The sequence below is a fragment of the Rhodococcus sp. MEB032 genome (assembly GCF_030208925.1).
GTDB classification, from domain to species: domain Bacteria; phylum Actinomycetota; class Actinomycetes; order Mycobacteriales; family Mycobacteriaceae; genus Rhodococcus_F; species Rhodococcus_F qingshengii.
This window is the reverse complement of the sequence record NZ_JARVSY010000018.1, coordinates 1-57,671: the sequence shown is the minus strand read 5'-3', so window position 1 is coordinate 57,671 and position 57,671 is coordinate 1. Positions and strand designations below refer to the sequence as shown.

The 57,671-nt window shown below is 62.2% G+C and carries 53 protein-coding genes (1 of these 53 running past the window's edge); 27 read left to right on the top strand and 26 right to left on the bottom strand.

All coding sequences use genetic code 11. From position 1 onward, the window contains the following. On the top strand, positions 1-226 hold the 3' end of the coding sequence (locus QRN54_RS19960) for an AraC family transcriptional regulator (protein ID WP_064074998.1). 683 nt of this gene lie to the left of the window's left edge; only the last 226 of its 909 coding nucleotides appear in the window; the start codon falls outside the window, past its left edge; the stop codon is at positions 224-226. A gap of 2 nt (positions 227-228) precedes the next feature. On the opposite strand, the gene QRN54_RS19955 is transcribed toward QRN54_RS19960, so the two are convergent. The 3 genes from QRN54_RS19955 to QRN54_RS19945 form a co-directional block, all read right to left on the bottom strand. Next, on the bottom strand, positions 229-957 hold the full coding sequence (locus tag QRN54_RS19955) for a YdcF family protein (protein WP_054781017.1): 729 nt from the start codon (positions 955-957) through the stop codon (positions 229-231). A 92-nt stretch (positions 958-1,049) separates the two neighbouring features. After that, complete coding sequence (locus QRN54_RS19950) at positions 1,050-1,541, bottom strand: hypothetical protein (protein ID WP_285182930.1); 492 nt, start codon at positions 1,539-1,541, stop codon at positions 1,050-1,052. Positions 1,542-1,601: 60 nt separating this feature from the next. Then, positions 1,602-2,885 (bottom strand): PucR family transcriptional regulator, encoded by a 1,284-nt coding sequence (locus QRN54_RS19945; RefSeq protein ID WP_218695701.1) that lies wholly within the window; start codon positions 2,883-2,885, stop codon positions 1,602-1,604. 136 nt (positions 2,886-3,021) lie between these two features. Between QRN54_RS19945 and QRN54_RS19940 the strand changes: the two genes are divergently transcribed. Then, on the top strand, positions 3,022-3,897 hold the full coding sequence (locus QRN54_RS19940; RefSeq protein ID WP_218695700.1) for an SGNH/GDSL hydrolase family protein: 876 nt from the start codon (positions 3,022-3,024) through the stop codon (positions 3,895-3,897). Positions 3,898-3,949: 52 nt separating this feature from the next. After that, the gene (locus QRN54_RS19935) at positions 3,950-5,326 is read left to right on the top strand and encodes a spinster family MFS transporter (RefSeq protein WP_003942962.1); all 1,377 of its coding nucleotides are present in this window, start codon (positions 3,950-3,952) and stop codon (positions 5,324-5,326) included. A 52-nt stretch (positions 5,327-5,378) separates the two neighbouring features. On the opposite strand, the gene QRN54_RS19930 is transcribed toward QRN54_RS19935, so the two are convergent. Together QRN54_RS19930 and QRN54_RS19925 are read right to left on the bottom strand one after the other, a co-directional pair. After that, positions 5,379-6,635, bottom strand: coding sequence for a Tat pathway signal protein (locus tag QRN54_RS19930; RefSeq protein ID WP_285182929.1), 1,257 nt, complete (start codon positions 6,633-6,635; stop codon positions 5,379-5,381). After that, the gene (locus tag QRN54_RS19925; RefSeq protein WP_030536062.1) at positions 6,632-7,960 is read right to left on the bottom strand and encodes a lipase family protein; all 1,329 of its coding nucleotides are present in this window, start codon (positions 7,958-7,960) and stop codon (positions 6,632-6,634) included. The genes QRN54_RS19930 and QRN54_RS19925 overlap by 4 nt, the downstream gene beginning before the upstream one ends. A gap of 156 nt (positions 7,961-8,116) precedes the next feature. On the opposite strand from QRN54_RS19925, the gene QRN54_RS19920 reads away from it, so the two are divergent. From QRN54_RS19920 to QRN54_RS19910, 3 genes are read left to right on the top strand one after another with little or no spacing between them, the layout of a single operon-like run. After that, the gene (locus tag QRN54_RS19920) at positions 8,117-8,866 is read left to right on the top strand and encodes a succinate dehydrogenase cytochrome b subunit (RefSeq protein ID WP_099697147.1); all 750 of its coding nucleotides are present in this window, start codon (positions 8,117-8,119) and stop codon (positions 8,864-8,866) included. Further along, entirely contained in the window at positions 8,867-10,819 is a 1,953-nt protein-coding gene (locus tag QRN54_RS19915) for a fumarate reductase/succinate dehydrogenase flavoprotein subunit (RefSeq protein WP_285182928.1), read from the top strand. Continuing rightward, positions 10,816-11,565, top strand: a complete 750-nt coding sequence (locus tag QRN54_RS19910) for a succinate dehydrogenase/fumarate reductase iron-sulfur subunit (RefSeq protein WP_003943253.1) — start codon at positions 10,816-10,818, stop codon at positions 11,563-11,565. The genes QRN54_RS19915 and QRN54_RS19910 overlap by 4 nt, the downstream gene beginning before the upstream one ends. A 3-nt stretch (positions 11,566-11,568) precedes the next feature. Here QRN54_RS19910 and QRN54_RS19905 read toward each other — a convergent pair whose 3' ends face one another. Continuing rightward, on the bottom strand, positions 11,569-13,050 hold the full coding sequence (locus tag QRN54_RS19905; protein WP_042446385.1) for an anion permease: 1,482 nt from the start codon (positions 13,048-13,050) through the stop codon (positions 11,569-11,571). Between the two features lie 427 nt (positions 13,051-13,477). On the opposite strand from QRN54_RS19905, the gene lepB reads away from it, so the two are divergent. The 10 genes from lepB to QRN54_RS19855 all read left to right on the top strand — a co-directional run bounded on the left by lepB (position 13,478) and on the right by QRN54_RS19855 (position 21,752). Next, positions 13,478-14,221, top strand: coding sequence for a signal peptidase I (gene lepB / locus QRN54_RS19900; protein WP_042446389.1), 744 nt, complete (start codon positions 13,478-13,480; stop codon positions 14,219-14,221). A 106-nt stretch (positions 14,222-14,327) separates the two neighbouring features. Then, positions 14,328-14,681: a glyoxalase superfamily protein gene (locus QRN54_RS19895; protein WP_003942961.1), complete on the top strand. Its 354-nt coding sequence runs from the start codon at positions 14,328-14,330 to the stop codon at positions 14,679-14,681. 55 nt (positions 14,682-14,736) lie between these two features. Then, positions 14,737-15,786, top strand: a complete 1,050-nt coding sequence (locus tag QRN54_RS19890; protein ID WP_285182927.1) for a saccharopine dehydrogenase family protein — start codon at positions 14,737-14,739, stop codon at positions 15,784-15,786. Next, complete coding sequence (locus tag QRN54_RS19885) at positions 15,783-16,367, top strand: TetR family transcriptional regulator (RefSeq protein ID WP_218680067.1); 585 nt, start codon at positions 15,783-15,785, stop codon at positions 16,365-16,367. Before QRN54_RS19890 ends, QRN54_RS19885 begins: the two co-directional genes overlap by 4 nt. Positions 16,368-16,388: 21 nt before the next feature. Next, entirely contained in the window at positions 16,389-17,015 is a 627-nt protein-coding gene (locus tag QRN54_RS19880; RefSeq protein ID WP_030536068.1) for an SMI1/KNR4 family protein, read from the top strand. After that, the gene (gene galT, locus QRN54_RS19875) at positions 17,012-18,112 is read left to right on the top strand and encodes a galactose-1-phosphate uridylyltransferase (protein ID WP_030536069.1); all 1,101 of its coding nucleotides are present in this window, start codon (positions 17,012-17,014) and stop codon (positions 18,110-18,112) included. The genes QRN54_RS19880 and galT overlap by 4 nt, the downstream gene beginning before the upstream one ends. After that, positions 18,112-19,242, top strand: a complete 1,131-nt coding sequence (gene galK, locus QRN54_RS19870) for a galactokinase (RefSeq protein ID WP_162114111.1) — start codon at positions 18,112-18,114, stop codon at positions 19,240-19,242. Before galT ends, galK begins: the two co-directional genes overlap by 1 nt. A 119-nt stretch (positions 19,243-19,361) precedes the next feature. Then, a complete protein-coding gene (locus tag QRN54_RS19865; RefSeq protein WP_003943059.1) occupies positions 19,362-19,811 on the top strand; it encodes an RrF2 family transcriptional regulator in 450 nt (149 codons plus the stop codon). Positions 19,812-19,842: 31 nt separating this feature from the next. Further along, positions 19,843-21,036: a globin domain-containing protein gene (locus tag QRN54_RS19860; RefSeq protein ID WP_285182926.1), complete on the top strand. Its 1,194-nt coding sequence runs from the start codon at positions 19,843-19,845 to the stop codon at positions 21,034-21,036. A gap of 92 nt (positions 21,037-21,128) precedes the next feature. Beyond that, on the top strand, positions 21,129-21,752 hold the full coding sequence (locus tag QRN54_RS19855) for a LysE family translocator (RefSeq protein ID WP_007730629.1): 624 nt from the start codon (positions 21,129-21,131) through the stop codon (positions 21,750-21,752). Positions 21,753-21,754: 2 nt separating this feature from the next. Here QRN54_RS19855 and paaK read toward each other — a convergent pair whose 3' ends face one another. From paaK to QRN54_RS19810, 9 genes are all read right to left on the bottom strand, one after another. After that, entirely contained in the window at positions 21,755-23,056 is a 1,302-nt protein-coding gene (gene paaK / locus QRN54_RS19850; protein ID WP_285182925.1) for a phenylacetate--CoA ligase PaaK, read from the bottom strand. A 41-nt stretch (positions 23,057-23,097) separates the two neighbouring features. Beyond that, positions 23,098-24,177, bottom strand: coding sequence for a 1,2-phenylacetyl-CoA epoxidase subunit PaaE (gene paaE / locus QRN54_RS19845; protein ID WP_285182924.1), 1,080 nt, complete (start codon positions 24,175-24,177; stop codon positions 23,098-23,100). Between the two features lie 4 nt (positions 24,178-24,181). After that, positions 24,182-24,640, bottom strand: a complete 459-nt coding sequence (gene paaD / locus QRN54_RS19840) for a 1,2-phenylacetyl-CoA epoxidase subunit PaaD (RefSeq protein ID WP_047269445.1) — start codon at positions 24,638-24,640, stop codon at positions 24,182-24,184. A 65-nt stretch (positions 24,641-24,705) separates the two neighbouring features. After that, positions 24,706-25,623 (bottom strand): 1,2-phenylacetyl-CoA epoxidase subunit PaaC, encoded by a 918-nt coding sequence (gene paaC / locus QRN54_RS19835; RefSeq protein ID WP_285182923.1) that lies wholly within the window; start codon positions 25,621-25,623, stop codon positions 24,706-24,708. 28 nt (positions 25,624-25,651) lie between these two features. After that, the gene (gene paaB / locus QRN54_RS19830; RefSeq protein ID WP_007730622.1) at positions 25,652-25,969 is read right to left on the bottom strand and encodes a 1,2-phenylacetyl-CoA epoxidase subunit PaaB; all 318 of its coding nucleotides are present in this window, start codon (positions 25,967-25,969) and stop codon (positions 25,652-25,654) included. After that, the gene (gene paaA, locus QRN54_RS19825; protein WP_162114109.1) at positions 25,966-26,934 is read right to left on the bottom strand and encodes a 1,2-phenylacetyl-CoA epoxidase subunit PaaA; all 969 of its coding nucleotides are present in this window, start codon (positions 26,932-26,934) and stop codon (positions 25,966-25,968) included. Before paaA ends, paaB begins: the two co-directional genes overlap by 4 nt. A 92-nt stretch (positions 26,935-27,026) precedes the next feature. After that, positions 27,027-27,812: an enoyl-CoA hydratase-related protein gene (locus QRN54_RS19820; RefSeq protein WP_029256503.1), complete on the bottom strand. Its 786-nt coding sequence runs from the start codon at positions 27,810-27,812 to the stop codon at positions 27,027-27,029. A gap of 27 nt (positions 27,813-27,839) precedes the next feature. Then, positions 27,840-28,697, bottom strand: coding sequence for a 3-hydroxyacyl-CoA dehydrogenase family protein (locus QRN54_RS19815; RefSeq protein ID WP_007730617.1), 858 nt, complete (start codon positions 28,695-28,697; stop codon positions 27,840-27,842). Then, positions 28,694-29,422, bottom strand: a complete 729-nt coding sequence (locus QRN54_RS19810) for an enoyl-CoA hydratase/isomerase family protein (protein ID WP_285182922.1) — start codon at positions 29,420-29,422, stop codon at positions 28,694-28,696. The genes QRN54_RS19815 and QRN54_RS19810 overlap by 4 nt, the downstream gene beginning before the upstream one ends. A gap of 107 nt (positions 29,423-29,529) precedes the next feature. Here QRN54_RS19810 and QRN54_RS19805 point away from each other — a divergent pair, with 107 nt between their 5' ends. From QRN54_RS19805 to paaI, 4 genes are all read left to right on the top strand, one after another. Beyond that, complete coding sequence (locus QRN54_RS19805; protein ID WP_007730612.1) at positions 29,530-30,141, top strand: TetR/AcrR family transcriptional regulator; 612 nt, start codon at positions 29,530-29,532, stop codon at positions 30,139-30,141. A gap of 88 nt (positions 30,142-30,229) precedes the next feature. Next, positions 30,230-32,272 (top strand): phenylacetic acid degradation bifunctional protein PaaZ, encoded by a 2,043-nt coding sequence (gene paaZ / locus QRN54_RS19800; protein ID WP_285182921.1) that lies wholly within the window; start codon positions 30,230-30,232, stop codon positions 32,270-32,272. A gap of 6 nt (positions 32,273-32,278) precedes the next feature. Next, the gene (locus QRN54_RS19795; protein ID WP_007730606.1) at positions 32,279-32,590 is read left to right on the top strand and encodes an EthD family reductase; all 312 of its coding nucleotides are present in this window, start codon (positions 32,279-32,281) and stop codon (positions 32,588-32,590) included. Positions 32,591-32,656: 66 nt separating this feature from the next. Beyond that, on the top strand, positions 32,657-33,025 hold the full coding sequence (gene paaI / locus QRN54_RS19790; RefSeq protein ID WP_047269444.1) for a hydroxyphenylacetyl-CoA thioesterase PaaI: 369 nt from the start codon (positions 32,657-32,659) through the stop codon (positions 33,023-33,025). Between the two features lie 18 nt (positions 33,026-33,043). Here paaI and QRN54_RS19785 read toward each other — a convergent pair whose 3' ends face one another. Together QRN54_RS19785 and QRN54_RS19780 are read right to left on the bottom strand one after the other, a co-directional pair. After that, the gene (locus QRN54_RS19785; RefSeq protein WP_058226871.1) at positions 33,044-34,834 is read right to left on the bottom strand and encodes a CocE/NonD family hydrolase; all 1,791 of its coding nucleotides are present in this window, start codon (positions 34,832-34,834) and stop codon (positions 33,044-33,046) included. Positions 34,835-34,915: 81 nt separating this feature from the next. Then, entirely contained in the window at positions 34,916-35,362 is a 447-nt protein-coding gene (locus QRN54_RS19780; protein WP_285182920.1) for a cupredoxin domain-containing protein, read from the bottom strand. 149 nt (positions 35,363-35,511) lie between these two features. Between QRN54_RS19780 and QRN54_RS19775 the strand changes: the two genes are divergently transcribed. Together QRN54_RS19775 and QRN54_RS19770 are read left to right on the top strand one after the other, a co-directional pair. After that, on the top strand, positions 35,512-35,970 hold the full coding sequence (locus QRN54_RS19775) for a hypothetical protein (RefSeq protein ID WP_285182919.1): 459 nt from the start codon (positions 35,512-35,514) through the stop codon (positions 35,968-35,970). Positions 35,971-35,977: 7 nt separating this feature from the next. Then, positions 35,978-37,117 carry a cation:proton antiporter gene (locus QRN54_RS19770; protein WP_030536077.1) on the top strand — a complete coding sequence of 380 codons (1,140 nt, stop codon included), beginning with the start codon at positions 35,978-35,980 and terminating at the stop codon, positions 37,115-37,117. On the opposite strand, the gene QRN54_RS19765 is transcribed toward QRN54_RS19770, so the two are convergent. Then, complete coding sequence (locus QRN54_RS19765; RefSeq protein WP_003943067.1) at positions 37,101-37,862, bottom strand: DUF2127 domain-containing protein; 762 nt, start codon at positions 37,860-37,862, stop codon at positions 37,101-37,103. The genes QRN54_RS19770 and QRN54_RS19765 overlap by 17 nt on opposite strands. 75 nt (positions 37,863-37,937) lie before the next feature. On the opposite strand from QRN54_RS19765, the gene QRN54_RS19760 reads away from it, so the two are divergent. From QRN54_RS19760 to QRN54_RS19750, 3 genes are all read left to right on the top strand, one after another. Beyond that, positions 37,938-38,744, top strand: coding sequence for an alpha/beta fold hydrolase (locus tag QRN54_RS19760; protein ID WP_285182918.1), 807 nt, complete (start codon positions 37,938-37,940; stop codon positions 38,742-38,744). A 118-nt stretch (positions 38,745-38,862) separates the two neighbouring features. Beyond that, positions 38,863-40,236 carry a 4-aminobutyrate--2-oxoglutarate transaminase gene (gene gabT / locus QRN54_RS19755; RefSeq protein ID WP_030536079.1) on the top strand — a complete coding sequence of 458 codons (1,374 nt, stop codon included), beginning with the start codon at positions 38,863-38,865 and terminating at the stop codon, positions 40,234-40,236. Further along, positions 40,233-41,669 carry an aldehyde dehydrogenase family protein gene (locus QRN54_RS19750; RefSeq protein WP_285182917.1) on the top strand — a complete coding sequence of 479 codons (1,437 nt, stop codon included), beginning with the start codon at positions 40,233-40,235 and terminating at the stop codon, positions 41,667-41,669. Before gabT ends, QRN54_RS19750 begins: the two co-directional genes overlap by 4 nt. On the opposite strand, the gene QRN54_RS19745 is transcribed toward QRN54_RS19750, so the two are convergent. After that, positions 41,645-43,183, bottom strand: a complete 1,539-nt coding sequence (locus tag QRN54_RS19745; RefSeq protein WP_502944067.1) for a PucR family transcriptional regulator — start codon at positions 43,181-43,183, stop codon at positions 41,645-41,647. The genes QRN54_RS19750 and QRN54_RS19745 overlap by 25 nt on opposite strands. Positions 43,184-43,340: 157 nt before the next feature. Between QRN54_RS19745 and QRN54_RS19740 the strand changes: the two genes are divergently transcribed. After that, positions 43,341-44,780 (top strand): amino acid permease, encoded by a 1,440-nt coding sequence (locus tag QRN54_RS19740; protein ID WP_030536080.1) that lies wholly within the window; start codon positions 43,341-43,343, stop codon positions 44,778-44,780. Between the two features lie 121 nt (positions 44,781-44,901). Next, on the top strand, positions 44,902-46,026 hold the full coding sequence (locus tag QRN54_RS19735; protein ID WP_064113656.1) for a GGDEF domain-containing protein: 1,125 nt from the start codon (positions 44,902-44,904) through the stop codon (positions 46,024-46,026). 1 nt (position 46,027) lies between these two features. Here QRN54_RS19735 and QRN54_RS19730 read toward each other — a convergent pair whose 3' ends face one another. From QRN54_RS19730 to QRN54_RS19700, 7 genes are all read right to left on the bottom strand, one after another. Next, the gene (locus QRN54_RS19730; RefSeq protein ID WP_285182915.1) at positions 46,028-48,355 is read right to left on the bottom strand and encodes a putative bifunctional diguanylate cyclase/phosphodiesterase; all 2,328 of its coding nucleotides are present in this window, start codon (positions 48,353-48,355) and stop codon (positions 46,028-46,030) included. Positions 48,356-48,592: 237 nt separating this feature from the next. Next, positions 48,593-50,215: an MFS transporter gene (locus tag QRN54_RS19725; RefSeq protein ID WP_285182914.1), complete on the bottom strand. Its 1,623-nt coding sequence runs from the start codon at positions 50,213-50,215 to the stop codon at positions 48,593-48,595. A 42-nt stretch (positions 50,216-50,257) separates the two neighbouring features. Beyond that, positions 50,258-51,421: a VWA domain-containing protein gene (locus tag QRN54_RS19720; RefSeq protein WP_047269390.1), complete on the bottom strand. Its 1,164-nt coding sequence runs from the start codon at positions 51,419-51,421 to the stop codon at positions 50,258-50,260. Then, entirely contained in the window at positions 51,418-53,604 is a 2,187-nt protein-coding gene (locus QRN54_RS19715; protein WP_285182913.1) for a DUF5682 family protein, read from the bottom strand. Before QRN54_RS19715 ends, QRN54_RS19720 begins: the two co-directional genes overlap by 4 nt. Continuing rightward, positions 53,601-54,671, bottom strand: coding sequence for an ATP-binding protein (locus QRN54_RS19710; protein ID WP_285182957.1), 1,071 nt, complete (start codon positions 54,669-54,671; stop codon positions 53,601-53,603). Before QRN54_RS19710 ends, QRN54_RS19715 begins: the two co-directional genes overlap by 4 nt. A 59-nt stretch (positions 54,672-54,730) precedes the next feature. Beyond that, positions 54,731-56,215: a DUF5691 domain-containing protein gene (locus QRN54_RS19705; RefSeq protein ID WP_502944066.1), complete on the bottom strand. Its 1,485-nt coding sequence runs from the start codon at positions 56,213-56,215 to the stop codon at positions 54,731-54,733. Further along, complete coding sequence (locus QRN54_RS19700) at positions 56,212-57,519, bottom strand: SWIM zinc finger family protein (RefSeq protein ID WP_030536087.1); 1,308 nt, start codon at positions 57,517-57,519, stop codon at positions 56,212-56,214. The genes QRN54_RS19705 and QRN54_RS19700 overlap by 4 nt, the downstream gene beginning before the upstream one ends. Positions 57,520-57,671: the final 152 nt, after the last annotated feature.

Here is a 57,671-nt window from a genome sequence, read left to right as displayed (position 1 = left end):
TTTTGCGGAGCGCTTCTCGCGACTGGTCGGCCAGACGCCCGGCGCTTACATCACCGAGCGCCGACTCGACCGTGCCGCCGAACTACTCGTGCAAACCACCGAGCCGGTCGGAACCATTGCGATAACTGTCGGCTACGAATCCGATGCCGCGTTCAGCCGCGCCTTCCGTCGACGATTCGACGCCTCGCCGTTGAACTGGCGAAAGTCCAACTCCCACAATCACTGACGTCAGGTCGCAGCGATTACGCCTGCGACCGGGATCCGGCCGAGAACTGCAACGCGGAAGTCCACCATCGCGCGCTCCACGTGATTGGCGCTCGAGACCACAACCACGCCGGTCGCGCCTCGATCGGCGAGAATCCGCGCAGAGTTGATCGCATTCTCGACCGTCGACCACGAAGTTCCCTCTTCGGTGATCCGGCCCGGGTTGACGCCGTTGGCAACGAGCCATTCGCGCATCGCCCTGGCTTCCGTTACTCCGGCCTTCGGAGCCCCACCGCTTGTGATGATCGGAGACTGCGGGTACTGACGGGCCAGCTGGAGCGCCGCCTGAAGCCGGTCGACCAACATCGGACGCATCGTGCCGTCGTCGAAGAGGCCGGCACCCAAGACGACGATGTTCGTGCCCACGGGGTTGAGGTCGAGCAGCACGGGCGACTGGCGTGTCAGCGTCTCAGCACTCGTGCACGCGAGAATGAGAGACCGCACCGGTGTTTGGCAGCCGCCCACCGTCGACAGGATGCCGTTGACGACCGTCGTCGGAGTGATGTCGGCACTCGCTGTCGCCGGCGTCAATCCCACTCCGGCTGCGGCGATTACCGAAGCAGCAATCAATCCCTTCGTCAGAGACCTACGAACATTTGCCATGTAGCCGAACCCCCAGATTGTCGATTGTCCAGCCCACGGTAACGAACATTTCGTCGCGATTGCATCATTTGACTCAAATTTACTGTTCACTGACCGTCACACAGATTAAACATAAATATTGGGCAACAATTCGGGTTCGAAACCGTCATCTACCAGCATCTCGAATCGACGCGCCTGCCGCGTTACCGATCTGAGCTGCAGCATCCCCGAGCAGGTCGGCGACACTGAACGGCAACAATTCGTTTGTTGCAGATCACGATGTTGCATCCGGGTGTTCCTGCTCGCCCCGTCCCGACCATCGTGTCGAAGATCAATTCGGGGTTCGCGAAGCCGACGAGCTGTGACGGATCGTCGATGAGCGGACCACCCGACCCATGCACGGGAGGCCCGACGTACGGCGGCGGTGGAACGTCCACGATCGAAGCGACGACAAGCCGCAAGAACTCCTGGAGATAGAGATCCCGAGGCGCGTTCTGCCACACCGGATGCGAAACATACTTGCTCACCGGCGCATTCACGGAGTAGAAGTCCTCGCCCGCGTTCACCCAGGTCAAGAAGCCGTACCCCCCATTGGACGGAGAGGGCGCGGACAACTCGTCGAGGTAGGCGGAGTCGATCAACGTCTGATCACGCCACGCGCCTCGTTGCACCATCAGCTGACCCAGTCTGGCCATGTCTCCCGGCCGGATTGCCAATCCGAGAATCAGGCACGTTCACAGAGAACCACAGACCCATCACGTTTGGGAAGAGTCCGCCTCCATTCCGAGCGCGCGACGCGCTCCCAGCGCCATGGTGACCTGTACAAGATCTTTCGGTGACGACAGGTCAAGTCCCGTCAGGGAACTCGCTTTACGCAGGCGGTACACGACCGTGTTCGGGTGTACGTGCAACTGCCGAGCGGTGGTAGCTCGATCGAATCCGGAGTCGATGAAAGATTCGAGCGTCTCGAGCACGGCAGGATCGGACTCCAACGGCGACAACACATCTGCGAGGATCGGCAGCGCAGCGCTCGGGCGGGTCAGTTGATACTCGACTGCAAGATCCTCGAGACGCACGACCCCACTTGTACGGCCGTACTTTCGGGCAACGTTCAGCACCTCGCGCGCCTGCGACACCGCTGCGGGAATTGCCGGCGGTGCCGCGACATGTACGGCGGCAACCGTCGATGCACCGATGACCTTCTCGAGATCACCCAATCGTCGACACAATGAAAGATACTGCGGACTCGACGCCCAGTTCCCCTCAACGGGTTCCGATTCCACAATAGGAATCAGTACGGCTCCGCCATTGCTCCCGAGCACCCCGAGCGCTTTGTCACGCCCCACCTGATCGAGCTCTCGTTGCAGGTGGCGCACCTTTCTCCGCTCGGCGACGGCAGTGTCCACCTCGGTCGAGGACTCGTCGTCATTCCGTTCGACGTGCAGCGCCACCACCCAGTACAGGCGCGCCAACCTGATGCCCACATCGTCGGAGACCCGATCAACATCGACACCCGTCGAAAGTGCTACGAACAATGACCTTCGCGCAGAATCCTCGTCCGTCTGGGTGGCGTGGTCGGAACCGTAGCCGGCAAGAACCGCCGACGCGGAGGCCGCGGTGTATGCATTCAAGAGTCGTCCGGTGCGGGCAAGTGCGACACCGTCTTCCGGGACCGCCCATTCGCTGATGGTCTCCCACCACAGCCCGGCAGCCAGGTGATATGCCCGCAGCACCTCACCGAGCGGAACCAATTCCTGAGCCCGTTGGCGAGCCGATTCGCTGATGTCGGCGAGCAACTCGGGCGTCAGATCGGCGCCGGTCCGCAGCATCGAAATGAACAGTTCCAGATTGCGCCTCACGATGGTGGTGACGTCGTTACGCAATGCCTCGTCAGGGAGCAACCGGTAGAAGGTGACGTCGCGGTGGACCAGATCGACTGTCTCAATGACCAGTGGATGGGTGCGTTGCGCCAGTCGGTCGGCCAGAGATCTGCCACCAACCAGGATCGGCTCGAACGGCAGATTTTTGTTTCCTGACACAAAACCCTCCACAGAATTGAATTGCCACCACAAGGCCGACCTGCCTTTTTCCTATCACTATGTAACCCACGCCACTCACGAATTCACAATCAGCGGCGTAACTGGAAGTCCCACCTTCGACCAAGAGGAGCCTCGAGTGACGTGGAAAACGCGCAGCGCAGCCATTCTGGCAGGCGTCGTGGCTGCCGGTTCGATCGCGGCTCTCGGGACCGGTGTGTCGAGTGCCGAGACACCGGTCAGCACTATCCAGTACGTCGCACTCGGCGATTCCGCGGCGGCCGGCCCACTGGTCACCGCGCAGGACTCGTCGTCACCGGGCTGTCTACGATCACTCGACAACTACCCGTCCGTGGTGGCGCGAGAACTCGGCGCTCAACTCACGGATATGACCTGCTCGTCGGCGCGATCCGCCAACGTCACGGACACCGCACAATCGACGTTCTCCGGTCAAGTATCACCGCAGGCAACAGCATTGGGGCCTGATACCGACCTCGTCACCATCACCATCGGTGCCAACGACATCTCGTTGTTCCCGACAGTTCTGAGTTGCGTCAATCCACTCCCCGAACCCGCCGGAACGTCCTGCCGTGACAAGTTCACCTCCGGTGGCGTCGATCAACAGCGACAAATGATCGAAAATGCGTCCACAGGTTGGAGTTCTATGATCGAAGTCGCGCAGGATCGAGCACCTTCGGCGCGCATCGTCGTGGTCGGATACGGAACATACATCCGTGGTGGCGGCTGCCCCGGCACTCAGCCGTTCTGGCCGCGCGACGCCGACTATCTCCAGAGTGTGATCGACTACGGCAACACGGTCATGGCAGCAACTGCGGCCCGTCACGGCGTCGAGTACATCGACATCACCGAAACCACTGCCGGACATGACATCTGCACGGACTCTGCCACTGCTTACTACACGGGAATCGTCCCTAGCCAGCCGGCGGTTCCACTGCATCCCACTGCGGCCGGGATGCAGGCGATCGGCAAAACCGTCGCCGACGCTCTGTCCTGAGCTTCTCCCCCAGCACAATTCATTCAGCACTCGCGAAAAGGGTGGAACAATCATGTCAATTCAACGAGACGCTCCGCCGCTGCCGTCCGTCGACGGCGCCCCTGTCGGAACACGTGACAAACTTCTCGGCGGCACACTCGTCGCCCTGTTTCTCGCGAACATGCTCAACTTCTTCGACCGGGCGATCCCCTCGGTCGTTGCCGAGCCGATCAAGAACGAGTTTTCGCTCAGCGACTTGCAATTGGGATTGATCACCTCTGCATTCACCCTCGTCTACGCAGTCGCAGGACTGCCTCTGGGCCGGTTGGCCGACACGAAGAACCGTCCCAAGATCATCGGGATCGGACTCCTGGTGTGGAGCGGACTGACGGCAGCAACCGGTGCCGCCGGCAGCTATGTGCTGTTCATCCTCGCGCGTCTCGGCGTCGGTGTGGGCGAAGCGACCTTCACACCTGCAGCCAACTCGATGATCGGCGATATCTACCCGGCAGAACGACGCTCACGCGCACTTGGTGTCTTCATGCTCGGTTTGCCAATTGGCCTCATGCTCGCCTACTTCACCGTCGGCAAGATCGCCGAGGCATTCGACAGCTGGCGTGCACCGTTCTTCCTCGCGGCGATTCCCGGTGTCCTGCTTGCAGTCGTGCTCTACCGCATGGCAGATCCGGTTCGTGGTGGTTCCGAAAGTCCGGAGGCCCGCGCAGCCGCTGTTTCACAGGCACCGATCACCCGCCCGATCCGTCGTCTGCTCGCAATTCCCACGCTTCGTTGGCTCATCCTTGCCGGGCTGACGTTCAACTTCGCCGCCTACGCAGTGAATTCGTTTGTCGTCCCGCTGCTCATGCGCCAGTACCACCTGAAACTGACTGCGGCGGCATCGGTCACCGGCATCATCGTCGGAATCACGGGCCTGATCGGATTGCTTCTCGGCGCTCGCTACGCGGACAAGGCCAGCGCACGCTCACCACGCGCACGGTTGATGATCGGTGTCGGAACCTCGGCATTGGCGGCACCTTTGACGGCGCTGGCACTGTTGCAACACGGCGGAAACGTCGTGATGTTCACGCTCTTGTTCTCGGCCGGGTGGCTTCTGGCCTACGGCTTCTACATCAGCGTCTACCCTGCCATTCACGACGTCGTGGTTCCCAGGCTCCGCGGCACTGCGACTGCGTTGTTCTTCGCTGCCATGTACCTTCTCGGCGGATTCTCCGGACCGGTTGCCGTTGGAGCGATCTCGGACTGGTTCGCCAAGCGTGCACTTGCAGATGCCGGTACCGGGAAGTTGGCTCAGTACGCCGGCGACGGGTTGAACTCGGCCATGTATCTCGTGCCGATCATGTTGGCACTCACCGCGGTATTCATCTACCTGGCTACCCGCACTGTCGGCAAGGACTCCGCGCGCATGCAAGCGGAGCTGAGCCAGGCCTGACCGACAAGTTCACGGGCGGTGGCGGGACCCTGAGGCCCCGCCACCGCCGAGTTCAGTTGACCGTAATCGCCAGAGTCGACAACATGGACCGCAACATGTCCGGCAAGCGAGCGATCATTCGCTGCTCGGTTATCCGAACGGAGACGGGCGCGGCCAGCGTCGCTCGCCACAGTTCCGGTTGATTCTTCATCAGGTTGTTGTAGACCGGGAGCAACTGATCGTTGATGTAGGTCCAACGACCATCCCGGTCCGCCCAGTTGAAGTCCGGAAGCGGCGTTTGCACAACAGCATTGCCCACCGCGAACGAGAGCGGGTTCGACTCGCGTGGCGGCACGACGCCAGGCATCGACGGTGATGCGGCGAAGGTGGTCAGGTAAGTCAACGAGCGACCAACGCTGCCGCGGTAGGCCTTCGCCTCGTCCCACTGATCACCCACCGACTGGTACTGCTCCCTTCGCAGCAGACGCACATTGCCGTCGAAGACCGATTCCGGTGTCCCCGAAGCAATGTTGTTCCACGCGATACGGGCGTTCTCGTCGAGCAGCCCTGCGCGATCGAGTTCGGCGATGCCGTCGACACCGTCGTGAACCCACGCCATGTGCATGGGAATCAGGTCCGAGAAGATGTGTTTGCTCATCGCAATCACTCTCCCCTGGAACCACATCACGTCCTCGGGGCGAATCTCGTGGCCGACCTCGAGAAGTGCCGCAATGTCCTCGGGTGCTCCCATCGACGATGCAACCGGCGACCCGATGCGGTCGATCTCTCGCCAGACCAGTGCCATCGCCTCGCTGATCGCTTGGACTTCCAGCACAACCCGCCCGTAGTCCAAGTCGAGGAGTCCACCGGCGAAAGCGGGCCCGACCATTCCTCCCATACCTGCCCACTGCAGCTCTCGATGCTCGAGCTGGAGTCGCTCGTAGAACTGGAAAGTGTTGGTGAGGTTTCCGAGATTCGCGTGCACACCGTCGAACGGAGTCCACGAAGCGAGATCGATACCTGCCGACTCCGTCCCGACCGCGAGCCAGTACTGCTTGAGCAGTGTCTGATAGCGATGCGGATCCACTCCCGAGGCTCGGGCGGTATCCACCAAAGACCGCAGCGTCGCGGAATCCGATGGCAGAGAAGGATGCAGGCCGCCCGTGGCTTCGGCGTTTGCGTTCACTGCTTCCAGGTCGAGGTACCTGTCGAGCTCACCAGTACCCGCGGACGCCCTGCCTCCCAGTACGACGGCACCGCCGATACCTGCCGAAGCAACGAGAACCGTGCGCGCAAAATCCCTGCGCGTCAGAGACTTCCGCAAGCTCATCGTCCCTCGGCTTCGTCGAACGTCTTTGCCAGCCAGGCGATGTCCTGCATACCCAGCTGATCGGTCACCGTCTTGTACAGGTTGGTCACGTAATCGAGCGGCCCGCACTGCGACGGGAGCAGGTCCACGTTGCCGCCGTCTGCTCGATATGTCTGCGCCAATTGCTCTGCCTCACTGAAGGGAACGAGAAAGTCGTCCTCACAGGAAGAAATCAGAAGCTTGGAAGCCGGCGCCTGCTTTCCCAACGTGTTGTCCGCGTACGCCGCGGCCAGCGCAGGGATCGTTCGGGGCGAAGGGTTGGTGAGTAGGACGTCGAATGGAACGAATGGGAGTCCGAGGTAGAGCGCCTGGCAGGACGCGCGGAAGGCTGCGGCGACGTTGTGACCGATCGGAGTCAGATGATCGTCGAGCCGAACGTCGGGGTAGCCCGCGTCGAATCCGAGAATGCTCGAGAAGACGAATCCGGAACCGATCCCACCGGCCGCTGTTTCCTCGAACGTTGCCGGGTCGATCATCATCGCCTGAATGGCACTGGCCTGGACGTTCAGTTCCGGCGCATATTCATGGGCCTGTTCCGCGGCAAAGCCCGCTGCGACACCGCCTCCGGCGACACCGTAGATGCCGACAGGGGTGTCTGATTCGAGGCCACCTTCCGGAAGCGCGAGTGCTGCCCGAACGCCGTCGAGCGTTGCCTTCCCTGAGAACTGTCCGATCGAGAACGGATGGGGAGCAGTGTCGCCGTCGTTGCCGACGTCGCTCATCATCACTGCCCAGCCGTGGCCGAACATCTGAGCCACCGGGCCGAGCGCCGAGAACATCGCCGGGTCGCTCTGATTGCCGCCGGTCCACTGGTGACTTGGTGCGCAGTTCGCGCCGAGGCTGTCGTTCGCCTCGGCGTATCCGATGATCTTGCGATCACCTGGCGCAGTTCCGTCCTCGGGAATCATCAGAATTCCGGTGCTGATCACCTGCCGACCGAAGTGATCAGTGGTGGTGTACATGAGTTGGTGAGCCGAGACCACGTCGGGACGGACCTGGTAGACCTGCACGCTGACCGGACGCGCTTTGAGAAGAGTGCCGGGGGCGGTACCCGGCTCGATTTCGGGTTCGTCGAACCACGGATCATCGGACGAGAGCCCGAGTGGAGTCAATTCGGTGGAAATGTCAGCGCCTTGGAGTGCCTTCACGACCAACGGGTTGAACACGTCGGCCAGGTCGACGGTCTCCTGCGCACCAGCCGGCGACCCCACCGCAAACAAGGCCACTGCCAGGGCCGATGCCGTTCCGGCGCGCCATGACCACCGTCGCCACGTCGAGTCAAACATCGTTCACGAGTTCCTTACTTTCGGGTAATGAGCACCCCTACACTCCCATTCACCTGCATTAACAGACAAGTCGGGCACCCATCCGTTGGCCGAAAACCTCGATCGGGCTTAGGCTGACGGCACCTGTCCGGCAAGTCTGGCGTGGGAGGTTTGTCTGTGAGTGCTCCGACCCGTGTATCGCGAGCTACCGGCGATTCACTCCAAGCTCGACCGCGGCCGTCCAACATCACGTGCAAGATTCTGATGGCCGTGACAGGACTGATCTTCGCCGCTTTCGTTCTCGTCCACATGATCGGAAACCTGAAGGTCTACACCGGTGCCGATCACTTCGACGACTACGCACACTGGCTACGAACGGTGTTCGAACCCTTCCTGCCCTACGAGGGACTTCTGTGGATTCTTCGCATCGTCTTGCTCGCGTCATTGGTCGCACACGTCTGGTGTGCCTGGCTGCTCACCGTCCGCGGACGCCGAGCTCGAGGAAAATTTCGACGTAAAGGTCTGGGAATCAAGTCCTTTACAGCGCGCACGATGCCCGTCACCGGAGCTGTGCTGCTGCTGTTCGTCATTTTCCACATACTCGACCTCACGACCGGAACCCGACCCATCGGCAGCAGCGAGTACGAAGCGGCCACGCGCACACAGAGTTACGCATACGACAATCTGATTGCCAGCTTCGAGCGTCCGCTGGTGGCAGCGTTCTACATCGTCGCGATGGCTCTGCTGGCAATGCACCTCGCGCACGGGCTCTGGAGCGCGGTCAACGATCTCGGCGTGACCGGCCAACGACTGCGCCGGATTGGCGTTGCACTCTCCGGAATCTTTGCGCTCGCCGTGATGGTCGGAAACATGTCGATCCCCATCGCGGTCATGACCGGCGCCATCTCGAAGACAGGAGCGTCATAAGTGAACAGCTTCGAACTCGACGATCTGCGCAGCATCGGGACACCGGTGGACGGTAAGGTCCCGGCCGGCGATCCGGCGACGGCCTGGCCCACTCGCAAACTCGACTACAAGCTCGTCAGCCCACTCAACCGGCGCAAGTTCACGGTCATCGTCGTCGGTACCGGCCTCGCCGGCGCCGCCTGCGCCGCCTCCCTCGGTGAACTGGGCTACCACGTCGAGTCCTTCACCTTCCACGATGCACCCCGCCGTGCACACAGTGTCGCCGCGCAAGGAGGCATCAACGCTGCTCGCGCTCGAAAAGTGGACAACGACAGTCTCGCCCGCTTCGTGAAGGACACCGTCAAGGGCGGTGATTTCCGGGGCCGTGAGGCCGACTGTTTCCGTCTCGCCGAAGAATCCGTACGCGTCATCGATCACATGAATGCCATCGGGGCACCGTTTGCTCGCGAGTACGGCGGCACTCTGGCCACCCGATCCTTCGGCGGCGTTCAGGTGTCGCGCACGTACTACACGCGCGGGCAGACAGGCCAGCAGTTGCAGATAGCGTCGTCGCAGGCACTGCAACGTCAGATCGCAGCCGGAACGGTCAACCTACACACCCGAACCGAGATGCTCGATCTCATCGTTTCGGACGGGCGAGCACAAGGGATAGTCACACGCGATCTCGTGACCGGTGAGATCGGCGCCACCACAGGTCATGCCGTCGTACTGGCATCCGGCGGCTACGGAACCGTATTCCACAAGTCCACACTTGCGAAGAATTCCAACGCCACGGCCGCCTGGCGAGCGCACCGACGCGGTGCGTTGATGGCTTCACCCTCGTTCATCCAATTCCATCCGACGGCACTTCCCGTCAACTCCGAGTGGCAGTCGAAAACCATTCTGATGAGCGAATCCCTGCGCAACGACGGCCGGATCTGGGTACCGGCCAAGCCCGGAGACGATCGTGAGCCCGGCGACATTCCCGAAAACGAACGCGACTACTACCTCGAGCGCAAATATCCGGCGTTCGGGAACCTCTCTCCCCGCGACGTCTCTTCACGGGCCGCCCGCGAGCAAATCGACTCCGGTCACGGCGTCGGCCCTCTGAAAAACAGTGTGTACCTGGATTTCCGCGATGCGTTGGCACGGCTCGGCCGCAAGACCATCGAGGAGCGATACGGAAATCTGTTCTCGATGTATCGCGACGCCACCAGCGAAGACCCCTATACGGTGCCGATGCGCATCGCCCCCGGAGCCCACTTCACCATGGGAGGACTGTGGAACGACTACGACCAGATGACCTCCATCCCCGGCTTGTTCGTCGGTGGCGAGGCAGGCTGGGGATACCACGGGGCCAACCGCCTCGGCGCCAATTCGTTGCTCTCGGCATGCGTCGACGGCTGGTTCACCCTCCCGTACGCGATTCCGAATTATCTTGCGCCGCTGCTCGGATCCACTCCACTCGAACTGTCCGATCCCGCTGTGACGTCGACGCTCACTGACGTGAGGGGTCGGGTGGACCTGCTGCTCTCGGTCGGCGGAACACACGGCCCCGACAGGTTCCATCGACAACTGGGCGAGATCCTCTATGCGGGTTGCGGTGTCACCCGAACGGCCGAGGGCTTGACCAAGGCGATCGCCGAAATCCGCGCACTGCGAACCGATTTCTGGTCGAACCTGCGAGTTGCCGGCAGCGGAAACCAGTTCAACCAGGAGTTGGAAAGGGCCGGCAGGGTAGCCGATTTCCTCGAGCTCGCCGAACTGATGTGCGTCGATGCTCTCGATCGTGACGAGTCCTGTGGAGCGCACTTTCGTGCCGAACATCAGACTCCCGACGGCGAAGCGCAGCGAAACGATCAGGACTGGTGCTTCGTCTCCGCGTGGGAAGCCGCCCAGGACGGCAGACACGTTCGACACGACGAGCCGTTGTCCTTCACCGCTGTTCCACTGCAGACGAGGAACTACGTATGAAAATCACCGTGGACGTGTGGCGCCAATCCGGACCTGAGTCGTCCGGCGCATTCGACACCTACCAAATAGACGACGCGACGGTGGAGATGTCGCTGCTGGAGCTCCTCGACCGACTCAACGACCAACTCGTGGAGAGCGGCAACGAACCCATCGCCTTCGATTCCGACTGCCGAGAAGGGATCTGCGGGTCCTGCGGCATCACGGTCGACAATGTTCCCCATGGACCGGTTGCGAACACTCCCACGTGCCGTCAGCACCTGCGCAGCTTCTCCGACGGGGACCGAATCAAACTGGAGCCATTCCGCTCCGCAGCCTTTCCCGTGGTCCGAGACCTCGTCGTCGATCGCTCTGCGCTCGACCGGGTGCTCGAAGCCGGTGGATACGTTTCGGTCAATGCAGGAACCGCGCCGGACGCAGACAGTCAGCCGCTCTCGCATCAAAGTGCCGAAGCTGCACTGGACTTCGCCGCGTGCATCGGCTGCGGCGCTTGCGTGGCAGCCTGCCCGAACGGTGCCGCGCACCTCTTCACCGGGTCCAAACTGACCCACCTGTCTCTCGTCACGCAGGGCCGCAACGAACGTGGCAAGCGGGCCCGAGCGATGTCGCACCAGATGGAGGCCGACTTCGGGCCGTGCTCGACCTACGGTGAATGTGCGCAGGTGTGTCCCGCGGAGATACCGCTGACCGCGATTGCCGCTGTCAACAAGGAATCGATGCGATTCGGATTGCGGCGCAAGGACAACTGATCGTCACCAGGCGCCGATCAGCTTCATCCACGCGCCGCCGATGATCGTCCAGATCAGGATTATCACGACGCTCATCACGAAACCGATTCGGAACCACTCCGAGGTCTTGATGTATCCGGAACCGTAGATCACTCCGGCCGGACCGGACGCGTAGTGCGAGATACCGCCGAACAGGCTGCCGATGAAGCCGAACACTAGGGCCGAGAACAGCGGCGGCGCACCGGTTGCCACCGCCGCGCCGAGAAACACCGCGTACATCGCGACGATCTGCGCGGTGTTCGACGCAAACAGATAGTGCGCGTAGAAGTACACCAAGGTCAGGATCGCAAAAGCCCAGATCCACGGCAAACCGTCGACGCTCGAGGAGACCTGGGTACCGATCCACGAGATCACGCCGAGTTCTTCGAGATGGCTTGCCATACCGACCAGAACGGCAAAGAACACGAGCGTCTGCCACGCCCCGGTGTCGTGGACCAGGTTGTTCCACGTCAGCACCTTGGTCACCAACAGGATGCCGATTCCGACAAATGCTGTTGTAGTGGCGTTGACGTTGAGCTGCGAGCCCAGGCACCAGAGCACCAGCAGCAGAACGAAGGTGGCGGCCATGATCTTCTCGTTGCGGCTGATCGGACCTGCCTTGCGCAGTTCCTCCCTGGCTTGCTCGGGTGCTTTCGGAGTCTTCAACATCGTGGGCGGGAAGATCTTCGACATCACCCACGGGATCGCGATGAGACTCGCAATTCCCGGAACCGATGCTGCCAGCGCCCATTTGCCCCACGAGATGTCGATGCCGATCTTGGCAGCCGCATCGACGGCGACGGGGTTACCCGCCATGGCGGTGATGAACATCGCGGAGGTCACGACGTTGACTTGCAGCGACGTGAGCAGCAGATATGCTCCGAGCTTCTTGCGAGAGTCCTCGGGCTCGGGATTGGAGTCCTCCAACTTGCTCAGCGAGACGATGATCGGATAGACGACGCCACCCGCACGGGCGGTGTTCGACGGCGTCGCCGGAGCAAGTATCAAGTCCGTCAACGCCATTCCGTAGGACAATCCGAGACTCGACTTGCCGAGTTTGGTCACGAACATGAGCGCAACCCGTTTGCCGAGTCCGGTGACCAGAAAGCCCTCGGCAATGAAGAACGATGCGACAATCAGCCAGATCGTGGTGTTACTGAAGCCGGACAACGCTTCCGTCGGCGTCTCGGTCTGGGTGATCATGGCGATCGACAGGCCTACCAGCGCCACAGAACCCGTCGGCAGAGGCTGCAAGATCAACGCCACGATGGTGCCGACGAAAATTCCGAGCATGTGCATGCCCTTGGGATCCACACCGTCCGGAACAGGCATGAAATAGATGATCAAGCCGAGGACGACGGGCACCGCAGCCGGGTAGTACCGCCTGAGCACTGATTGTTTCGACGGCTCCGCCGGCGGTGTCGTCTCAGAAAAAGACTCAGTGCTTTCGGATTTGGCCTCGGACATTTGCATCTCCTCGACTTGTCGCCCCAGGTGATCGCCCCAGATGATTGTCCCCCAAACATCAGGTTTTCGTGCGGTCAATCCAAGTTCGAGAGAAATTGCCCGGAAGTACAGTCGTCCTTACGAGGCGCTGTCTCGCACCGACGCTTCAGTGGGAGAATGCCCATCTCTCGCAAAAGATTGTGCCAATCGATCAACAGAGGCGCCGGCGTGCTGCACGCTTGAATCTCGGAGAGTTGTTCAACCTGCTTCTGCGAAAGGTATTCGTCGGCACGATGTTTGGGTCAGGACTGCGCGGATTGCCGATCTCGACCGGATCTTCGCGCGTGATGTGATCCAATTCCGAAGCATGTCAGCCGACAGACAGACCCACGAACCGAGAAGATTCGTATCGGGCCGACGACTGGTTGCGCCATCTATTGTCGGGAGTGTGACGGAATCCGACGCCCACGAGGACTCGACCGACTCCACTGAATCGGCAGTGGCCGATCACCCGAGGAAACGTCCACTGTGGCGTGAGATTCTGATCCTCGTTGTCGTCGCACTTGTCCTGAGTGTTGTCATTCAGAACTTCGTCGGACGCATCTTTCTGATCCCGTCGGAGTCCATGGAACCGACACTTCACGGATGCACCGGCTGCACGGGAGACAAGATCCTCGTCGACAGAATCAGCTATCGATTCGGGGATCCGCAACCTGGGGATGTGGTCGTGTTCAAGGGACCCGAGTCCTGGAACGACGAGTACAAATCCATTCGATCCGACAATTCGATTGTTCGCGCGTTTCAGGGACTCGGGTCCATCGTCGGCTTGGTCCCGCCGGACGAAAACGACCTCGTGAAGCGGGTAGTCGCGGTCGGTGGCCAAACCGTACAGTGCCTGTCCGAGGAAGAGGGGCTTCGAGTGAACGGCAAGCCGCTGACCGAGCCGTACATCGACAAGCGCATTCCGGGCAACGATACCTCTTGTCAAGGAAGGTATTTCGGGCCGGTCACGGTTCCCGACGGGAACCTGTGGGTGATGGGCGACAACCGCGCCCATTCGAAGGATTCACGTTTCCATCTCGATGACGAACACAGTGGAACGGTGCCGATCGACAATGTCATCGGCAAGGTTCAATTGATCGTCCTTCCCTTCTCACGGTGGGGAACTGTGAGCTCGTTCGATCCGCAGTGACAGATCGAATCAACCAGGTGGCCCGCATCTTCGGACTGCACAGTCGACATGGCTCCGCTTTCGGACGATCATCGAGCGCATCTGTTGCCGAGGGTAGGAGAACCACATGCGCGCTCGACGCATCACCGCCAATCTCAAAGTCGCCGATGTCGGAACCGCCAAGAGCTTCTACTCCGACTTTCTCGGCCTGAGCACCGAAGAGTTCAACATGGGATGGGTCGCTCGCTACACCTCTCCCGACACCGGCGCGAACGTACAGCTCGTCACGCACGACGCCACTGCAGCCGAGGACTCGGTCATCTCAGTCCACACGGACGACGTCGACGGCGCCTACGAAGAGGCCCGCAGGCTCGGCTACGAAATCGTGCACCCCATAACGACCGAAGAGTGGGGTGTTCGCCGATTCCTCGTCCGGGCACCCGATGGCAACGTCGTCAACATCGTGCGACACCGGGACTGAGCAGCGGAAAGAACCCCATTCGACGTTTTAGGTCATTTGACCTAGAGTTAGGTGCATGACCGATTCATTGCAGTATTCAGCCGACGGCCCGATCCTCGTGGCCGGCGGATACGGAACCGTGGGCAGCGCCCTGACAGCGTTGCTCGCCCCCGACTTCCCACTACTCCTCACCGGACGCACCCCCGAGCGAGGCGACGAACTGGCCGGCCGTCACGGCGCTTCCGTCCGCCGCTGGGACCTCCTCGACCCGACACCCTTCGGCGCGTCCGTACGCGCGGTCGTGTCGACGGTCAACGATCCCCACGATCGTGTCCTGTCCGCCGCCGTCGAGGCCGGCATTCCGTACGTGGACATCACCCGCTGGACAACCCGCGTCGCTCGCGCCGCCACTCTGGCGGGTCAGAAGTCGCCGAGCGCACCGGTGTACCTGTCGTCCGGATGGATGGGCGGAGTCACCAATATCGTCGCCGCAGCGCTGGCCGAGGAACTGGGTGGCGCGAGCACGATCGACGTCTCGATTCGCTACGACGTCAACGACATTGCCGGGCTGGACTCCGTCGACTTCATCGATCGGCTCGGGCAGGATTTCGAGGTGATGCAGCAAGGAAACCCGATCACCGTCAGCCCGTTGACGGATACGCGCTGGGTCGACTTCCCCGGATCGCGCACCAAGGTCGGAAGAATCGACACTCCGGAACAATTCACGTTCCCCATGACCTTGGGCGCCGAAACTGCCAGCACTCGAATAGGTTTCAGTTCGAATGCATCCACAACTGCGCTGCTCGCCGCCAAGAAGGTGGGTCTGTTCCGTTGGGGTCGCGGCGACCGCTTCACACCGCTACGACGCGGACTCCTGTACTCGCCGGGCAAGGGCGGGAGCGCGCAAGTACGCATCGATGTCACGGGCCCGAGCGGCACGACAAGCGCGACAATCGTCGACCGGCAGGGCCAGGCTCACCTCACCGCGGTGGGCGGCGCGCTGGCCGTCAGACGAGCCTTGGCCGACGATGCCCGGCCTGGAGTCACTTTCCCCGAATCGCTTCCGAACCCTCGCCGCACCGTCTCCGAGTTGGAGAGCTTCGGGGTGGCAGTATTGCGACCATGACCCTCTCCAAGGGCGCCGCCCGTGCGGCAGCACTTCTCGACGCAGCAGAACAGGTCCTCACTACTCAGGGCAATGCCAACTCGGCAATGCGCGATTTCGCAGCCGCGGCCGGAGTGCGGGTAGGACATCTGCAGCACTACTACCCCACCCGTGCAGATCTGATACGCGCAGTGATGTCACGTGCATTGACCCGCTCACTGGATCGCCTTGCCGTCGTCCCCGATACGGATCAGAGCCTTTCCCGCGAGGAATCCGAACACTTCATCGGAGTCCTGCTCGGAGAACAGGACGACCAGGCCACGGTGCGTCTGTACGTCGAAGTATGGGCCATTGCAGCGGCGGACCAAGAAGTCGCGGTCGTGCTTCGAGACTTCTACGCCCAGTACATCGCACACGTAGAGCGCGCAGTCGCGTGTGCACAACCGGAGCTGGATGCGACTGAACTTGGCGCGACAGCGCAGACCATCGTGAGCCTGCTCGAGGGTTCCGCAATTCTCCGATCGAGAATCACCGGCCGAAAGTCCGAGGCTTCGGACCGAAAGCTCGTGGACACACTGCAGTACCTGATTCACGGGTCCTGACTCGGACGTATCGTAAAGCCCATGAGCGTTGCAAACGAATGGAGCCGAATCGAAGCGTGGTGCCGTACACACGCACCGGTGACGGCTGCAGCGTTTCAACCAGGACTCGGTGACGCCGTTATCGAGGAATTCGAAGCCTCGACCGGCGTCACGTGGCCCCAGGAACTTCGCGACCTGTATCGGGTCCACAACGGCAGCCTGACCCACGACGACCGGACCGGCCTCTTTCTCGGCAGCGTGCTCCCGGACAAGTTCTTCTACCCCATAGACGTCGCAACCGAAGTTCGTCTCACTCTGCTCGAAACGTGGGATGAGACGATCTACGAGAATCCAGACCTCTACGCCGATGACGAGATGGATCGACACGATCAACGCGACGCAGGCACTGCCGCAACCATGTTCATCCCCTCGTTCGTTCCCTTTGCCGGACTGGACGAGTACCACTACTTCGTGGACACCCGCAGCGGCGCACTCCACCATTGTGTGACCGAGTATGCCTCGGACGCCACTGACAACGGCGGTCCGATCTGGGCGTCCATCTCGGTAATGCTGGCCGCCCATGCCGTAGCGCTGGAAACAGGATCAACGATCGGAGTGTGGAAACCCGTTGTCAGCAAGGGTGTTCTGGAATGGGAAGTCGACGCATGACACCCAAGCAGGATCCGACCCGTCGCACCCTCGCCGACGGGCGTCAGATCTTCTACTTCGACGATGCCGGCAGTGCCCGCGCCCACTCTGCGCGAGATTCCCGCGAATTGCCGGCTCTCGACCACTCGTCTCGGATGAGATTCGACGTTCTCACCGGGGAGTGGATCACCATGGCTTCGCATCGCATGACACGGACACATCTCCCCTCCGCCGCCGAATGTCCATTGTGCCCGACCGACGAAACACGCACGCCCACAGAGATACCCGACGGAGACTACGACGTCGCGGTGTTCGAGAATCGGTTTCCGAGCTTTGCCGCGGCGCCTGAGGAAGCCATTGACAGTCCCGGAGACGGTGCGGGCGATCGCCCAGCGGCCGGTCACTGCGAAGTGATGTGCTTCTCGAGCGATCACACGGCGTCCGTCGCCGAGCTTCCACTCGAACGCATGCGCACGATTGTGGGCGCCTGGATTTCTCGGACCGAAGAGTTGTCGGCGGATCCGCTTGTGGAACAAGTGTTCTGCTTCGAGAACCGCGGCGAAGAAATCGGGGTGACACTCACCCATCCACACGGACAGATCTACGCATACCCGTATGTCACGCCACGCACCCGATCGATGCTGACGCAGGCGCACAAACACTTCGAGCGCACCGGTCGCTCACTACTCGCCGATGTTCTGGCGTTCGAGCGCGAGGACAAGGCCCGGTTGATCTACGACGGCGATCACTGGAGCGCCTACGTCCCGACCGCCGCACGATGGCCCATCGAGATTCACCTGGCACCGCACCGAGACGTCCCGGACCTTCCCTCGCTGAACGACCAAGAGCGCGACGAGCTTGCGGTCGTCTACCAAGATCTCCTACGCCGTATCGATCGCTTCTATCCGGGCGTCGACCGGGTACCGTACATCGCGGCTTGGCACCAAGCTCCCGTCCGCATCAACCGACCTCTGGGCCGACTGCATCTTCAGCTGTTCTCGATCTTGCGCGCACCGGGCAAACTCAAATACCTCGCCGGGTCCGAGTCCGCCATGGGCGCCTGGGTGAACGACACCGTTCCCGAGGCAGTCGCGGCCCGCCTACGGGAGTTGAAATAGTGGATACGGTCTCGAACAATTCTGTGCTCCAACAGTTTCACGCCACCTACGGCTATCCGGCAACCGGAGTGTGGGCGGCACCCGGTCGAGTCAACCTGATCGGTGAACACACGGACTACAACGGTGGATTGTGCCTACCGGTCGCTCTCGAGCAGCGAACACAGGTTGCCGTCGCACTGCGCAGCGACGGGGTCGTCCGCGTGCGCAGTCGGCAATCCGCCGAGACGTACACCGGGCCCGTCGGCGACATCGCCACAGGGTGGGCCGCCTACCCCACAGCCGTTCTGTGGTCCATTGCGCGCAGAGGCCTCCCGATCGGAGGAATCGATCTTGCCGTCGACTCGTCGGTACCGGTCGGGGCCGGGCTGTCGAGCTCCGCTGCCCTCACCTGTTCGGTTGCGTTGGCCGTCAACGAACTTCATGATTCACCTTTCGCCCGCGATGAGCTGGTACAGGTGTGCATCCAGGCCGAGAACGACGGCGTCGGCGCACCGACCGGAGGGATGGATCAAACCATTGCCCTCTTTGCTCAGCCCTCGACCGCGCTCCTGCTGGACTGCCAGGACGGATCCACCGAACCCATACCTTTCGAACTCCACGGTGCAGGTTACGAACTGATCGTCATCGACACCCGGGTCAAACACTCACTCGCAGACGGACAGTACGGAATGCGGCGCTCTCAATGCGTCGCTGCAGCAGCAGCTCTCGGCGTCGGCAGCTTGCGAGAGGCTACAGCAGGCCAGGCCGAGACAGTGCGAGACCCGATTCTCCGGGCGCGGGCACGGCACGTCGTGACCGAGATCGAGAGGACGCGGAAGACCGCAGAACTTCTGCGCAACAGCAGATTCAGCGACGTCGGCGAGCTGTTCGACAACTCGCACGCCTCGTTGCGCGACGACTTCGAGGTCTCGTGTGAAGAACTCGACGTCGCCGTTGCCGCAGCACGACGCGGCGGCGCGATCGGTGCGCGGATGACCGGCGGCGGATTCGGAGGCTCGGCCATCGCGCTGGTTCCGGAAGGAAGCGGAGCGGAGGTCATCGCGTCAGTGAGCCGCGACTTTGCGGCGCGAGGTTGGCGAGCACCCCACTTTCTCGGCGTCGTTGCCGGGGGTTCGGCCGCCCGTCTCTGAGCGAACGGCACGTTCAGCGCACTGGAGGCGCCGAACGTACCGTTCGCCCTGGTTGGGGCACCTTGAGATCCCCCTCACATAAATAGTCATCTCAGATGCGAATTATGTAGGTTCAGATCATGCAACTGACGCAGTTCACCGATCTGGGATTGCGCGTCGTCATGCGGTTGGCCGTACTCGACGCGGATGCCTCCCCCAGCACTCGGGATGTTGCGCAGCAGCTCAACGTGTCGTATTCCCATGCCACCAAGGTGGTTACACGGCTCGGTGAGCTCGGCATCGTGACAACCAGGCGCGGCCGCGGCGGTGGGCTTTCCATCACCGAACTCGGCCGCACCGCCACCATCGGCTGGCTGGCCAGACGCCTCGAAGGCCCGGGTGAAGTCGTCGACTGCGAAGGCGACAAACCGTGCCCATTGCGCGGAGGTTGCCTCCTTCGAAGTGCGTTGCGCGAAGCACAGGAAGCGTTTTTCGTTTCACTCGACGCGGTCACGATCGAAGACGTCATCCGGCAGCCGTCCAAAACTGTCCTGCTACGCCTCACCACCCGGAGCGACGAAGCAGGCTGATCAATCGAATTTCGACCGAACGGAGCAGCTCATGCTTTCCCCACAGTCAACCGAGGTCATTCGCGCCACCCTTCCCGTGGTCGGCGCCGCCATCGGCGATATCACAACCCTGTTCTACCGCAAGATGTTCGACGCACATCCTGAACTCGAACGTGATTTGTTCAATCGCGGCAATCAGAAGCAGGGCGAACAGCAGAAGGCTCTCGCCGGCGCCATCGCGGCATTCGCGACGCTTCAGCTCGAGCCGGACAGCGCCAAGGTCGATCTCATACTTTCACGTATCGCCCACAAGCATGCGTCGCTGGGAATCACGCCCGACCAGTACGCAATCGTGCACGAACACCTCTTTGCCGCGATCGTCGAAATACTCGGCGATGCAGTCACTCCCGACGTCGCAGCAGCCTGGGACGAGGTCTACTGGCTGATGGCGGAAACCCTCATCACGATGGAGCGTGGCCTCTACCAACTCGCCGGCGTGGACGCCGGTGACGTCTGGCGCACAGTCAGGATCAGTGAACGAGTTCTTCAGTCCGCCGACACCGTCTCACTGACGCTCACGTCGCTCGACGGCAGTGCACTCCCCACCTTCGCTCCCGGACAGTATCTTTCGGTCGGGGTTACGCTGCCCGACGGCGCCCGCCAGATCCGCCAATACAGCCTGTGTTCGATACCGAGCAGCGCAGACTGGCGGATCAGCGTCAAGCGAATCTCCGGAACTCCCGATGGCGAAGTGTCGAACTTCCTCTACAACAACGTATTCGAAGGCCAAGAACTCTCCGTCACCACACCTTTCGGTGATCTCACCATGCCGGACGACAACTCGCCGCTCCTGCTCGCGTCGGCCGGAATCGGTTGCACACCGATGATCGGGATGCTCAATCATCTCGTGGACACCGGCGCTGACCGTCCGGTATCTGTCATCCATGCGGATCGATCCATTGCGGATCACGCGCACCGCGCAGAACTCAGCACACTCGTCGACCAGATTCCCGCCGCAACCCTGCACCGTTGGTACGAGGATCTCGGCACGCACGTTGCGTTCGGATCGGTTCACGAAGGACGGGCGGATTTGCAAGGTATTGCAGTGGAGCCCGATACCCAAGCCTTCCTTTGCGGGCCGATGCCGTTCATGTTGGCGATGCGCGCCTCGTTGCTCGAACGGGACGTCCCGGCGCAGAATATCCACTACGAGGTCTTCGGGCCCGACAGCTGGGCCAACACCTGAGCGGACCACTGCCTGCGAACTGGACCTTGGCGCGCCACAGTAATCCCTTGTGTACTCGACGGAACATACGTACCGAGTAGTGGGAGACCGACATGATCACGTCAGCGTCGATGACGGGAGTCGCGCTGATCGCCCTGGCGATGGTTCTGACACCGGGCCCCAACATGATCTATCTGGTGTCCCGCAGCATCAGCCAGGGCCGCCGGGCAGGTTTGATCTCGCTCGGCGGAGTCGCAACCGGTTTCCTGGTCTACCTCACCGCCACGTGTGCAGGGCTGACGGCGGTTCTCTTCGCCGTACCAACGGTGTTCACCGCGGTGAAAATCGGTGGTGCCCTGTACCTGGCCTATCTCGCCTGGTCGACACTCCGACCAGGTGGGAAGTCCGCTTTCGAGGTGGGCGAGGTCGACCGCCACGGTAGCGGCCGTCTGTTCGGGATGGGGTTGACCACCAATCTGCTCAATCCCAAGATTGCGCTGATGTACGCGGCCCTGATCCCCCAGTTCGTCGATCCCACTGCGGGTCCGGTCTGGCAACAGGCACTCGTACTCGGCGGCGTGCAGATCCTGGTCGCAGTCACCGTCAACGCGTTGATCGTGTGCTGTGCGGCAGCCGTGTCGACCTTCCTCATGGCGCGTCCGGTGTGGATGCGGGCTCAGAAATGGCTAGCGGGTGGCATTCTCGGAATCTTCGCCACCCGCATGGCCCTGGAGTAGTTTCAGTCCTTCGGACGTTGGTCGATCAGACGACGCGCTTTGCCGATCGAGCGTTCGAGTCCGCCGGGTTCGAGAACGCTCACCTCGACCGTGACACCGATCTTGTTCTTCACCAGCTTCTGCAACGCCGAAGACGCTGCCGCATGATCGGAAATTGCCGCGTCAGGGCGAGCCTCGACGCGCACTGTCAGAGTATCCATCCGGCCCGGACGCTCCAGCACACACTGGAATTGGGGTGCCAGGGCGGGGACGGTCAGGATCAGCTCTTCGATCTGTGTGGGGAACAGATTGACCCCACGCAGGATGATCATGTCGTCGGTCCGGCCGGTGACCTTCTGCATCCGACGCATCGAGCGCGCCGTACCGGGCAACAGACGGGTCAGGTCCCTGGTTCGGTAGCGAATGATGGGCAGCGCTTCCTTGGTGAGAGAGGTGAAAACCAGCTCACCTTCTTCACCGTCCGGCAGCACTTCGCCCGTGACCGGATCGATGATCTCCGGGTAGAAGTGGTCTTCCCAGATATGGAGCCCGTCTTTGGTTTCCACACATTCCATTGCCACACCCGGGCCCATGATCTCGGAGAGTCCGTAGATGTCGACCGCATGCATGTCGAGTTGCTGTTCCAGCTCGGTACGCATCTGTTCGGTCCACGGCTCCGCTCCGAAAACTCCCACCCTCAGTGAGGTCTTCGAGGGATCGATGCCTTTCTTGATCATCGCATCCACGATGGTCAACATGTACGACGGAGTCACCATGATGGCGTCGGGCTCGAAGTCCTCGATCAGTTGAATCTGCCGCTCGGTCATGCCACCGGACATGGGAATGACCGTGCAGCCCAAGCGCTCCGCACCGTAGTGTGCTTTCAACCCACCGGTGAACAGACCGTACCCGTAAGCCACGTGAACCTTGTCCGAAGACCGCACGCCGCCGGCCGAGAGACTGCGCGCGATGAGATCGGCCCAGTTGTTCAGGTCGTTGCTCGTGTACCCCACCACCGTCGGGCGACCGGTGGTCCCCGAAGACGCGTGAATTCGCGAGACCCGGTCCTGTGGCACCGCAAACATCTTGAACGGATAGTTCTCACGCAGATCCGCTTTGGTGGTGAAGGGAAACTTCGCGAGATCGCTCAGATCCTTCAAGTCGCTCGGGTGGACGCCGGCGTCGTCGAAAGCTTTGCGGTAGTGCGGAACATTGGTGTACGCGTGCATCAGGGACCATTGCATCCGCTCGAGTTGGAGCGTCGAAATGCGGTCCCGACTGGCAAATTCGATTTCTTGCGAAGTAGCAGTGACGAGTTCGGTCATGATTGTCTCCGGTGGGCTCAGTGAGGGCGCTGTGCGGGCGGTCAGGCGTCGAAATCGACTGTTATCTGTTCACCGACAGGGAAGGTCTGGCAGGTCAGTACGAAACCCGCGTCGACTTCGTAGTCTTCGAGTGCGTAGTTCCTGCGCATCTCGACGTCACCGCAGGTGACCTTGGCGCGACACGTTCCACAGACCCCGCCCTTGCACGCGAAGGGCAGATCCGATCGGTACTGTTCCGCTGCATCGAGAATCGACTGGTCTCGCGGAAGTGTCGCGGTGGTCGATCGACCGTCGAGCGTGATGGTGATCTCGCTGCCTGGTCCCACAATTTCGGGCTCACGATGCACTGCAACCGGCGGAGCGACGTCGTCGACGTAGAACAGCTCGTGATGGATGCGATCCTTGGCAATTCCCAAGCCGGCCAGTACTTCCTGGGCGTCGTTGACCATCCCGAACGGACCACACAACCAGAAGCCGTCGACCTGGTCGCACGGAACGAGAGAGGTGAAGATCTCACGCAACCGGTCGGCGTCGAGACGGCCCGAGAACAACTCGACCTCGCGCGGCTCGCGAGAGAGGACATGAATAACGTCCAGGCGCGCACCGTACCGGTCCTTTAGGTCGGCGATCTCTTCGGCGAACATGACCGAACGGGTGCGCCTGTTCCCGTACAGCAGGGTGACATCGGCCTCGGGGTTCACCAGCAGTGTTGCAGCGATGGACAACATGGGCGTGATTCCGGAGCCCGCCGCGATCAGAACGTGCCGTCCACCCAATGCCGGATCGGCGACAAAATTGCCAGATGGGCCCTGGACGTCGATTCGATCCCCGGCCTTGACGTCTCGCACCAACCAGGAGGAGAAGAGTCCGTCTGCCACTTCGCGAACCCCCACCCGTGGAGACGCCCCTACCGGTGCACAGATCGAGTAGGAGCGACGGTGTTCGACGCCGTCGATCATCCGCCGCAGTGTCAGTGACTGCCCGGCGCCGAAGTCGAATTGATCGGCGATATCGGCAGGCACGTCGAAGGTGACGGCAACTGCGTCGTCGCACAGTGATTCGACACCGGCGACCGTCAACGGGTGAAATGGTTTGTTCCGGTTCGTCGTTGCGGTACTCATCTGTTCAGATCTCCTTCACGTGATCGAACGGCTCGAGGCAGTCGAGGCAGCGATAGAGCGCTTTGCACAGGGTCGCACCGAATTCCGAACTCAGTCTGGTGTTTGCCGAACCGCACTGGGGGCACAGGATGTCGCGCGGCTTGGCCGTCAAGGTCAAGGCGATCGGGCCGGAGGTGCGACGCGGCGCGGCCCCCGGCACCGAGTACCCGGCCGTCCGAAGTTTCGCGAGCCCCTCTTCGCTGATCCAATCCGAACTCCAAGGCGGCGACAGTTGAGTCTTGATCTGGACGCTGCCGTACCCCGCGTCGGTCAGCTTGTGCTCGATGTCGTCTCGCATCGTCGCCATCGCCGGACACCCGGAATAGGTGGGAGTGATTGTCACACAGACCAAGTTCGCTTCGACGTCGACCGATCGGATGACGCCGAGATCGGCCAAGGTCAACAGTGGCATCTCCGGATCCATCACCGAGGCGACGATCTCCTGCGCCGAAGAGACGGTAGCGGAAGAGACGGTAGCGGCAGTCACGGTCACCACACCCCTTCCGGATGCTCCCGAGCGACGCACTGCATTTCGGCGAGAAGTAGCCCCAGTGCCCCGGTGTGCAGTCCGGCACGCCCGCCGCGGCCGCCGACGAAACCGGAGAAACGCGAAGGGGGCTCTTCCATTTCGGCTGCATGGAGGACCTGGGCAAGAACAGCGTCGAACTCCGGCCGAACAGTACGCGGATCCACTCCGACGCCAACTTCTGCCAAAACGAGTTCGTCCTGGGTGGGAACAAAGAGTTCGTCCACGAACGGGAAGATCTCGAGCAGGGCCGCGGCAGTCCGACGCTTGGATTCTGCCGTGCCGGCGCCCAACGTGACGACCCATCTTGCCGCGTAGTCGCGGTGGTAGGTCAGTTCTTTGACGCCCTTGTTCGCCACGGCCGCGAGGACCGGGTCCCGCGATGTGCGGAGCCGATCGAACAGCGCCAGCCGCCAGGTCGAGAACACGAGCAGCCGAACGACCGTGTGCGCGAAGTCGCCGTTGGCGAGCTCCACCAGTCTCACGTTGCGGAAACGGAACTGATCACGAAAGAAGGCAAGCGCATCTTCAGCCGGCACCGGCGACGTGTCCGAGATGAACGGAACGACAGTGGAATCGGCTGCTGCCGCGCGAGCCAGCAGCAGCCTGGCCTGTCCGATCAGATCCAGACCGACATTCGCGAGAGCTACCTCTTCTTCGAGTTCCGGTGCCCGCGTCGACCATTCGGCGAGGCGCTGCGAACTGACGAGCGCGTCGTCGCCGAGCATGAGGCAGTAGTGCGCCAGCGCACCGAGATCGACGTCATCCGGCACCGTGGTGTCGACTCCGGCGAGGGGGTCGTCGAAGCTGGTTCCGAACGCCCACTGACCGTGGCCGTCGCCGTCGACCAGGCCGTCGTAGGCACTGTCGTGATCGTTCATCTGTTGGTCCTCGAAGTCGAAGTGATTCTCACATGTGCGGAACGGAGTCCGGGATGTCGTAGAAAGTCGGGTGCCGGTAGACCTTGTCGCCGCTCGGCGCGAAGAACGGATCCTTTTCTGCCGGACTCGAAGCCACGATGTTCGCTGACGGCACGACCCAGATGCTCACGCCTTCGTTACGTCTGGTGTAGACGTCGCGCGCGTGGCGTAGGGCCATCTGATCGTCTGCCGCGCGCAGGGATCCGACGTGCACGTGGTTCAGTCCGCGCTTTCCCCTCAGAAATACCTCGTACAAAGGCCATTCGCCCCGCACCTGATCGCGCTGTACCTGATCGTTCTCGCTCATGATGTTTCCCCAGTCGTGCGATCGTGCGCGAGTCTCTCGCGCTGTGCAAAGGCGAACGCGGCGTCGCGAACCCAGGCCCCGTTGTCGTGTGCGGCTCTCCGATTGGTGATCCGCTCGACGCTCGCCGCTCCGTTGCCGCGGACCACGTCCATGAATTCGCTCCAGTCCGGCTCGCCGAAATCGTGTGCGCCACGCTCGGGGTTCCAGCGCAGGTCGGGATCAGGGAAGGTCACACCGAGTATCTCGGCCTGCGGTATCGACATGTCCACGAATCGTTGCCGCAGTTCGTCGTTCGTGTGCCGCTTGATGCGCCACTTCATCGACTGCTCGGTGTTCGGCGATTCGTCGTCCGGCGGTCCGAACATCATCAGAGCGGGCCACCACCATCGGTCGACGGCTTCCTGCACCATTGCCCGTTGAGCTTCCGTGCCGCGCATCATCGTCGCCAACAGCTCGAAGCCTTGCCGCTGATGGAACGATTCCTCCTTGCACACACGGATCATCGCGCGCGCATACGGCCCGAAGGAGCTGCGGCACAGCGGAACCTGATTGCAGATGGCAGCTCCGTCGACCAGCCAGCCGATCACACCCACGTCGGCGTATGTCAGCGTCGGATAGTTGAAGATCGAGGAGTACTTCTGCTTTCCCTCGATCAGTTTGGTGGTCAGATCGCCACGATCGGCACCGAGCGTCTCGGCCGCGGAGTAGAGATACAGACCGTGCCCGGCTTCGTCCTGGACCTTCGCCATCAGGATCGCCTTGCGTCGCAACGAAGGCGCACGGGTGAGCCAGTTTCCCTCTGGCTGCATTCCGATGATTTCGGAGTGCGCATGCTGGGCAACCTGACGGATCAGAGTCTTGCGGTAGCCGTCCGGCATCCAGTCGCGAGGCTCGATGCGCTGGTCTGCCGCGATCGTCTCGTCGAACAGGTTCTGCAGGTCTTGTGGAGCTTCCACGTTGGTCATCGTACCTACCTTTTATTACCGAATGATCGGTTGGTAACTAGTATGCACCGAGGTGCCCCAGCACACAAGAGAATCTTTCGCCGCACCAGAAATCAGCGGCCCTCGAAAACCGGCTTCTGCTTCGACAGGAAAGCCGTGACTGCGCCTCGATGATCTGCCGTGGAACCCAGCTCCACCTGTGCGTTCGCCTCGGCCGCCAGCGTCTGGGAAAGCCCAGGAGCAACGGCACGGATCAGCGATTTCACGTGGGCGAAGGCCGCGGTGGGTCCGTCGGCAAGCCGACGCGCGAGTACCCGAGCCTCAGCTGCGACGTCCTCGTCGGCCACCACGCGATGAACCAAGCCCCACTCCAGCGCGCTCTGCGCGTCGAACTTGTCGCCGAGCAACATCAGGCCACTGGCGCGGCTAGGTCCGAGCGCGTGCACGAGCGCATGACTGAGCCCGGAGTCACTGGCCAGACCGATGCCGGTGAATGCCGTCGCAAAGCTCGCGCGAGCCCCCACGACACGGATGTCTCCGGCCAACGCGATTCCCAACCCGGCCCCGACGCAGGCTCCGCCGATACCCACCACCACCGGGACAGAGAGCGTCGACAGTGCCGTGACGATGGGGTTGTAGTGCGCCTCGACGGTATCCATCGCGTGCGCCGGATCAGCATCCAACGCTGCGGCGTGCTCGCCCAGATCCTGACCGACGCAGAAGTTCTTGCCTTCGGCGAGAATCAACACCGCTCGAACCTCTGCGTCCGCGTGGACCTGCAGCAACGCTTCGAGCAGCTGAGACTTCATTTCGCCGTTGACGGCATTGGCGGCCTTGGGTCGGTCGAGAGTGATTGTCGCCAAACCTCGCTCGATCTCCAAGCGAATCACGTCAGTCATCGATGTTCCTTTCGCAGGCAGTTCGGTTCAGCTCCATGTGTGAAAACCCTGTCCCGTCTTGCGCCCCAACTCGCCGCGAGCCACCTTCTCTCGCAGCAGTGCTGGAGGTGCAAATCGATCACCGAGCGTGCTCGCGAGGTGTTCGGCGATCGCCAGGCGCACATCCAACCCGACCAGATCTGTCGAACGCAGCGGGCCCATCGGATGCCGATACCCCAATTCCATTGCTCGGTCGATCGATTCCGCGTCCGCCACACCCTCTTCGAGCATGCGGATGGCTTCGAGCCCGAGACCGACACCAAGCCGGCTGGTTGCAAAACCAGGTGAGTCGTTGACGAGCACCTCGGCTTTGCCGAGCATCGACACCCATGCTCGTACCGAGTCGACAACCTCGGGGCGGGTCTGAGGCGCCCGGACGATCTCGACCAACAGCGACGCCGGGACTGGATTGAAGAAGTGCATACCGATGAACCGGCCCGGATCCGTCAGCGCTGCGCCGAGTTCGGCGATCGACATGGAACTGGTGTTGCTGGCGATCACGGTGCTTTCTCCGGCAACGGTTTCCGCAGCGGCGAGCACCTCGACCTTGAGGGCCGCAATTTCCGGGACCGCCTCGACGATCAGGTCGAGCGACGGTGGCAACGAGGTCACTGCGTCCACGGTGCTCACGCGCGCCAGCACCGTCGCGGGGTCCTGGTCGTCGAGTTTCCCTCGCTCGTGAGCTCTGTCGAGGCCGGCGGAAACACGCTGCAACGCGGCCGCGGTGTCGCCACTCTCCGCGATGGTGACCGCCCCGCCGAGACTGGCGAACACCTGGGCGATACCCGCACCCATGCGTCCACCGCCGATGACTCCGACGGTCTTCGGTGCAACTGCTTCAGTCATGATTTCTTCTCCAGGAAGGCCGTCATGCGATCGCGCTTGTCCGAACTCTCGAACAGGACGGCTTGGGCGATGTCGTCGGCAAACGGATGCGATCCCGGCGCATCGACGATGATCTTGGTCAATCGCAGTGCCAGCGGGGACAGTCGGGAAATGCGGTCGAGCAGCCGATGCGCTGCGTCGACGTGGCAGTTCGGTTCGGTTACCTCGACAACCAGGCCCGCTCGTAGCGCCTGGTCGGCGTCGAGGTTCCTGGCACCGAGGAGCACCTGCTTCGCGATCGAGACGCCGACGAGCTTCGGCAATCGATAGCTGGCGCCGGCGGCTGCCATTATGCCGAGATTGGGCTCCGGATTCCCGAAGACCGCCGTCGTTGTCGCGATGCGAATGTCGCAGGCGTAGGTCAACTCTGCCCCACCGCCGAGCGCGTAGCCGCTCACGGCGGCCACGGTGGGAAGCGGGAGCTTTCCGATTCGGTCGAACAGCGTGCGGTTGATACCCGCGAACGCTTCCTCTCGTCCGCGCTCTCGGAGCTCCGCGATGTCAGCGCCGCCTGCGAAGTGGTCGCCGCGCCCCGCAAGCAGGAGCAGCTTCGGATCCCGTTCGAGGCGTCCACAAACCTGATGCAGTTCGTCGATCATTTCCGCGTTGATCGCATTGCGTTGCGCGGGCCTGTCGAGGGTGACCACGACGCGATCCTCGCGCTCGTCCACGTGCAGGGTGTTCACATTCGCTCCTTCTCGCTCTCTTACATTAATAACCGAACATTCGGTCGTTTGGCAAGAGTGAAAACGCGGTTGGTGCACAGCTTTGCCCGAACTGAGAAGATGGGGGCATGACTACGGCACGCCCCACTCGACGCACCGGCCTCCCCGGACGTCCCGGCTACGACCTCGATTCGCTCCTGGCCGTGGCCGTGAAGGTGTTCAACGACAAGGGCTACGACGGCGCCAGCATGGAGGTGCTCGCCAAGAAACTCGGCATCACGAAGTCCTCGATCTACCACCATGTGTCCGGAAAGTCAGAACTTCTCGAACTCGCCCTTTCGCGTGCACTCAACGCCCTGTTTGCGGTCACGACCGAAGAGGGCGCCACCACCGGTCCGTACATCGACCGGCTCGAATACCTGGTCCGGCGCAGCGTAGAGGTGCTGGTCGCAGAGCTTCCATACGTCACCCTGCTCCTGCGCGTCCGCGGCAACACGACGGTCGAGCGCGCCGCGCTAGCTCGTCGGCGCGAATTCGACAACTTCGTCGGAGGTCTCGTCGCGTCCGCCGCAGCGGAGGGAGACTTGCGCCCGGACATCGAACCAGCCCTCGCCAGCAAGCTGATGTTCGGCACCGTCAACTCACTGATCGAGTGGTACAAACCCCGAGCGGGTGAGTCCGTCTCCGACATCGCCGACGCGGTCGTCGCCGTCACTTTCGACGGACTTCGCAAGGCCTGACTCCAGGCAGTTCTGCCGAATCCTTGACAACGCGGCGTTACCGGGCGATCGTAATTACCGACCGAACGTACGGTGAGATGGAGTTGTCGTGAGCAGACTGTTGGAAAGCTATGTGGCCGGTCAGTGGTACGCCGCACCGGACGCAGGTACCCCGTTGCCGAGCGCAGTGGACGGATCGGAGGTGGCCCGGATCTCCGCAACCGGCATCGACCTCGCCGAGATGGTTACGTACGCACGCGAGGTCGGCGGGCCTGCACTGTCCGCGATGACCTTCCACGAACGTGCCGGCGCGCTCAAGGCTCTCGCCCTCACGTTGATGGCAGGAAAAGCCGAGTTCTACACACTCGCCACTGCCACCGGTGCGACGACGCGAGATTCCGGGGTGGACATCGACGGCGGATTCGGGACCCTACTGAGCTACGCGAGCAAGGCTCGGCGCGAATTGCCCGACAGCACAGTCTTTCTGGACGGAACCGTCGAGCCTCTCGGCAAGGGCGGAACCTTCCTCGGGCAACACATCTATACATCACGTCGCGGCGTCGCCGTGCAGATCAACGCCTTCAATTTCCCGGTGTGGGGGTTCCTGGAGAAGCTGGCACCGGCATTCATCGCGGGGGTGCCGTCCATCGTCAAACCTGCCAGTTCCACGGCATATCTCACCGAACTCGTCTTCCGGCGCATCATCGAGTCAGGCTTGCTCCCAGAGGGTTCCGTCCAACTGCTCTCCGGTAGTGCACGCGGCCTCCTCGATCACCTCGGCGGGCAGGACTCAGTGGCATTCACCGGATCCGCCGACACCGCGGCAACGCTGCGTGCTCACCCGAACGTCGTCGGCAAGGGCGTCCATTTCAATGCCGAAGCCGATTCACTCAACGCGTCGATCCTCGGCGAGGACGCCGTACCAGGAACGCCCGAATTCGATTTGTACGTCAAACAACTCGTCACCGAGATGACGGTCAAGGCGGGCCAGAAGTGCACGGCGATCCGGCGCGCCCTGGTCCCGCTCTCGCTGGTCGACGCCGTTGTCGATGCCGCATCCGAGCGACTGAACAAAGTGGTCGTGGGACACCCCGATGCTGATGGCGTCACTATGGGAGCTCTCGCCAGCATCGAACAGCGTGACGAGGTCTTGAAATCCATTCGCGGTCTGACGAAGTCGGCAACTATCGTATTCGGAGACCCGGACAACGTCGACGTGGTCGGTGCCGACGGCCAGTCAGGAGCCTTCCTTTCCCCAGTCCTTCTCCGGGCGGAAGAGAATGCGCACGAGGTACACGAACTGGAGGCCTTCGGACCCGTCAGCACCGTCATCGGATACGACGGCATCGATCATGCGATCGAACTCGCGGCCCGTGGCGAGGGAAGCCTCGTCGCCTCGGTGGTCACTGCCGACACCGACATCGCACGTCGACTGGTGCTGGGTCTCGCAGCTTTTCACGGCAGAGTGCTCGTGCTGAACCGCGACGACGCCAAGGAATCCACCGGCCACGGCTCTCCCCTTCCAGTCCTCGTACACGGCGGTCCCGGCCGTGCCGGCGGCGGTGAGGAGCTGGGTGGCATCCGCGGAGTTCTGCACCACATGCAGCGGACCGCCGTACAGGGCACACCCGACGTCCTCACCGCAGTCGGCGAGCGCTGGTTCACCGGATCGCAGCGCACGACCGGATCCGAACATCCATTCCGAAAGAGTCTCGCCGAGTTGAAGATCGGTGACACTGTTGTCGGCGGTCCGCGCCAGGTCACACTCGCAGACATCGATCATTTTGCAGAGTTCACCGGTGACACCTTCTACGCTCACACCGATCCGGTGGCCGCTGCGGCGAATCCACTCTTCGGCGGCATCGTCGCGCACGGCTATCTTGTTGTCTCACTCGCTGCGGGCCTGTTCGTCGACCCGGCTCCCGGCCCGGTTCTCGCGAACTTCGGCGTGGACAGCCTCAGGTTCCTGACTCCGGTCAAAGCCGAAGACAGCCTGACGGTCACCCTCACAGCCAAGACCATCACACCTCGCAGCAGCGCCGACTACGGTGAGGTTCGTTGGGACGCCGTGGTGACGAACCAGGACAACGATCCGGTCGCGACATACGACGTCCTGACTCTGGTAGCCAAGACTCGCCCCGAAGGGAATTGAAAGCACATGACCTATCGAGTAGCAGTGTGTTACGGACGCCCCACCGATCCGGAGGCTTTCGACAAGTACTACAACGAGATCCACGTCCCGCTCGCCAGCGCAGTGCCAGGGCTCTCGGACTTCACGTTCAGCAAGTGCTCGACGCTGGACGGCTCCGATCCAGTCTTCTATGCCGTCGCCAACCTCGAGTTTCCCGATCTCGAGACTATGCAGAGCGGCCTGAAGTCCCCGGAGATGGGCGCCGCTGGAAAAGATGTCGCAAACTTTGCCACCGGCACGGTCGACATGTATGTCCAGGAAGTTGTCTCGGTCCTCTAGACCCCTGCAATTTCCCGATCACACAGGAGTTGTCTCGTGAGTACAGGAAGCATCACCGCCAGAGAGATGTTCGACGCGGACCAGGCATCGCAGGCACTCGGTATCGAGATTTCCGAGCTGGCGCCCGGTAGCGCAACCGTGACCGTCACCGTGGGCGAAACCATGGTGAACGGTCACGGAATCACACACGGCGGTTATGTTTTCCTGCTCGCGGACACCGCATTTGCGCTCGCCTGCAACGGCTACGAGGATTCAGCCGTTGCAGCGCGCGCGGACATCAGATTTCTGCGTCCGACCCGTCTGGGCGACACCTTGACCGCGGTCGCCACCGAGAAGGCTCGAGGCGGCCGAAGTGGGATCTACGACGTGACCGTTCGCAATGGCGACGCCGTCGTGGCCGAGTTCCGCGGCGACAGTCGCACCATCACCCGCTGAAATTCAGCCCACGGTGTATCAGCCCACGACGGGAAGTTCGAGGGGGCCGGACCCGTCGGCGAAGATCGCCACCGGCATACCTTGCAGTCCCCCACGGAAACTGATGTCGCCACCGGTGATTGCCAGACGAACGGAATGCCCCGGTTCGAATCGGTGCACTATCGCCGGCATCGTCACCGGCACCGGCTGCGACGGATCACTGATGCGTATGGGCGCAATGAGTCCGTTGATCAGCGAGGAAGTTCCGTCCGGAGCCACGTCGTAGAGTTTCGCGAACACCACCGGCTGTCCGGGCGCCGCAACACGCAGCGTCACAGTGGGAGCTCCCACCACGTCCATCGCCTCGGTCATCGGCGCAGTGGTCCAGAGCGCCTCGGTTCCCGGAATCTGTGCATTCGGAATGTTTCCGGCCGGATTGATATTGAGTGGCTCTACGCCCGTCGGCAGCCCAGCCGGTGCGGTGACGATCGTCTTCGAACCCGGTATCACCGGCGTGCCGTCCGGTAGCAGTCCCCCGTCAGCGGACAGATGGAAGGCGCGAGCGGTCCCGACATCGACGGTGTCGGACGTCGCGTAGGCCGGTGCCGCGTTTCCTTCGTAGTCGATCCAGTTGCGGAAATACGCGAATTCCGGGCCGGTCTCGGTGTTCTCGTCCTTGAGGTAGTGATCGAACCAGTCCATGAAGCGACCGGTCTCGTACTGGGTATCCTCGTCGGGTGCGGAGAAGCTGAACTCGCCCGGCGCAGCGGCCAAGTGGCTGTGCCCCCACGAATGCCAGATCATCTTGGCATCGACGCCACGATCCTTCAGCGCGTCGTAAGTCGCGGTTGCCTCGTTCAGATCGAACAGGGTGTCCTGTTGCCCCTGAGCAAGCAGTACCGGAATGTTGATCCGGTCGACGAACGACGAGACCGACGACGCTCGGAGCTCACTCACTACTTGCGGTCCGATGTCGCCGGTCACCACCGCCTCGGCGATCGCGTTGCACATGTAAGGGACGTAGTTCGGGCAGCCGGGTAGCCGTGCGGGATCTGCGATGTAACCGTCCACACCGGGATTCGCGATGCCCGCGCCGAAGAGCAGCGATGCAAAGAGCACCTTCGCGGCTCCCGGCTCCGCTGTCGACACACCGGAGATGATTCCCGTGCTGTTGGGCGCCAAGGAATACGAGAGATCGTTCCAGGTGATCATGGGGATGATCGTGTCGATACGGGGATCGACACTCGCGGCGGCGAATTGAATGCCGCCGCCGTAAGAGCCACCCGTCATTCCGACCCGCGGGTCGTTCGTCGACGGTGCACCGGTGTGATCGACGGAGTCCTGAACCACCGCGGTGAGCGCCGGATAGGGCTGCGTCAGAGCCTGATCCGTGAAGGCAATCCCTTCTTGGCCGCCGAGGAAGCTGACCAACTGGGAAGCGGCGACACCGTCGTATGCGGGAGAGTCGAGGGTGATCTTGCAACTCGAGCCGCCGAAACCCAATCCCGAATACGTCAGTCCGACGTACCCGTTCTCGGCGAAGTTCTGCAGGGCCGGAATCTGGTCCTTGTACGAACCGCCGAACCCGTTGGTGGTCAGGATCGCGGGAGCTGGGTTGTCAGCGTCGACACCATCGGGAACAAAGAGTTCACCGACGACGGTGCACGGCGTCGAGAGTTCAGGCCCGACATCGACCGAGAAGTACAGCAGCTGTGACGAATACGAGCCGTTCGGTGAATCCGCGAGCGCCGGCGGCGAAAAGCCGAGGGCGCAAACCACGAGCGTGACGACACTGATCGCTGTTCTCCGGCGCACCTGAAAACCGTACACCCGGATCTGTTCTCCACCAGCCTGATCGGCTGCGCGCCGCCGAAGTTTCCGGAGCAAAAGCTACGCCGGACGGGCCGACCTCTACTTGACCGTCAAGGTGCCGTGCATGCTCGGGTGGTAGGTGCAGTGGAACGTGTACGTTCCAGGCTCGTTCGGCACCGTGATGGTTTCCGTCTCACCCGCTTCGATGTCCTCGTTGAACAACCCCGCGGTATCGGACGTGACCGAGTGCTCGACGGTGTCGTTGTTCTGAATGGTCAGTACCTGTCCGGGCATCACCGACTCCGGCGTCGAATACTGGAAGCCGCTGATCACGATTCCCATCGACGACGCTCCCGGCGTCGACATACCCAGAGGCATGCTCGGCATCGACATACTGGTCGGCATGCTGGTCATCGGCATACTGGTCATCGCCATGCCGTCGTGATCGGCCGAATCGTTGTCCGACGAATCGTTGTTGTCACTGCACGCGGTCAGTGCGAACACCGCCAGGATCAGCGCTGCGAGCACTGCGAGAATCCGCTTCATTGCTTCGCCTCCTGCTCGTTCCCCCGCAGTCTGCTGATTACCCGCCGCCTAGGGGGCCAAACAGCTCCGATGTGGTGCCTGCGGCGCTGATAGTGCACGATTTCTGCACCAGCTCCACTCGCGGACCGACACTGAAGGAAACAGCACAGATGGCCAAGAGCAAAACGTCGAAGGCAGCCAAGACGAAGGCGCCGGTAGCGTCAAAAGCACCCGCGGCGAAGGCGCCCGCAGTCCTCTGGAAGGACCTGCCGGACGAGCACGACTACCCGGCAGCCCGCGATTACCTCCAGTTGGGCGCGACGCCGGTTCAGGTCCAAGCTCTCGTGTACGCCCTCAAGACGGCGACGCTGGTCTCGAAGAAGGCCAAGGACATCCTGCGGGCTGCTGGGCTCCCTCTGCTTCCGGTCGACAACCCACACGTGGCTGCCGACCTGTTGAAGATCCGCAAGGGGATCGCGCTGTCGCCGATCCTGCTGGTGCAGGGAGACTTCCGCGCCGGAGTACCGGCGCAGATCGCCGACGGCTACCACCGTGTCTGTGCGAGCTACCACGTGGACGAGAACACCGCCATCCCCGCGAAGATCGCACCCTCGACAGTTAACTCGTAGGTCGTCGATGACCTTCGGCATCCTTGCCCTCGTCGCGCTGGCCGGCATTCTCGGCCCGCTGCTCGGCGCTCGCGTCAGCTGGCATGTCCCCGTGGTGGTCGGCGAACTTGCCGCGGGCGTCGTCTTCGGTGTCACCGGTTTCGGGCTGCTCGACTCTTCGGACCAGACTTTCACGTTCCTGGCCGATATCGGATTCGCGCTCACGATGATGGTGGCCGGCTCACACGTCCCGGTTCGCGATCCGGCAGTCCGTGCGGCAATCGGCAAGGGTGCCGTTCGCTCGGTTGTCGTCGGACTTCTGTCGGTTGTTGCCGGCTACGGTGCGGCGACGGCATTCGGCACCGGTCACGCCGCGCTGTACGCGGTCCTGATCGCGTCGTCGTCCGCGGCGTTGATTCTCCCCATCGTCGATTCGCTGGGGCTCGGTGGAACCTCGGTTCTGCAGATGACTGCCCAGGTCGCGATCGCGGACACCGTCTGCATTGTTGCGCTGCCTTTGGTGATCGATCCGGACAATGCCCCTCGTGCCGGTGTCGGCGCACTGGCTGTGGCGGCGTGTGCGGTTGCCTTGTTCTTCGTACTGCGAGCCTTCCACCGGTCCGGCCATTGGCGAAGGCTCCACAAATTCTCGGAGAAACGAAAGTTTGCACTCGAACTCCGGATCAATCTGGTGATCCTCTTTTCTCTGGCAGCGCTGGCGTCGAGCACTCACGTGTCGATCATGCTCGCGGGCTTCGCCTTCGGGCTCGTTCTTGCCGCGATCGGTGAACCCCGCCGCCTCGCCAAACAGCTCTTCGCCATCACCGACGGCTTCTTCGCTCCCCTCTTCTTCGTCTGGTTGGGAGCGGCGATCAATCTGCGCGACCTCGTCACCCATCCGTCCGCCATCTGGCTCGGATTGGTCTTGGGCGGAGCAACTCTCGTGGTTCACGCCGCGATACGCGCCCTCGGTCTCCCGCTCCCTCTCGGCGTGCTGTCCGCCGCACAACTGGGAGTACCGGTTGCCGCAGTTACGGTGGGCACTCAATTGGGGGTGATGGGCGACGGTGAACCCGCAGCCATCCTCCTCGCCGCCATGATCACGATCGGTGCAGCAACGCTGGCGGGTGCTGCCGCGTCGAAAGCTGGTCTCACGAAGCCTGCTTGACCGCGGCCCTCTCCACCGTCAGCAAGCTCTCCTCCGAATGTTCGGCGTGATACGCCGCGCCGCCGCCGCGGACACCGAAGAGTCGCTTGCTCCAGATCAGCCATACGACGGCAGCGATGTTCACCAGCAGCAACCCGGCCCTCAACCACGTGATCTTCTCGGTCAATTCGTAGATTTCGAGGGGCAGGAACAAGCTGGTCGCCACCACCGCGAAGTACTCGCCCCAGCGTTCGACCATCCACAGGCCGACTGCCTCGATCACTTGAAGGCCGGCGTAGACCAACAGCCCGACTGCGATCCAGGTGAGCGTCGTAGCGGACAACGAAAACGCCTGCTCGATGTGATGGACCAGTTTGGAATCGTCGATGTTCCAGCCCAATTGACGGGCAAGTGGCCTGATCAACGGCAATTCGTTCTCGAAGGCGTCCTCGGCGCGACCCTTCGACGATCTCAGTTCGAACACACCGATCGCCAGAAGAACCAAACCCAGAGCGCGGAACATTCTCTCGGTGGCAAGAAGTCGCATGATCAACCGGTCGCGAAGCAGCCTCCCCCGCGGAACCTCGGGGGCGGCGTCCGCCGGTCCCGATGCTCGGGGCGCTCCCGGGACGAAGTTGCCGCAACGTAGGCACCGCCACGCCTGACCCACCGCAGTATCCACATGTAGTCGATCCCGCAGCTCAGGTTCGTCCGGAGCGTAGGTCTCGTGACCGTGCCAACTGCACGAGCGCAATGCGAAGTCCACGGGTGAACTCTATGCCGCATATGCCCGGTAGCGTGGATACCCGCTGACCGTGCACTTCGAACGATGAGGATTCCGATGACAACCACCAAGATCGAAACCCGGCATGGCGTCATGGCAGTCGACGACAGTGCCACCGACGGTTTTCCGGTTGTCTTCATCCACGGGAACTCGGCCAGCCGCTCCATCTTCCGTCATCAGGTCGACGCCGACTGGGCCGGCGACTACCGCATGATCACTCTGGACCTACTCGGCCACGGCGACTCCGAGGACGCGAGCGATCCCGAAGCCGCATACACGCAGAACGGTTACGCCGACGCCATCGTCGATGTTCTGACCGAACTCGGCGTCGAAAGAGCCGTTGTCGTCGGCTGGTCGCTCGGCGGACACATCGCTCTCGAGTTGATCGCGAAATTCCCCGGGCTCACCGGAATCGTCATCACCGGTACGCCGCCGGCAAATCCCGAGACGCTCGGCGACGCCTTCAATGCCGGCAACGGATTGTCCATCGGCGGCACCGAGGTCATCACCGCGCAAGAAGCCGAACTCTACGCACGAATGACCGCCGTTCCCTTCGAGCAGGCTGCCCTCGACGCCGCGATACGCACCGACGGACGCGCTCGCAAGATCATGTTCGACGCATTCGGCGCCGGCCGCGAATCGGATCAGAAGGCTCTGGTTGCAACGGCGTCTGTGCCTCTCGCGGTGATCGACGGCGCCGAGGACCCGTTCGTGAACACGTCGTATGTCGCGTCGTTGACCTTCGCGAATCTCTGGGAGGGCACGTATCACGTGATTCCCGGTGTGGGGCATGCAGCGTTCTGGGAAGCCCCTGAGGTGTACAACCCACTGTTGCAACGATTCCTCGGCAGTTTCGCACAGTAACCTGCTGGACAACCTGCTGGACGCGGCGTCCTATGAGATAGAAGCCACTCGACAATCCGGCCATGTCCGGATCATTCATCGCCGTCCTACAGTTCGGAAAACGACTGGAGGCACTGCGATGACCATTCTCGAGCACGGCACGGAAACGTGCATCGGTGGACCGACCCTTCCCCAGATACGACGCCTCGTCACCGAAGTGCCCGGCCCCAACTCGCGCGCTTTGGCAAAGCGCCGGAGCGCCGCACTGCCGGCCGGGCTGACCAGCGGATCCAGCATTTACGTTGCCGCAGCGGGCGGAGGAGTTGTCGTCGACGTCGACGACAACTCGTTCATCGACTTCGGCAGCGGCATCGCCGTGACCACCGTCGGAAACAGTGCGCCGCGCGTGGTCGAACGCACCACGCGCCAGCTCGGTCAGTTCACCCATACGTGTTTCCTCGCAAACCCCTACGAGGGGTACCTCGAGGTCTGCGAAGCGCTCAACCGCCTGACCCCGGGAGATCACGAGAAGCGAACAGCGCTGTTCAACACCGGCAGCGAAGCGCTCGAGAACGCCGTGAAATACGCACGTGCCGCCACCGGTCGCCCGGCAGTTGTCGTCTTCGACCACGCATTCCACGGTCGCACGTTGATGACCATGACGATGACAGCCAAGAACCAGCCGTACAAGGCCACATTCGGCCCGTTCGCACCAGAGGTCTACCGGGTTCCGATGGCATACCCCTACCGTTGGCCGAGCGGCCCCGAAAACGCGGCCGACGAAGCATTCGCCCAGTTCCGTCTTGCGATCGACACTCAGATCGGCGCCGAATCGGTAGCCGCTGTGGTCGTGGAACCGATTCAGGGTGAGGGCGGTTTCATCGTTCCCGCTCCGGGATTCCTGAAGCGAATCTCGGAATTCTGCCGTGAGCGCGGCATTCTCGTCGTCGCGGACGAGGTCCAGACCGGTATCGCACGAACCGGATCCTGGTTCGCCAGCGAGAGTGAGGACTTCGTCCCCGACATCATCACAACCGCAAAAGGTCTCGCCGGCGGAATGCCACTCGCCGCCGTGACCGGCCGTGCCGACGTCATGGACGCCGCGCATCCCGGTGGTATCGGCGGTACGTACAGCGGCAATCCCGTTGCCTGCGAGGCCGCCCTGGCAGTTTTCGAGACGATCGAGATGGAAGGGCTCCTCGACCGCGCCAAGGACATCGGCGACATTCTGACCACAGGTTTGTCCGAAATCGCTTCGGACACAGACATAATCGGCGACATTCGTGGACGCGGCGCCATGATTGCAATCGAACTCGTCCACGACGAGGACAAGGCTCCGAATCGCGAGGCCGTCGCCCAGATCGTCAGCTACGCCCACACGCACGGTCTCCTTCTGCTCACCGCCGGCACCTATGGAAACGTCGTCCGTTTCCTCCCGCCGCTGAGCATCTCCGACGAGTTGCTGACCGAAGGACTCGGTATTCTTCGCGACGCTGTGGCCGCAGTCCGATGAGCGTCGCAGTGCGCAGCTTGATCGGCGGAGCTTGGGTCACGGGCAGCGACGGCACACTGACGGACACCAACCCGGCCCGTCCCGACGAGGTTGTCGCCACCGGAGGCCGCGCCGGTGCCTCCGAAATGGCGACCGGTGTTCGCGTCGCCCGCATCGCCGCGAATGACTGGGCCCGCCTGCCGATGTCCGCACGCGGCGCATACCTCACTCGCGCAGCGGAAATCATCGAATCCAACGCTGAGGCCTGGGGCGAAGAACTCACCCGCGAAGAAGGGAAAACGCTGGCCGAGGGTATCGGAGAGGTGCGCCGCGCAGCGCAGATTCTGCGTTACTACGGCAACGCCGCCGACCGCGAGACCGGAACGGTGTATTCCTCCCCACGTAGCAGCGAGCAGATTCTCGTCACTCGCAAACCTCTCGGCGTGGTAGGCGTTGTCACGCCGTTCAACTTCCCGATCGCGATCCCGGCATGGAAGATTGCGCCTGCCTTGGTGTACGGAAACACCGTCGTCTGGAAACCGGCTGCCGCGGTGCCCCTTCTGGCCTTCCGTCTCGCGCAGGCACTGACCGAAGCGGGCCTACCCGACGGAGTCCTGAACATGATCCTCGCCGACAGCGCGGCCGGTGAAGCGCTGGTCGATCACCCGGACCTCGACGCCGTCACCTTCACCGGTTCCACCGGAGTCGGCCGAAAGATCGCGGGATCTGCTGCGGCGCGAGGAGTTCCGGTACAGGCGGAAATGGGTGGAAAGAACGCAGCCGTCGTACTTGCCGACGCAGATCTCGAGCTTGCGGTCGAGCAGGTCATGCTGGGTGCATTCCGGTCAACCGGCCAGAAATGCACGGCCACTTCACGTCTGGTGCTCCATGAATCCATCGCCGAGGAATTCCTGGCCAGGCTGACCGTTGAAGTCAAGCAACTGAGAGTCGGAGATCCACTCGATCCCGACGTCACGACAGGTCCCGTGGTCAGCGCATACGCGCAGCAGTCGATCATCGAGGGGATCAATCGAGCCGTCGACGGCGGCGCCAGGGTTGTGGCCACCGCCGAAGCGCCGCAGTCGGGCTACTACGTCCAACCGACAGTGCTGGAACTACCGTCGAGCACCGAACTGTGGTTCGAGGAACTCTTCGGCCCGGTACTGGCGGTGCAGCGGGCAGCAACAACCGCAGACGCATTCCGCTTGGCGAACGAGGGCGAATTCGGTTTGTCCGCAGCATTGTTCACGCAAGACCTGACCAGTGCACTGGCCGGTATCGACGATCTGGGCGTGGGGATCCTGCACGTGAATTCGGAATCGGCGGGCGCTGATCCCCACGTACCTTTCGGCGGCGCGAAGAGGAGTGGATACGGACCCAAGGAACAAGGCGACGCGGCGCGAGAGTTCTTCACTCACACCACCACCGTCTATCTCAGGGGCGGCCGAGCGTGATCTGAATTCGATTCCGCCTGCAGCAGTTCACGAGCTTTGAGTGCGATCCACAACTCGGACCGGGTGTGGGCGGAATCGAGATCTCTCCCGATCAACTCGGCAGCCTTGTCCATGCGGTTACGCAGCGTGTGCCGGTGAACACCCAATTGCGCTGCAGCGGATTCCCATTGACCATTGTGGTGCAGGAACGCTTCGATCGAGTCCACCAGACGGGAACCGTTCTCGGCGTCGTAGCCTTCCAGCACACCGAGACCGCTGGCCGCGATCGACTGCAGAACTTCGCTCGACTGCACACTCAACAAGAGACTGAAAGTCCCGAGTTCCGAGAACGGAACGAGTGTGTGTCCTTCGACCTGCCCCACTTTGGCAGCAGAGACGGCCTCGCGCAGACTGGCCGCTACACCGGTCATCGGGCGGACGCCACCGATTCCACCGTTGATACTCCGGCGTGAATTCTCCCGCACTCTCGCGTACACACTGCGTGTGACCTTCTCCGCAACTTCACTTTTCACGACGAACCACACACCGGTTCCGTCAGTCAGCGGGGCCAACAGGTACGGCACCGACTCTTCTTCCAGGGCCGCTGAAGTGATGTCGGTGGCCGCAAGCAAAGGTCCGACATCGGTCAAGGCGGTTGCCACCACCGTGGTTTCGGATTCGAATCCGAAGTACCGCAACAGACTTTCGTCGACGTCACCGCCGGCCTGGCGCACCATCGTCGTAACGGCCAACCTCAGCCGCTGTTCGGCATCGACAACCCGCAACGGCTTGGCAAGCTCGATGGTCAACAGCGACACCGTGTGGCCCACCAACAATCGCTCGGACTGATCCAAGGCGGCCTCGGACGCCACGGCCAGCGTGCCGCTCACAGCAAGGCGGTGAATGGCCAGGTGGCCGTCGTCGTCCACCACGATCCGGCTGCGCTCCTTACCTGATCGCTCCCTGATGCGTTCGGGCAGAGACGAACTCGCACCTTCCGTCAGAGCCAGCACCGCGCCGTCCCGATCGAGAACACAGACTGCTGCGTGAACGGCTCGACCCAGGGCAGTGATCAGAGCCGGCACCCCGTCGAGCAGGGCACGCGCCAACTTCTCCTGCGCGTCGACCACCGCCTGCACCGTTCGTATCTGGTCGGCAGTCAGTTCGTCGATCACGGCCCGCGAAATGGCGATGAACGGCGTCTCCTTGGCGACGGAAAGCACGGCAAAACCCAGTTCGTCGCCGGCCTTGATGATCGCGTCCGGCACCCTCTCGTGGACGGTGCCGGTGTCGAACGCCAGTGCCACCGCACCAGTCTGCGCGATGCGCTCGACGTACTCGTATTGCTTTGTCGCCGAACGCGGTAGATGCAGCCCCGTCGTCATGACAAGCTCTCCACCGGCGAGCCAACGGGTCGGATCCTGCAATTCGATTGCGTGCGCCCAGCTGATCGACAGATCCACGTCGTCGTGACCGGCAACGATCGTGAGGCCGAGCGAGGTGGTGGCCGCCAGGCGCCGGACAGTCATCGGCATTACCGGAACCTCCGAGGGCAGTGAATAGAAAGGCAGTGGACAGAACTGACAGTTTCCAGTTCAGGTTTGTACATCAAGTCCATGTTCTGGATCACACGATGAGCTTAGCGTCTCTCCGAAAGAACTGATCGCGTCATGCAATAGGAGCTGAGCCCACATGCCCGACAGCAGCACCGAAACAGCCGAAGCCGCCAGCGTTCATTCGACACTCAAAACAGGCTTGAAGAAGCGCCACCTGACCATGCTTTCCATGGGCGGCGTCATCGGCGCCGGTTTCTTCGTCGGTCTGAGCGGAATCATCAACCAGGCCGGCCCCGGCGCAGTCATCACGTGCGCGATCTGCGGGATCATCGTGTTCCTGGTGATGCGCATGCTCGGCGAAATGGCCGTGGCCAAGCCGTGTACGGGATCGTTCACCGAATACGCCCGCATGGCGTTGGGCGACTGGGCGGGTTTCACCACTGGCTGGCTCTACTGGTATTTCTGGGTGATCGTCGTCGGCATCGAATCCGTCGTCGGAGCAACCTTGCTCTCCCGGTGGATCCATGGTGTCCCGCTCTGGCTCATGTCAGCGGTACTCCTGTTGGTGATGACCGGGGTCAATCTTCTCTCCGTCAGCAACTTCGGCGAGGCCGAGTACTGGTTTGCGGGTATCAAGGTCGCCGTCATCATCGGCTTCATCGTGCTCGGCAGTCTGTTCGTCTTCGGCATCTGGCCCGGCAGTGAAGTCGATTTCAGCAATCTGACCGGCCACGGAGGATTTCTGCCGAACGGCTTCACCCCCGTACTGGTGGGCGTTGTCGCCGTGATCTTCTCCATGACCGGAGCCGAGCTTGTCACGATCGCCGCAGCGGAATCCGCCGAACCCGCCGGAGCGATCAGGCGGGCCACGAACACGGTCGTCTTCCGCATTCTCGCCTTCTTCGTTGTCGCCACCTTCCTCCTCGTGACGATGCTGCCGTGGGATTCGTTCGTCGTCGGCGATTCTCCGTTCATCTCCGCACTCGACCTGCTCGGAATTCCCGGCGCCGCCGACATTCTCAATCTCGTGGTTCTGGTCGCGGTGCTGTCCTGCCTCAATTCCGGCCTGTACACGGCGTCACGGATGCTCTTCGCACTCTCCGTCTACAACGACGCGCCGGCCTGGATGACACGGACCAACAGCCGCGGCGTGCCGGTGAAGGGCGTACTCGCCTGCACCGTGGCCGGGTACTTCTGTATCGCGGCCGGCTACATCTGGCCGGATACGATTTTCTTGTTCCTCGTGAATTCGTCGGGCGCAATCTGCTTGTTCGTTTACATCCTGATCTGTGTATCCGAACTACGCCTCCGACGCCGATGGGAACGCGAAAGCCCCGAGATTCTGAAATTCCGTGTCTGGTTGTATCCCGGCCTGCCGATAGTGGTCACTGGTCTGATTCTCGTGATCCTGGTGGGAATGGGTCTCAACGAACCCACGCGCGCGGAATTCGTCCAAAGCCTGGTCGCGCTGGGGGTCATCCTCGCCGCTTACGGCGTGAGAAAGTCTCGTACGCGAAAAGTCGGATCGTTCGCGACCGCCTCGAACAACGCACACAGCAGTTCGAAGAAAGCTTGAAACAAGCATCGAGTAAGCGCTCGACTCGATAATTGAACCTCTTCCCCGAAAAGAGCCGATCCGATGGAAGCGGTCGAACATAGATTTTCTCTTTACCTAAATTCAAGGCAAAATGGACAGCATGCCGAGCCCTGTCATCGCCTCCGAGGGGCACAGTTCTTGGCGAACACTTCACGAATGGTTCAACGAACCACACGACTACGAGTGGATAAAGCACCAGAGATCCGGCCGGGCAATCATTCCGATCTTCCGAACCTTGCTCGGAATGATGACGATCATCTTCGGACTGTCCGCTTTCTACAAATTGATCGGTCCGGATACGCCGCCGACCACCCCCGGCAAAGCTCTTTCGATTTTCATGATCTGTACGTGTGTGGGAATCGCCGCATGCTGGTTCACACAACCGTTTCCCGGACGCCGGGGGTTGCTTGCATTCGGAATATTCGCAGATCTCGGGATCGCGGCTGCCGTCCTCCTGGTGCCGGATCGCTCGTCCGGGACGTTCGGTTGCATCGTCTTCGCGGTCACCGGAACCTTTGCGACGCTTTTTGTCAGCGCAAAGTGGCTTGTCGCTCATGTCGTTTGGTCGACGACCGTCACGACCACCGTTTTCGTTCTTGCATATCTGGAAGGCGACGTCGATATCACGACGCTTCTGGCCCGCGGCACCGTTCTTTTCGGAGCTGTCACACTCGTTCCCATTTTTGCGCACCTGACTTGGCGCACTCTCTACCGCGATGCCCAGTATTCGGACCGGGATCCCCTCACTGGACTGTTCAACCGTCGGGGACTGGAAGGGGCAGTCGGCGATCTCTTCGAGAGCGCCCGAGACGATTCTTCATCTCTCGCCTTCATCGTCGTCGATATCGACAAATTCAAAACGGTGAATGATCTTCACGGTCATGCCGAAGGCGATCATGTCATCAGGAGAACCGCGAACCGATTGAGCACACATCTCGGCGAACGCGGAGTCATCGCTCGAACCGGCGGGGAAGAATACCTGGCCGTCATCGCCGGCAATCCCGAATCGACAACCCTGTTGATCGAAGGGATAAACGCGGCGCTGTCGGATTGTTCCGACGCGATCCCCACAACGGTGAGCGTCGGAGCGGTGATGATGACCGCCGAATCGAAGGCGTGGAGCGGCGGTGCTTCCGCAATCCTGGCGGCGACAAATGTCGCGGATTCGATGATGTATCAAGCGAAGGCGGCAGGCGGTAATACGATCCGCTCGGCTCAGATCTGATTCACAGCCACGTAAGTGGGTGGACGCTGCGCCCGGTTTCCGTGTCCGTCGCGGCAAGATACACATCGACGCGCTCAGCGGTCAGAGCCTTGCTGATGTGGTAACCCTGGACCAGGTCACACCCGACCCACTGGACGCGGCGGAACTGCTCGATGGTCTCCACGCCCTCGGCCAACGATTTCATACCGAGGGACGCGGCCAATTCGACAATGGACTTCACCACGGACATCTTCGGATCGTCCGAGTCGGTGACCAGCATGCGATCGATCTTGAGAACGTCGATTGGAAGTCTCTGGAGCGTGGCAAAGGACGAATAGCCGGTGCCGAAATCGTCGAGTGCGACGGTGACCCCGAGCTCACGCAGCTTGTAGAGATCCCGGATCGCGCGATCGTCCACAACACCTGTCTCGGTGATTTCGAGCTGCAGCAGTTGCGGAGGCAAGCCCGAATCCGTCAGCGCTTTCTTCACCATCGCACCGAACTCTCGCGACACCAACTGCACTGGTGAAACGTTGACCGAGACGCCAATTCCGGTCGGCCACCCCGCAGCAGCGGCGGTCGCCATCGCCATTGCCTGCGCGCCGAGGGGAATGATCATTCCGGTTTCCTCCGCCACCGAGATGAACTGGCTGGGCCCGATGAGGCCGCGGCTGGGATGGTTCCACCGAAGAAGAGCCTCGAAGGCCACCACTTCACCGGTCTGAGTGTCGACCTGAGGCTGGTAATGGAGATCGAACTGCCCTTCCTCGATCCCTCTGTCCAGCTCGTGCAACGCCGTCGCCCGCGCCGATGCCCTCGCCCGCAGCAGCGGTGAGAACTTACCCACTCGATTGCGTCCCGTCGACTTCGCCTCGTACAGAGCCAGATCCGCCAGCATCATCAATCCGTCGGCGTCCGTCGAATCCTCGGGCGCGCTCGAGTAACCGATCGTGGCCCGCACTTCGATCCGATTGCCTTCGACGAAGAATGGTTCGTGCAGCACTTCCAGGTACCGATCGAAGATCACACCGGGATCGTCGCGCGAAGAGGTGCAGACGATCAGCCCGAATTCGTCACCGCCCATCCGCGAGCACATGTCCGAACCGATCACGTCGCGAAGGCGTTTCGTGACTTCGAGAAGTAATTGGTCCCCGATCGGATGGCCAAGGGTGTCGTTCACCGATTTGAAGTTGTCGAGGTCGAGAATCCCGACGAGAACCTGCTTCTCCGGCACGCGGGAATCGATCGCTTCCTCGAGCGCCACTCCGAACGCACGACGGTTCGGTAACCCGGTCAACGAGTCGGTGGCCGCAAGGCGAAGGATCTCCTGCTCGTGGACATACCTCTCCGTGATGTCGGAACCGACACCGCGCCAACCCAGAATCACGCCGGATTCGAGGACCCGTGGATTGCCGGAAAGAGACCACCAGCGTCGCCTACCGTCGACATGCACCGGCACGACAGTGTCCCGGAAGGGAGCACTCGATTCGAGTTTGTCGATCATCTGGGCCGCGGCCGCACGCCCCTCCGGACTCGATGCGATCTGGAGTCTGGTGAGGAGTTGTCCGAAGGTGAGTTGCTGCAACTCGTCCACCGTCATACCTGCGACCTCGGCGAGACGTGCCGAGGTGTGGGAGAACCGGCCGTTGGTGTCGCACTCCCACAGCCAGTCGCGGGAACCGCCCTCGAAACCGTCGAGCAACAACGCCACAGTCTGACGCTCGGATTCCGCCTGAAACTCTGCGAGACAACGTCTCTGGAAAGAGGCCGACAGATAGACCGCCCCTACGGTGAGCGCAAACATGTAGATGCACAACTGAATCGCAAGTATGCGAAAGTGGGGTTCGGCGTGGACGACGAGAACAGTGAAGACGCCGAGGCCGTGAATGTAGATCCAGGTCAGGCTCACCGATCTCAGACTCGAGAACGTCACGGTCCCGGCGCCCATGATCCCGGCCATCGTCGCGATCAGAACCAAGTCGCGGAAGACGTCCATGTCGTGAAAGAGCAGAGCGAAAAGTGTGACGTCGAGGGTCGCGACCACGATCACTTCGACGAGCAGACCCACGTAGTCGTAGCGCGGGGTGTGCTTCGACGGCCGCCAGCGAAGGGGAATCCATACTCGGATCGAATTCGCGAGGACGAGAAAGATGAGGGCGCCACCCAACCACCTGAGCGTCTGACGTCCGGGCGGGACGGTGTAGGTCAGAATCACGACCAAACTCGCCATGTACGCAAGATTGGCGAACGGCGCGACGGCTGCAGCTTCGTCTATCTGACGGCGAAACAGGCTGTTGCAGTCGGCCTCCGAAGCAGGATCTTGCCTGCCCAATCGACTCGGACGGCTCATCAGCGAGGCATCCCGACATCTGCGCAGGCGCCATCAGCGGGCGTCGAATCCGCTCGCCTGGCCATCCGAACCTCCCCTGGCTCCCCACCGAACCCTTATCCGGTGAAACGTCAGTGTTTCAGACTCGCTGCTTGTTTCCTTCACAACGGTAGCCATCTGACGAATCGATTGTGCGCAGATCACTATATCCAGAGGTCGTTCCGTCGATCGTCCAGGTCGATCCGCGATTGCTGATTCTTAGCTCGAACCACGTTTGTCGCCGACCGCGACGCGGGGGATTCGAGCGGTCGGGAACAACGCGGCGATTGCGAGCAGCGCTGCCACGGCAAAAGCGACACGCAACGCGTCCAGCCTGGCTTCTTCGTTCACGTCCACGATCGCATCCGCCGTGGACTCGGCGACGCCGGCGTCATCGAGAGCGGATCGGAGTTGCGTCGTCGACAGGAACGGCACGCCCGAGGCCATGTCGGTGCTCGCTTGCTGCTGCACCGATGTCGGAACCGCCGGATTGTCTTCGATTCCGGCGATCGCCGACGTCGTGAGAGTGGCAATGAGAACCGATCCGATCAGGGCAGTTCCCAAGGAAGCGCCGAGGTTGGTGGCGGTGTTCTGCAACCCGCCGACCTCGGTGCTGTGCTCGTCCGGGACCGAGGACACCGTGACGGCTCCGAGCTGCGAAGACAGGCACCCCAAGCCGAAACCCATGAACAGCATGGGAATCATCACGATCGCCGCATTGGCGCCGGGGTCCATGCCTGCAACGAGCATCAGAATGCCGACGACCATGACCAACAATCCGACTCGGACCACGCGTCGCGGGTTCGCGGTAGGCCGTAGCTTCGGAATACCGATCGCCGCCACGACGAGCGCCGCCGACAACGGCAGGATGCGAACTCCCGTCTCCAGGGCACTGAGCTCCAGAACTACGGACAAGAACAACGGGACCGCGAAGAACACGCCCGCCTGGACCAGAAACTGCGCGAAGAACATGGAAAGTCCGCCACTGAGCTCGCGGTTTCGCAGCATCGCCGGATCAAGCAACGGCTCCTTCCCCGCAGCGGCCAGGCGTCCCTCCCAGCGCAGGAATCCGTACACGACCAGGAGCCCGGCGATCAGTAGCCACACCACCGGGGAAAGCCCGACCAGCTGCGGTCCGTCGGGTTTGGCCTGCACCCAACCCCACTCGCTCGAGCGCAGTACGCCGAAGACGATCATGCCCAGCCCGACCACGGACAAGATCGATCCGACGTAGTCGAGGCGCGACTTCGACGGTGGGACGTCGACCACCTTGCTGAGCACCAGCAAGATCAGGACAACGATCACGACTTCGCCGACGAACACGTAACGCCATGACGCAAATGTCGTCGCGGCGCCGCCGATCAGCGGCCCGACCGCCACGGCCATCGCGCCGGCGGCAGCGACCAGACCGTAGGCAGCCGGGCGCTTCTGAGCCGGAAAGTTGGTGGCGACGAGCGCGACGATCGCGGGCATGATGAGTGCCGCACCGACGCCTTCGAGGAACGACCATCCGATCAGCAGGACCGCAAGATTGGGAGCGAGCGCCGTTGTCAGAGAACCTGCGCCGTAGATGATCAAGCCGAGCGCGAAGGCCCGGCGACGACCCATCATCGACCCCAGCTTGCTGCCCGTGATCATCAGCGTCGCCATGACCAGGGTGTACAGCGTGATCGCGGTTTGAATGCCGGTGATGCTCGTGCCGACGTCCTCGGCGACGGTTGCCATCGAAACATTCATGACCGAACTGTCCAAGGTCATCAGGAATTGGCTGGATGCCAACACCGTGAGAACCAGTCCTGAACCCGCCTGCGTCGTCGAACCAGCAACCTGTCCGTCACCCATCGTGCGGGTGTACCCGGTGTTCAGGTTCTCGAAGCAGACCGGTCAGTGCTGTTCGAGGCTGAGCTGATCCGCCCAAGCCGACACGTCCCCGCGTTCCAGAGCCACCGCCAGCAGTTCCGGAAACTTGTCCGGCGTGCACGCAAACGCGGGAATCCCGAGGGCACTCAGCGACGCTGCATTGTCGTGATCGAACGACGGTGCCCCGTCGTCCGAGAGTGCCAGTAGAACCACGACTTGAACGCCGGAGTTCTTCATGGCGGCCATCCGGCGCAACATCTCGTTGCGAATACCGCCCTCGTAGAGGTCCGAGATCAGAACGAACATCGACTCGGCAGGACGCGAGATCAGTGACTGGCTGTACGCGATTGCGCGGTTGATGTCCGTGCCCCCACCAAGTTGGGTCCCGAAAAGGACGTCGACTGGATCGGACAGTTTGTCCGTCAGGTCGACGACGGCAGTGTCGAAAACCACGAGCGAAGTCTTCAGCGCCTGCATCGACGCCAACACCGCGCCGAACACGGACGCGTAGACGACGCTGGACGCCATCGAACCCGATTGGTCGATCGCCAGGACTACGTCGCGCTGCACGGATTTCGACTTGCGGCCGTATCCGACGAGCCGCTCGGGGACGACGGTTCGATACTCCGGAAGGTAGTGCGACAGATTTGCTCGGATGGTTCGGTCCCAGTCGATGTCACGCAACTTCGGATTCGACGTTCTGGCCGAACGATTGAGTGCCCCGGTCACTGCGGCCTTCGTTTTCTGCGCGATTCGCTCTTCGACTTCCCGAACCACCTTGCCGACGACCATTCGAGCAGTGGCCTTGCTGGCCTCCGGCATGACCTGGTTGAGGCTCAGCAGCGTCCCGACCAAATGCACATCGGGCTCGACGGCATCGAGCAGTTCCGGTTCGAGCAGCAACTGCGCCAAACCCAGTCGGTCGATCGCGTCCTTCTGCATCACCTGCACCACCGTGCTGGGAAAGTACGTCCGGATATCGCCGAGCCATCTGGCGACGGACGGAGCCGACGCCCCCAATCCGGCTGAGCGGCGTCGCCCCTTGGTCGGGCCGGACGAATCGTAGAGTGCGGCAAGAGCTGCATCCATTCGACGCTCGCCCGGTTGGCCCAGCCCACCCGTCGATTCTTCGGCGGATTCCCCGAGCATCAGTCTCCAGCGTCGAAGGCGCTGATCGTCGTCGCTCATGCGCCCACTCCCAAGATGTCCGCAACGACCGCCATTGCCGCTCTGCCGCGTCGAGCATCGGTCTCCACTGTCGTTTCGACGCGTCGGCCGCCTCTGACCGCCTGACCGATCGCTCGACGCTCCCCCGCCTCGAACGCTCCGAACGTACGTCGAAGCAGTGGAAGCGTGTCGATGAAGTCCTGCTCACGAAGTTGGCGAACCCACGTGTCGATCAGCGTGAGCAACGCTCGATCGTGAACGAGCACAAGCCCTCCTCCACCGAGAAACCCGTCGACCCACCCGGCTTTGGCGGTCGGCGTGCTTCCCACGGACAGGGCCCGAGACAAGCGCTGGGCTGCAGCGGTTTCCGTGATCGAACCGCTGTCGCGCAGTAGCCGCACCATCCGGCCGACGAGTAATCCGTTGACGTCGTCACGGTCGATCACGCCGGCCATGGCCTGCAGCCACCGTGCGCTCGCATCGCGATCGTCACGAACCATGACTGCCGAGTGAACCTTGTCGAGGTGTTCGCGAAACTCCTCGGCACTGGGATCGTCCAGGCCCGTGACGGCGACTGCGAGGCCAGTGCAAATGCGGATCAACAGACTGTCGGCGACGTCGACCAATGCCGACACGTCGGTTCCGCGCACATCGCCGTACCGCAGCGTTCGCGTCAGCGTGGGCAGCGCCGCCATCAGGTGCGACACGTCATGATCCAGTGCCGCAACCGTTTTCACACTTTCCAGCACAGCGGACAACGCTGCCGGCAGGTTCGCCAGGAGCGAGTTCTCCAGTAGTCCGATCAGTGACGCGAGAGAAATGTCCGGCTCGTTGATCTTCGAGACGACACATGATGTCGCCGCTGCAACCACCGTCGTGCCCCACAGCGACGCCTCGATCACCGAGACCGAGAATTCGGGCTTCCATTGCAGCGCCCAAGTCTCCCGGAACGTTCCGGTGGAACGGACCTCACTGTCGGCCGGGGTTCCCCAATCGATCTCGAGGATCCCCAGTCGGTGCAGGAACTGGGAACGCTCGACGTCGATGTCGCGTCGCAGGTCCAGATCGAGAGTCTTTGCTCCCGCTTGTTGTCTGAGCCGCAAGGTCTTCGAGCGTGCGCGCAGGTCTGCTTCGAGTGGGACTGTCGGCGTTTCCTCGGGCACCGCGCCCAGCGCTTCGCCCACAACCAATCTTCGCGTGATCAGATCCAGAAGAACGTCGTTCCCGTCGCACATCACCGACCTCGTTGCCTCGGTGACCTCCGACAATCCCGCCAAGGGTCGAGAACGCAGTGCCGCCAACGTATCTGCCAACCGGACAGCTTCGATGACGTGAGCACTCGAGATCGGAAGGTCCTCGTCCCTGAGCACCCGCGCAACTTTGGTGAGCCACCGCGTGATCGTCTTGTCGTTCGCGGTGAACAGGTGGTGATACCAGCCCGGCGAGGTGATTCCGGCGCCGTAACCCGATGCCGACGCCAGGCGTGAATGTGTCCAGGGAACCCAGGTCAGCGAGGTCTTGACCTTGGACATTCCTTTGAGGATGCGAGCATCGGGTGCCGCCGGCCCCAAGGCTCCGACCAACGCCGGCGCGTGCCAGGCTCCGCAGACGACCGCTACCCGCTCAGCGCCATCTTTCAACGTCTTTCGCAGCACCTGACGCATGTACGCTTCGCGATGCGCTGTCTCCTCGTCGATCGGCACTGTCTCACGCAGCGCCTCCATCGCCTCGGTGATCGCATCGAAAGAATCTGCGCCCGAGCTCGATTCGATCACCGAATCCCACCAGCGCTCGGTGTCGTCGAAACCCGCGGCCGCGGCCAGTTCCGACAGAGGATCGCCCTCGCGGACAGTACGAATCCCCTGACCCGCCAACACGTTGAAGGCGGGCAGATCGCAGAACCGTGCCTGCACACCGTTCTTCGCAGCCCACTGCAGCGCTTGCCATTCGGGTGAGAACACCGCAAACGGCCAGAATGCCGCCTTCGACGGTTCGCCAGTGGCGTACGCGAGCAACGCAATCGGTGGTTCCATCGATTCCGACGCCGCCAGCATCACCAACGGGTCTGCGTCCGAAGGCCCTTCGATCAGGACGACGTCAGGCGAGAACTCTTCCAGGCCCTGCCGAACCGAACGAGCAGATCCCGGGCCGTGGTGACGGATACCGAAGACCCGGACACGCAGGTCCGGAATCACGATGGTCACCCGGTGACCTCGCGGCACGCCCGGTAGAAGTCGGACCACTCGCCGCGTTCACGCACTACTGCCTCGAGGTACTCGTTCCACACCACCTTGTCTGCGACCGGATCCTTGATCACCGAGCCCAGGATTCCGGCAGCGACGTCGGATGCCCGCAGTACGCCGTCCCCGAAATGCGCAGACAACGCCAAACCGTTGGTGACCACCGAGATCGCCTCCGCCGTCGACAGAGTTCCGGACGGGGACTTCAACTTGGTGCGGCCGTCGGTGGTCGTGCCTGATCGCAGTTCCCGGAACACGGTGACGACCCGGCGAATTTCCTCGGCTGCTGCGGGGGTTGTCGGCAATTCCAGTGCTGCGCCCAGCTGTTCGACTCGACGTGCCACTATGGCCACCTCGTCTTCCTCGCTGGCCGGCAAAGGGAGGACTACGGTATTGAACCGTCGACGCAGTGCGGACGACAGATCGTTGACACCGCGATCGCGATCGTTGGCGGTAGCGATCAGGTTGAAGCCCTTGGCTGCCTGCACCTCGATGCCCAGTTCCGGCACCGGCAACGTCTTCTCGGAGAGAATGGTGATGAGAGCGTCCTGCACGTCGGCCGGGATACGCGTCAACTCTTCGACGCGGGCGATCTTCCCGCTTTCCATCGCCGTCATCACGGGAGAAGGCACCAGCGCACCGGCGGTCGGCCCCTCGGAGAGAAGACGTGCGTAGTTCCAGCCGTAGCGGATAGCTTCCTCGGGCGTACCCGACGTGCCTTGAACCAGGAGCGTCGACGCACCCGAGATTGCGGCCGAAAGGTGTTCGGAGACCCAGGTCTTGGCCGTACCGGGAACCCCCAACAGCAGTAGCGCCCGGTCGGTGGCAAGAGTTGCGACGGCCACTTCCATCAACCGCCGTGGACCGACGTACTTCGGCGAAATGACGGTTCCGTCGTCGAGAGTGCCACCCAACAGATACGTCACGACGGCCCAGGGCGACAAGTTCCACGACGGTGGACGCGGACGAGCATCCTGCGCGGCCAGTGCTTCGAGTTCGAGCGCGTACTCCTGCTCTGCGTGGGGCCGCATCAGCTTTGCCGGTTGCGCGAGCTTTTCCGGTTCCGTGGTGGGCACGGTTACGCTGTCAGTCACTTGAGCTCCTCGAGCAGAGTCTTGCGGTGGGTGATGGCACTGGCAGTTCTGGCGAAGGTTTGCCGCCAGTCGGGGTCACGAGCACGCTCCGCCGCACGCTCCAGCAAAGTTACTGCGCTGTAAGGAAATCGAGTCTCGGCCAGGCGCAGCGATGCGACGTACTTGTAGCGTGAGAATTCGCCGGCCTTGGCGCCTCCGTCGGCACGTCTGGCCGCAACTCGTTCCCACTGGGCTACCACTGCCCGGGTGATGTCCTCGGGCCATGGACCTCGCAGAGCGTCGTAGATCGCTGCCCGGCCCGGGTGCAGAACGTTGGCGTCGCCGTTTCCGGACCTCAACAGATCAGCCAGCGCCTTGGCCGGCACCAACGGGAGCACGCGTCGATCGGTGGCGGTGCCGCGCATACGAAAGAGTTCCAGCGCCCATTCCGTATTGTTCTGCGCGACTGCGGCGGTGGACCACGCGTCGTGAAGGATCGGTTCCCAGCTTTCGTCAACGCTCATCCCCAAGACCTTGCCTGGTCCACCGATCATGTTGTTCCACAGAGACAACGGCGCAGAACCGATCGCCTGACGCACATACTCGGCACGATAGTCGGTGTGTGGATTCGGCCGGTCTTCGATGCCGTCTCGCCTCGCCGCTGAATCGACTTCCTCAGGCGGGACGATGACGAGCGTGGACCGAACGAGTTTCCGTTCCACCCGCACCCATTTCCGAACCCGAGCAGCCATTCTCTCCCCGAACTCCGATTCGGGGAGTTGTCCGAGTACTTCCACTGCCGCGCGTCGCACGTCCTTGCGACGGTCGTCGAGGGCTTCCTCCAACAATGGTTGATCATCCGCACTCAGTCCGTTTGCCAGCGCCGCGACGAAGGCAGCCTTCTGTTCGCCCCGCTCGGTGCCCCAGGACATTCGGAGTTCGGCCAGCGCCAGCGCGGGATCTGTTCGACGAGTGTCTATCAGCCACTGTGTGCGCTGCGACGAACTTCCGTGACGCCACACGTCCGGGTTGGCATCCCTGGTTCGGACGAGTTTGCTCCACTCGGGGTTTTGCGCGGCAAGCCATCGACCACGCTCGCCGACAATCTGCAGGATGCTCTCCCGGTGAGCTTCACTTGCACGTGCAAAGGAAAGCAACTCGGCGACCAGATGATCAGGCGCACGGTAATTGTGCTCCAACGCGACTGCGAACCATTCGTCGAGCAAGGTCGCCTTGGCCGCGAGCATCGACAGCAGATGCGCCGATGAGGATTCCGGCAGCGTGAATCGAACATCGTCTGGCGCAGGTGTCGGCACCGCCGCCGTGGTGGAGCCCGCACCGCCACGGCGGTACGCCCTCTCCAACGCTGCTCCTGCGAGAAGCATCTCGGCAGGATCGCCGTCGAGTTCGCGAGCGTAGCCACGCACTTCAGCCGGCAGCTCCTCAAATGTTGTTGCTGTTCTGGCTGTCCCAAGGAGCGCCGCTGAGATCAATGTACTCACAGCACGATCACCTGCCCTCCCGTGAAAACCGAGATCGGAGTAAGAGCCAGCGCGTTCCACGTTCCGCAGACTGTGACCGGGTAACCGCCGGAAATGCCGAGCAACTTCCACAGAAGATCCGAATCACCCTCTGCCCGAAGCGCTGTGCCCGATTCGTCGACGACAAACCATGATCCGTCGACGAACGACGGGACCACCGAACTGATCACTGCCGGCCACGAGCGCAACCATGGATCCGCGGCGAGGGCATCGGTAAACTGCTGCAACGCAGTGTCGATGCTTCCGAACGGCATGGTTGTGAAGGGCTCCGGTTCTCCGTGCGTGACCCCTATCCGCGCCCGCAATGCCGCGGCACCGGGATAGAAATGAACATCGGCGTTGAGCAGAAACCCGACTGGCGGCGTTTCGGTGGCAAAATTGGCCGACCCGTGGGAGAAGTCGAGCAGCATGGCCCACCGCTTCGAATTCCTGCCGAGCATCCACACCGTTCGGGTGAACAGTCGCTTCTCCTCGGTGATCCCGGAACCGAGAATCATCCAGTTCTCTTTCACCGGAATCGATTCCATCACACTCTCGGTTGAGACCGGATAGCCGACGTGTGCTTTCACCGAATAGGCAAGATCTTCCGGCAACTCGGACAGCTTCTGATGCGCAGCAACCAGCAGGTGCAACCGAGCCAACTCGTCGAGGACTTTCTCGGGCCAGTTCTCGGTAGACGCAACGGTGCCCGCCAAGGCTCGAAGTGTGCCTGCGACACCAGGCGCCTGAGCATCCACCATTCGAGCAGCTACTGCGTCGAAGCCCGCCCAGGATGTGTCCATCGCTGCCAGACCACTGCGAATCTGATCGGTGATCCACAGGTCCAATTCGACGAGACCGCTCGCAACGCGGTCGGCGCGCTTCTGCGCTGTCGCCGGGTCGGGAGCCCTCTTGGGAGCCTCGTCGCCGGTCTCAGCCCTTTCGCCGCGGGTCTCGGCCTTCTCCTCGCGGCGCAACAACCACTCTGCCGCGAAGTCGGCGGGCTCGTCCGCCGACGGCACACGCCCTTCCGACCATTCCACCAGCAGCCCCAGAGCATGTTTGCACGGAAACTTTCGACTGGGGCACGAGCACTTGTATGCAGGGCCCCTCAGGTCGACCACTGCTTGATACGGCTTCGAGCCGCTGCCCTGACACAGCCCCCAGAGCGCGAGACCCCTGTTGCCGGCATGGCTCCACGAACCAGCCAACTTGCGCGCAGCGGCCAGCGATGCGGCGTCCGGAGCTACCGACGCCACCTGCCCAGCTGTCCACGGCGAAGTCACTCGACAACAGTATGACAACCCGCTGACATCACAGAGTCAGGCCGATTCGTTGGGAATTACCCCTTGACTCGAACACATATTCGAATATGATTTGGGGAGGGGATCGGGGGATTCAATGAGTGTCTTGTTGTCGGACGTGGTGTCTGGTTCTG

What these genes read in the sequence shown, in the direction of transcription:
- QRN54_RS19745 (WP_502944067.1), bottom strand. Translation starts at nt 43,183, where the DNA reads ATGCCGATGACTGTCCGGCGCCTGGCGGCCACCACCTCGCTCGGCCTC.
- QRN54_RS19780 (WP_285182920.1), bottom strand. Translation starts at nt 35,362, where the DNA reads ATGAAGCGGATTCTCGCAGTGCTCGCAGCGCTGATCCTGGCGGTGTTC.
- paaB (WP_007730622.1), bottom strand. Translation starts at nt 25,969, where the DNA reads ATGAGCGAGAACGATCAGGTACAGCGCGATCAGGTGCGGGGCGAATGG.
- QRN54_RS19770 (WP_030536077.1), top strand. Translation starts at nt 35,978, where the DNA reads ATGACCTTCGGCATCCTTGCCCTCGTCGCGCTGGCCGGCATTCTCGGC.
- QRN54_RS19775 (WP_285182919.1), top strand. Translation starts at nt 35,512, where the DNA reads ATGGCCAAGAGCAAAACGTCGAAGGCAGCCAAGACGAAGGCGCCGGTA.
- galT (WP_030536069.1), top strand. Translation starts at nt 17,012, where the DNA reads ATGACACCCAAGCAGGATCCGACCCGTCGCACCCTCGCCGACGGGCGT.
- QRN54_RS19855 (WP_007730629.1), top strand. Translation starts at nt 21,129, where the DNA reads ATGATCACGTCAGCGTCGATGACGGGAGTCGCGCTGATCGCCCTGGCG.
- QRN54_RS19795 (WP_007730606.1), top strand. Translation starts at nt 32,279, where the DNA reads ATGACCTATCGAGTAGCAGTGTGTTACGGACGCCCCACCGATCCGGAG.
- paaK (WP_285182925.1), bottom strand. Translation starts at nt 23,056, where the DNA reads ATGACCGAACTCGTCACTGCTACTTCGCAAGAAATCGAATTTGCCAGT.
- QRN54_RS19750 (WP_285182917.1), top strand. Translation starts at nt 40,233, where the DNA reads ATGAGCGTCGCAGTGCGCAGCTTGATCGGCGGAGCTTGGGTCACGGGC.
- QRN54_RS19950 (WP_285182930.1), bottom strand. Translation starts at nt 1,541, where the DNA reads ATGGCCAGACTGGGTCAGCTGATGGTGCAACGAGGCGCGTGGCGTGAT.
- QRN54_RS19805 (WP_007730612.1), top strand. Translation starts at nt 29,530, where the DNA reads ATGACTACGGCACGCCCCACTCGACGCACCGGCCTCCCCGGACGTCCC.
- QRN54_RS19730 (WP_285182915.1), bottom strand. Translation starts at nt 48,355, where the DNA reads ATGAGCCGTCCGAGTCGATTGGGCAGGCAAGATCCTGCTTCGGAGGCC.
- QRN54_RS19865 (WP_003943059.1), top strand. Translation starts at nt 19,362, where the DNA reads ATGCAACTGACGCAGTTCACCGATCTGGGATTGCGCGTCGTCATGCGG.
- QRN54_RS19925 (WP_030536062.1), bottom strand. Translation starts at nt 7,960, where the DNA reads ATGTTTGACTCGACGTGGCGACGGTGGTCATGGCGCGCCGGAACGGCA.
- QRN54_RS19935 (WP_003942962.1), top strand. Translation starts at nt 3,950, where the DNA reads ATGTCAATTCAACGAGACGCTCCGCCGCTGCCGTCCGTCGACGGCGCC.
- QRN54_RS19905 (WP_042446385.1), bottom strand. Translation starts at nt 13,050, where the DNA reads ATGTCCGAGGCCAAATCCGAAAGCACTGAGTCTTTTTCTGAGACGACA.
- gabT (WP_030536079.1), top strand. Translation starts at nt 38,863, where the DNA reads ATGACCATTCTCGAGCACGGCACGGAAACGTGCATCGGTGGACCGACC.
- paaA (WP_162114109.1), bottom strand. Translation starts at nt 26,934, where the DNA reads ATGACCAACGTGGAAGCTCCACAAGACCTGCAGAACCTGTTCGACGAG.
- QRN54_RS19725 (WP_285182914.1), bottom strand. Translation starts at nt 50,215, where the DNA reads ATGGGTGACGGACAGGTTGCTGGTTCGACGACGCAGGCGGGTTCAGGA.
- paaD (WP_047269445.1), bottom strand. Translation starts at nt 24,640, where the DNA reads ATGGATCCGGAGATGCCACTGTTGACCTTGGCCGATCTCGGCGTCATC.
- QRN54_RS19880 (WP_030536068.1), top strand. Translation starts at nt 16,389, where the DNA reads ATGAGCGTTGCAAACGAATGGAGCCGAATCGAAGCGTGGTGCCGTACA.
- QRN54_RS19820 (WP_029256503.1), bottom strand. Translation starts at nt 27,812, where the DNA reads ATGACTGACGTGATTCGCTTGGAGATCGAGCGAGGTTTGGCGACAATC.
- QRN54_RS19740 (WP_030536080.1), top strand. Translation starts at nt 43,341, where the DNA reads ATGCCCGACAGCAGCACCGAAACAGCCGAAGCCGCCAGCGTTCATTCG.
- QRN54_RS19860 (WP_285182926.1), top strand. Translation starts at nt 19,843, where the DNA reads ATGCTTTCCCCACAGTCAACCGAGGTCATTCGCGCCACCCTTCCCGTG.
- QRN54_RS19890 (WP_285182927.1), top strand. Translation starts at nt 14,737, where the DNA reads ATGACCGATTCATTGCAGTATTCAGCCGACGGCCCGATCCTCGTGGCC.
- QRN54_RS19760 (WP_285182918.1), top strand. Translation starts at nt 37,938, where the DNA reads ATGACAACCACCAAGATCGAAACCCGGCATGGCGTCATGGCAGTCGAC.
- QRN54_RS19735 (WP_064113656.1), top strand. Translation starts at nt 44,902, where the DNA reads ATGCCGAGCCCTGTCATCGCCTCCGAGGGGCACAGTTCTTGGCGAACA.
- paaI (WP_047269444.1), top strand. Translation starts at nt 32,657, where the DNA reads ATGTTCGACGCGGACCAGGCATCGCAGGCACTCGGTATCGAGATTTCC.
- paaE (WP_285182924.1), bottom strand. Translation starts at nt 24,177, where the DNA reads ATGAGTACCGCAACGACGAACCGGAACAAACCATTTCACCCGTTGACG.
- QRN54_RS19885 (WP_218680067.1), top strand. Translation starts at nt 15,783, where the DNA reads ATGACCCTCTCCAAGGGCGCCGCCCGTGCGGCAGCACTTCTCGACGCA.
- QRN54_RS19930 (WP_285182929.1), bottom strand. Translation starts at nt 6,635, where the DNA reads ATGAGCTTGCGGAAGTCTCTGACGCGCAGGGATTTTGCGCGCACGGTT.
- QRN54_RS19895 (WP_003942961.1), top strand. Translation starts at nt 14,328, where the DNA reads ATGCGCGCTCGACGCATCACCGCCAATCTCAAAGTCGCCGATGTCGGA.
- QRN54_RS19815 (WP_007730617.1), bottom strand. Translation starts at nt 28,697, where the DNA reads ATGACTGAAGCAGTTGCACCGAAGACCGTCGGAGTCATCGGCGGTGGA.
- paaC (WP_285182923.1), bottom strand. Translation starts at nt 25,623, where the DNA reads ATGAACGATCACGACAGTGCCTACGACGGCCTGGTCGACGGCGACGGC.
- QRN54_RS19720 (WP_047269390.1), bottom strand. Translation starts at nt 51,421, where the DNA reads ATGAGCGACGACGATCAGCGCCTTCGACGCTGGAGACTGATGCTCGGG.
- QRN54_RS19710 (WP_285182957.1), bottom strand. Translation starts at nt 54,671, where the DNA reads ATGCGGCCCCACGCAGAGCAGGAGTACGCGCTCGAACTCGAAGCACTG.
- QRN54_RS19910 (WP_003943253.1), top strand. Translation starts at nt 10,816, where the DNA reads ATGAAAATCACCGTGGACGTGTGGCGCCAATCCGGACCTGAGTCGTCC.